52 protein-coding genes and 1 pseudogene (2 of these 53 only partly in view) are annotated in these 57,671 nt (G+C 44.8%); 49 read left to right on the forward strand and 4 right to left on the reverse strand.

Translation table 11 applies throughout. The annotated features are described in order from the left end of the window. The 25 genes from dcm to ACTQWB_RS07690 form a co-directional block, all read left to right on the forward strand. Positions 1 to 896, forward strand: the 3' portion of a protein-coding gene (dcm, locus tag ACTQWB_RS07570; protein ID WP_288788339.1) for a DNA (cytosine-5-)-methyltransferase. 406 nt of this gene lie to the left of the window's left edge; 896 of the gene's 1,302 nt are visible here — the last part of the coding sequence; its start codon lies beyond the left edge, outside the window; the stop codon is at positions 894 to 896. A gap of 5 nt (positions 897 to 901) precedes the next feature. After that, a complete protein-coding gene (locus tag ACTQWB_RS07575; protein WP_334304839.1) occupies positions 902 to 1,852 on the forward strand; it encodes an amidoligase family protein in 951 nt (316 codons plus the stop codon). Between the two features lie 85 nt (positions 1,853 to 1,937). Beyond that, on the forward strand, positions 1,938 to 8,285 hold the full coding sequence (locus ACTQWB_RS07580; protein WP_441038872.1) for a SpaA isopeptide-forming pilin-related protein: 6,348 nt from the start codon (positions 1,938 to 1,940) through the stop codon (positions 8,283 to 8,285). Between the two features lies 1 nt (position 8,286). Continuing rightward, positions 8,287 to 8,784 (forward strand): gamma-glutamylcyclotransferase family protein, encoded by a 498-nt coding sequence (locus tag ACTQWB_RS07585; RefSeq protein ID WP_441038871.1) that lies wholly within the window; start codon positions 8,287 to 8,289, stop codon positions 8,782 to 8,784. After that, complete coding sequence (locus ACTQWB_RS07590) at positions 8,781 to 9,578, forward strand: class B sortase (protein ID WP_441038840.1); 798 nt, start codon at positions 8,781 to 8,783, stop codon at positions 9,576 to 9,578. The genes ACTQWB_RS07585 and ACTQWB_RS07590 overlap by 4 nt, the downstream gene beginning before the upstream one ends. 258 nt (positions 9,579 to 9,836) lie before the next feature. Then, the gene (gene metK / locus ACTQWB_RS07595) at positions 9,837 to 10,997 is read left to right on the forward strand and encodes a methionine adenosyltransferase (RefSeq protein WP_441038838.1); all 1,161 of its coding nucleotides are present in this window, start codon (positions 9,837 to 9,839) and stop codon (positions 10,995 to 10,997) included. Next, complete coding sequence (locus tag ACTQWB_RS07600; RefSeq protein WP_441038836.1) at positions 10,997 to 11,962, forward strand: DUF3991 domain-containing protein; 966 nt, start codon at positions 10,997 to 10,999, stop codon at positions 11,960 to 11,962. Before metK ends, ACTQWB_RS07600 begins: the two co-directional genes overlap by 1 nt. A 5-nt stretch (positions 11,963 to 11,967) precedes the next feature. After that, positions 11,968 to 12,756, forward strand: coding sequence for a hypothetical protein (locus tag ACTQWB_RS07605; protein ID WP_441056025.1), 789 nt, complete (start codon positions 11,968 to 11,970; stop codon positions 12,754 to 12,756). 66 nt (positions 12,757 to 12,822) lie between these two features. Beyond that, positions 12,823 to 13,635 carry a DNA-methyltransferase gene (locus tag ACTQWB_RS07610; RefSeq protein ID WP_441056026.1) on the forward strand — a complete coding sequence of 271 codons (813 nt, stop codon included), beginning with the start codon at positions 12,823 to 12,825 and terminating at the stop codon, positions 13,633 to 13,635. Positions 13,636 to 13,784: 149 nt separating this feature from the next. Continuing rightward, entirely contained in the window at positions 13,785 to 14,108 is a 324-nt protein-coding gene (locus ACTQWB_RS07615) for a DUF7768 domain-containing protein (protein ID WP_441039831.1), read from the forward strand. Positions 14,109 to 14,250: 142 nt separating this feature from the next. Then, complete coding sequence (locus tag ACTQWB_RS07620; protein ID WP_441039822.1) at positions 14,251 to 14,628, forward strand: DUF3789 domain-containing protein; 378 nt, start codon at positions 14,251 to 14,253, stop codon at positions 14,626 to 14,628. Positions 14,629 to 14,754: 126 nt separating this feature from the next. Next, positions 14,755 to 15,063, forward strand: coding sequence for a plasmid mobilization protein (locus tag ACTQWB_RS07625; RefSeq protein WP_441039821.1), 309 nt, complete (start codon positions 14,755 to 14,757; stop codon positions 15,061 to 15,063). Positions 15,064 to 15,066: 3 nt separating this feature from the next. Beyond that, on the forward strand, positions 15,067 to 16,365 hold the full coding sequence (locus tag ACTQWB_RS07630; RefSeq protein WP_441039819.1) for a relaxase/mobilization nuclease domain-containing protein: 1,299 nt from the start codon (positions 15,067 to 15,069) through the stop codon (positions 16,363 to 16,365). 5 nt (positions 16,366 to 16,370) lie between these two features. Next, positions 16,371 to 17,228 (forward strand): PcfB family protein, encoded by an 858-nt coding sequence (locus ACTQWB_RS07635; protein ID WP_441039818.1) that lies wholly within the window; start codon positions 16,371 to 16,373, stop codon positions 17,226 to 17,228. Between the two features lie 3 nt (positions 17,229 to 17,231). Then, positions 17,232 to 18,170, forward strand: coding sequence for an ArdC-like ssDNA-binding domain-containing protein (locus ACTQWB_RS07640; RefSeq protein WP_441039817.1), 939 nt, complete (start codon positions 17,232 to 17,234; stop codon positions 18,168 to 18,170). 96 nt (positions 18,171 to 18,266) lie between these two features. Next, a complete protein-coding gene (locus ACTQWB_RS07645; RefSeq protein ID WP_390427580.1) occupies positions 18,267 to 19,739 on the forward strand; it encodes an IS1182 family transposase in 1,473 nt (490 codons plus the stop codon). Positions 19,740 to 19,932: 193 nt separating this feature from the next. Continuing rightward, complete coding sequence (locus ACTQWB_RS07650; RefSeq protein ID WP_441039813.1) at positions 19,933 to 20,250, forward strand: hypothetical protein; 318 nt, start codon at positions 19,933 to 19,935, stop codon at positions 20,248 to 20,250. Positions 20,251 to 20,280: 30 nt separating this feature from the next. Next, positions 20,281 to 20,532: a DUF4314 domain-containing protein gene (locus ACTQWB_RS07655; RefSeq protein WP_441055909.1), complete on the forward strand. Its 252-nt coding sequence runs from the start codon at positions 20,281 to 20,283 to the stop codon at positions 20,530 to 20,532. Between the two features lie 26 nt (positions 20,533 to 20,558). After that, positions 20,559 to 22,289, forward strand: a complete 1,731-nt coding sequence (locus tag ACTQWB_RS07660) for a VirD4-like conjugal transfer protein, CD1115 family (RefSeq protein WP_441039829.1) — start codon at positions 20,559 to 20,561, stop codon at positions 22,287 to 22,289. Between the two features lie 14 nt (positions 22,290 to 22,303). Beyond that, positions 22,304 to 22,663 (forward strand): glutamyl-tRNA amidotransferase, encoded by a 360-nt coding sequence (locus tag ACTQWB_RS07665; RefSeq protein WP_441039810.1) that lies wholly within the window; start codon positions 22,304 to 22,306, stop codon positions 22,661 to 22,663. 75 nt (positions 22,664 to 22,738) lie between these two features. After that, positions 22,739 to 23,578 (forward strand): hypothetical protein, encoded by an 840-nt coding sequence (locus ACTQWB_RS07670; RefSeq protein ID WP_441039808.1) that lies wholly within the window; start codon positions 22,739 to 22,741, stop codon positions 23,576 to 23,578. A gap of 11 nt (positions 23,579 to 23,589) precedes the next feature. After that, a complete protein-coding gene (locus tag ACTQWB_RS07675; protein WP_441039806.1) occupies positions 23,590 to 24,027 on the forward strand; it encodes a DUF4313 domain-containing protein in 438 nt (145 codons plus the stop codon). A gap of 8 nt (positions 24,028 to 24,035) precedes the next feature. After that, a complete protein-coding gene (locus tag ACTQWB_RS07680) occupies positions 24,036 to 24,470 on the forward strand; it encodes a PrgI family protein (RefSeq protein WP_441039804.1) in 435 nt (144 codons plus the stop codon). Continuing rightward, positions 24,463 to 26,793, forward strand: a complete 2,331-nt coding sequence (locus ACTQWB_RS07685) for a VirB4-like conjugal transfer ATPase, CD1110 family (RefSeq protein WP_441039827.1) — start codon at positions 24,463 to 24,465, stop codon at positions 26,791 to 26,793. The genes ACTQWB_RS07680 and ACTQWB_RS07685 overlap by 8 nt, the downstream gene beginning before the upstream one ends. 31 nt (positions 26,794 to 26,824) lie before the next feature. Continuing rightward, the gene (locus ACTQWB_RS07690; RefSeq protein ID WP_441055907.1) at positions 26,825 to 28,831 is read left to right on the forward strand and encodes a lysozyme family protein; all 2,007 of its coding nucleotides are present in this window, start codon (positions 26,825 to 26,827) and stop codon (positions 28,829 to 28,831) included. A 247-nt stretch (positions 28,832 to 29,078) separates the two neighbouring features. Here ACTQWB_RS07690 and ACTQWB_RS07695 read toward each other — a convergent pair whose 3' ends face one another. The 4 genes from ACTQWB_RS07695 to ACTQWB_RS07710 all read right to left on the reverse strand — a co-directional run bounded on the left by ACTQWB_RS07695 (position 29,079) and on the right by ACTQWB_RS07710 (position 31,601). Then, the gene (locus ACTQWB_RS07695; RefSeq protein WP_441038409.1) at positions 29,079 to 29,624 is read right to left on the reverse strand and encodes a DUF3877 family protein; all 546 of its coding nucleotides are present in this window, start codon (positions 29,622 to 29,624) and stop codon (positions 29,079 to 29,081) included. Positions 29,625 to 29,739: 115 nt separating this feature from the next. Beyond that, positions 29,740 to 30,114: an ArsR/SmtB family transcription factor gene (locus tag ACTQWB_RS07700; RefSeq protein WP_441038410.1), complete on the reverse strand. Its 375-nt coding sequence runs from the start codon at positions 30,112 to 30,114 to the stop codon at positions 29,740 to 29,742. A 103-nt stretch (positions 30,115 to 30,217) separates the two neighbouring features. Further along, positions 30,218 to 31,027: a helix-turn-helix transcriptional regulator gene (locus tag ACTQWB_RS07705; RefSeq protein ID WP_441134510.1), complete on the reverse strand. Its 810-nt coding sequence runs from the start codon at positions 31,025 to 31,027 to the stop codon at positions 30,218 to 30,220. 199 nt (positions 31,028 to 31,226) lie between these two features. Continuing rightward, positions 31,227 to 31,601: an ArsR/SmtB family transcription factor gene (locus tag ACTQWB_RS07710; protein WP_270339485.1), complete on the reverse strand. Its 375-nt coding sequence runs from the start codon at positions 31,599 to 31,601 to the stop codon at positions 31,227 to 31,229. Between the two features lie 167 nt (positions 31,602 to 31,768). On the opposite strand from ACTQWB_RS07710, the gene ACTQWB_RS07715 reads away from it, so the two are divergent. From ACTQWB_RS07715 to ACTQWB_RS07830, 24 genes and pseudogenes are all read left to right on the forward strand, one after another. Further along, positions 31,769 to 31,987: a cation transporter gene (locus ACTQWB_RS07715; RefSeq protein WP_270339486.1), complete on the forward strand. Its 219-nt coding sequence runs from the start codon at positions 31,769 to 31,771 to the stop codon at positions 31,985 to 31,987. Between the two features lie 143 nt (positions 31,988 to 32,130). Beyond that, positions 32,131 to 34,020 carry a heavy metal translocating P-type ATPase gene (locus ACTQWB_RS07720; RefSeq protein ID WP_270339487.1) on the forward strand — a complete coding sequence of 630 codons (1,890 nt, stop codon included), beginning with the start codon at positions 32,131 to 32,133 and terminating at the stop codon, positions 34,018 to 34,020. A 30-nt stretch (positions 34,021 to 34,050) separates the two neighbouring features. Next, on the forward strand, positions 34,051 to 34,335 hold the full coding sequence (locus tag ACTQWB_RS07725) for an ArsR/SmtB family transcription factor (protein ID WP_270339489.1): 285 nt from the start codon (positions 34,051 to 34,053) through the stop codon (positions 34,333 to 34,335). Between the two features lie 130 nt (positions 34,336 to 34,465). Further along, positions 34,466 to 36,616, forward strand: a complete 2,151-nt coding sequence (locus ACTQWB_RS07730) for a peptidylprolyl isomerase (protein ID WP_441038412.1) — start codon at positions 34,466 to 34,468, stop codon at positions 36,614 to 36,616. A gap of 9 nt (positions 36,617 to 36,625) precedes the next feature. After that, positions 36,626 to 38,164, forward strand: a complete 1,539-nt coding sequence (hflK, locus tag ACTQWB_RS07735; protein ID WP_441038413.1) for an FtsH protease activity modulator HflK — start codon at positions 36,626 to 36,628, stop codon at positions 38,162 to 38,164. Continuing rightward, positions 38,161 to 39,069: a protease modulator HflC gene (gene hflC / locus ACTQWB_RS07740; protein ID WP_441038414.1), complete on the forward strand. Its 909-nt coding sequence runs from the start codon at positions 38,161 to 38,163 to the stop codon at positions 39,067 to 39,069. The genes hflK (ACTQWB_RS07735) and hflC overlap by 4 nt, the downstream gene beginning before the upstream one ends. Then, a complete protein-coding gene (gene hflK, locus ACTQWB_RS07745; RefSeq protein ID WP_441038415.1) occupies positions 39,066 to 40,169 on the forward strand; it encodes an FtsH protease activity modulator HflK in 1,104 nt (367 codons plus the stop codon). Before hflC ends, hflK (ACTQWB_RS07745) begins: the two co-directional genes overlap by 4 nt. Before the next feature lie 130 nt (positions 40,170 to 40,299). Next, positions 40,300 to 40,482, forward strand: coding sequence for a hypothetical protein (locus ACTQWB_RS07750; RefSeq protein ID WP_441501321.1), 183 nt, complete (start codon positions 40,300 to 40,302; stop codon positions 40,480 to 40,482). A gap of 27 nt (positions 40,483 to 40,509) precedes the next feature. After that, positions 40,510 to 41,196, forward strand: a complete 687-nt coding sequence (locus tag ACTQWB_RS07755; protein ID WP_441038417.1) for a response regulator transcription factor — start codon at positions 40,510 to 40,512, stop codon at positions 41,194 to 41,196. Between the two features lie 9 nt (positions 41,197 to 41,205). Further along, positions 41,206 to 42,594 (forward strand): sensor histidine kinase, encoded by a 1,389-nt coding sequence (locus ACTQWB_RS07760; RefSeq protein WP_441038418.1) that lies wholly within the window; start codon positions 41,206 to 41,208, stop codon positions 42,592 to 42,594. A 43-nt stretch (positions 42,595 to 42,637) separates the two neighbouring features. Then, positions 42,638 to 44,119: a L,D-transpeptidase family protein gene (locus tag ACTQWB_RS07765; protein ID WP_441038419.1), complete on the forward strand. Its 1,482-nt coding sequence runs from the start codon at positions 42,638 to 42,640 to the stop codon at positions 44,117 to 44,119. 62 nt (positions 44,120 to 44,181) lie between these two features. Further along, a complete protein-coding gene (locus ACTQWB_RS07770) occupies positions 44,182 to 45,144 on the forward strand; it encodes an acyltransferase family protein (RefSeq protein ID WP_288788478.1) in 963 nt (320 codons plus the stop codon). Between the two features lie 34 nt (positions 45,145 to 45,178). Next, complete coding sequence (locus tag ACTQWB_RS07775; RefSeq protein ID WP_288823629.1) at positions 45,179 to 45,892, forward strand: winged helix-turn-helix transcriptional regulator; 714 nt, start codon at positions 45,179 to 45,181, stop codon at positions 45,890 to 45,892. 272 nt (positions 45,893 to 46,164) lie between these two features. Further along, positions 46,165 to 46,605: an ECF-type sigma factor gene (locus ACTQWB_RS07780; RefSeq protein WP_288788471.1), complete on the forward strand. Its 441-nt coding sequence runs from the start codon at positions 46,165 to 46,167 to the stop codon at positions 46,603 to 46,605. Positions 46,606 to 46,661: 56 nt separating this feature from the next. Continuing rightward, complete coding sequence (locus ACTQWB_RS07785; RefSeq protein ID WP_288788472.1) at positions 46,662 to 47,162, forward strand: DUF3846 domain-containing protein; 501 nt, start codon at positions 46,662 to 46,664, stop codon at positions 47,160 to 47,162. 520 nt (positions 47,163 to 47,682) lie between these two features. Continuing rightward, positions 47,683 to 48,408: a DUF4240 domain-containing protein gene (locus tag ACTQWB_RS07790; RefSeq protein ID WP_288788474.1), complete on the forward strand. Its 726-nt coding sequence runs from the start codon at positions 47,683 to 47,685 to the stop codon at positions 48,406 to 48,408. A gap of 21 nt (positions 48,409 to 48,429) precedes the next feature. Continuing rightward, positions 48,430 to 50,406 carry an ATP-dependent DNA helicase gene (locus tag ACTQWB_RS07795; RefSeq protein ID WP_441038420.1) on the forward strand — a complete coding sequence of 659 codons (1,977 nt, stop codon included), beginning with the start codon at positions 48,430 to 48,432 and terminating at the stop codon, positions 50,404 to 50,406. Between the two features lie 168 nt (positions 50,407 to 50,574). Further along, positions 50,575 to 51,702, forward strand: coding sequence for a tyrosine-type recombinase/integrase (locus tag ACTQWB_RS07800; RefSeq protein WP_441038421.1), 1,128 nt, complete (start codon positions 50,575 to 50,577; stop codon positions 51,700 to 51,702). A gap of 12 nt (positions 51,703 to 51,714) precedes the next feature. Then, positions 51,715 to 53,475, forward strand: a complete 1,761-nt coding sequence (locus ACTQWB_RS07805) for a tyrosine-type recombinase/integrase (RefSeq protein ID WP_441038422.1) — start codon at positions 51,715 to 51,717, stop codon at positions 53,473 to 53,475. A 1-nt stretch (position 53,476) separates the two neighbouring features. Continuing rightward, positions 53,477 to 54,976 carry a tyrosine-type recombinase/integrase gene (locus ACTQWB_RS07810; RefSeq protein ID WP_441038423.1) on the forward strand — a complete coding sequence of 500 codons (1,500 nt, stop codon included), beginning with the start codon at positions 53,477 to 53,479 and terminating at the stop codon, positions 54,974 to 54,976. Further along, a complete protein-coding gene (locus ACTQWB_RS07815) occupies positions 54,951 to 55,334 on the forward strand; it encodes a DUF6262 family protein (protein ID WP_441038424.1) in 384 nt (127 codons plus the stop codon). Before ACTQWB_RS07810 ends, ACTQWB_RS07815 begins: the two co-directional genes overlap by 26 nt. A gap of 224 nt (positions 55,335 to 55,558) precedes the next feature. After that, positions 55,559 to 56,017: pseudogene (locus ACTQWB_RS07820) on the forward strand (phage portal protein); the annotation flags it as partial. After that, positions 55,950 to 56,720 carry a head maturation protease, ClpP-related gene (locus ACTQWB_RS07825; RefSeq protein WP_441501322.1) on the forward strand — a complete coding sequence of 257 codons (771 nt, stop codon included), beginning with the start codon at positions 55,950 to 55,952 and terminating at the stop codon, positions 56,718 to 56,720. The pseudogene ACTQWB_RS07820 and the gene ACTQWB_RS07825, both read left to right, overlap by 68 nt. Positions 56,721 to 56,734: 14 nt before the next feature. Then, on the forward strand, positions 56,735 to 57,671 hold the 5' portion of the coding sequence (locus ACTQWB_RS07830) for a phage major capsid protein (protein ID WP_441501323.1). 287 nt of this gene lie beyond the right edge of the window; only the first 937 of its 1,224 coding nucleotides appear in the window; it begins with the start codon at positions 56,735 to 56,737; its stop codon lies beyond the right edge, outside the window.

The following is a 57,671-nucleotide window of genomic DNA, read 5'->3' on the forward strand; positions in this document are numbered from 1 at the left end:
GTACGCTATCTGAACTGGGGTATCATGTCGAATGGAAGGTGCTTAACAGCAAGGATTTCGGAGTCCCCCAGTCAAGGAAACGGGTGTATATTGTCGGATATCTTGATGGAAGATGTGCCGGAAAAATATTACCTTTCCCAAAAGCAAATGGAACAGCTCTTATACAAGTCCATGCTGGCAAACAGGGAGAAAGAGTCTACGCAGAAGAAGGACTGAGCTGCACGCTGACCAGCGGGGCTGGCGGTATGGGCGGCAAGACCGGATTATACGAAGTCGGTATCCCGATCAAGGAAAATACCCGAAAAGGGTACAAGATGGCTTATGAGGGTGACAGCATTGATCTAGGATATCCGGGCATCAACAGCCGCAGGGGAAGAGTTGGGCATGAGATTGCCCATACTCTGACGACCGGAAACCAGCAGGGGACACTGCATTTTGTAGATATCTCCCCTCCGCCGCTGGTGACAGAGGTTGCAAGATGTCTGAATACCAGACAGGATTCCAGCATCCATAACCACAGGGGTGAAAGCTCCGGGGTGCTGGTGGAAGAACCGCCAAGGGCAGTGCTGACACCAGCCAAGGAAAAAGTCCGCCAGAATGGAAGAAGGATGAAAGAACCGGACGAGCCAATGTTCACCATTACGGCAACCGACCGTCATGGCGTGATCTACCACGGCAGAATCCGCAGGCTGGCACCAAGGGAGTGTCTGCGACTGCAGGGATACCGGGACGACCAGATCTCCAAGATGGAAAAAGAGACATCCGACAACCAGCTTTATAAGCAGGCTGGGAACGGTGTCACCGTCAATGTTATTGAAGCAATAGGCAGAAACCTGAAAGCCGTGGATGAAGAGATTCGAAGCAGCTCACCTGTTCCAGAAGTGAAGGGTGGGTGACACAGATCGACTTAAAAGACCAGTATTTCGGTACAGAGATTGAGATGACAGGAATCAGCCGTTACAATGCGGCTGTCGCTGTTGGAAGAATGTTCGGAACAGAGCCATATTCCATCCATTCTTACAATTCATGGTGTGTGAAAGACCCGGATGGAAAGGTCTGGAAGTTTTCCTATGATTCCAGTATCTGTTGTCAGTACAAATCTCACGGGAGGTGTCTGAATGCTGACAGCGAATATGCCACGGAGATGGTGTCCCCAAAACTGGAATATTCGGAAATGGGAAAACTCCAGGAAGTGGTGCGGTGTGTCAAAAACGCAGGCGCTTTTGTAAATTCATCCTGTGGCATGCATGTCCATGTGGACGCAGCCAACCATACACCAAGGAGTCTGAAGAATGCACTGACAATTATGTACTGCAAAGAGGATATCTTATTCAAAGCCTTGAAAGTGCAGACCAGAAGAGAAGATGAGTATTGCCAGAAAGTCCGTCCTATGGTACTGGAGAAAATCCGCCGGATGCCGAACAGCACCATCACCATGGAAAAATTCAAAAGGGCATGGTATGAAGGAAATGACGGAAGCTCCGAGCATTATAACTGGACAAGGTATTATGCATTAAACCTGCACGCCGTTTTTTCTAAGGGAACACTGGAATGGCGTTGTTTTGAAAGCACGCTCCATGCAGGGAAAGTCCGGTCAAACATTACACTGGCACTTGCCATATCCGCACAGGCAATCAACCAGTCCTGTACCCATGCCAAAAAGACAGAGATCGGGGATAACCCTGCATTTACCTTCCGCACCTTTTTGCTCCGCCTCGGACTAATCGGGGACGAATACAAAAATGTGCGGAAGCATCTGCTTGCCAATCTGGACGGAGATAAGGCATGGCGGTATGACAAAAGTACCTATGCCTGTCAGCAGAATCCAAGACGGACAGACGATGCGAGATAACAGAATAATAGGAACAGACAGGCCGGGTGGAAACATCCGGCTGTTCTTATGCAAAATAAAGAAAAAGAAGAAAGAGGTAGAAAACATGAAGAGTAAATATCGATTCAGGCGAATCCTTTCCGGGGTGATGGCGGCAGTAACCATCTTATCCACGGTCATTTCACCGCTGACCGTTTATGCTTCGGAAGAGCCAAAAGCGGCAGAACCGCCAGCGTATGAATCTGTAAAGAATCTGCTGGATGAAAATGAAGTGGTAAAAGCCACCGATTTGGAGCTGGAAGTCGGACAGGCATTTGATGTTTCCAGTGACCGCACGAAGCTGGAAATCAAGGATGAAAGCAAAGTCAAGGTAACATTCCAGAAAGCAGAGAATGACGCCGGGGAGAGCTTCAGCACCGGCCATGCGGACACTTACCATGCCGTTTATTATGTGGAGCCAGTTAACCAGAACCATCCGGTTTATCAGATCGGAAGAAACCTGATCGTAAAAGAGCCTGTGACAGCGTCTTCTCAGAGTGAACCGCAGATAGAACAGGCAGTCACCGAAGAGGATACCAGTTCTGATGATGAGGAAGCTGCCTCGCAGGAAGAAACTGAGACAGAGCCTGTAGAGACAGAAATTGTTGAACCGGAGACAGCTGAATCTGAAACAGAGGAAGTGGAGACAAAAGAACCGGAAGAAACAGAATCCGAATTTCAGGATGGACTTTCCGAATCTGAGTTTGATGCCGCATTAGAGGAATCCGAAACGGAAAATACAACCGATGAAGAATCCGGGCTGACACTCGGCGATGTTCTGGAGCAGGCAGGGGAACAGAATATTGACCTGATGGCAATGGAAGATGGGGAAACCGTTTCATTCACCGCAGTCAATACCAGTACAAGAGCAACCCAGGACGTAGATGTGACAAGAGGAACTGCTTATTATTATGCAGACTACGGTCTTGGTTCCTATGTAACCTATAAATATACCGTTAAATTTGGAAATGTGTCTGCAACGGCCTACTGTGTGCAGCCATCCAAAGCAGGGCCAGGAGATGGTGTCTATAAGATTACAAAACTGTCTGACAGTAAAGCACTGGCCAAGGTTTGCTATTATGGAACCAAAGCATCTGGTGAAAATGGATTCTTTTCTGAGAAACATCCTGACTTTTCGGCAGGAAAACAGTTTATTATTACCCATCTGGCTGCGTCCTATGCCAATAACAGCGGTGACGCTTTTTCTGGTACAAATGCTACCGGGCAGGCCCTTGCAAAAGAACTCTATGATTACTGTATGAGCCAGCCGGAGATCCCGGAAGTGGACATGAGCTTTTCCAATGCAGATGTGACCGCCTATATCAGCGGTAACAGCCAGAGAACAGAAGAGATCACTTTCAAGGCATCCGAACTGCAGACCATCACCATGAAGCTGCCGTCCGGTGTCAGACTGCATAACGTGACAACCGGAAAAACCAGCAGTGCAGGTGCATCTGTAGAAATCTGCGGCGGTACCAAATTTTATTTATCCGCACCGCTGACACAGGCGGTGGATGTCAAAGGGGAATGGTCTTCCACTATGAAAGGAAGCATCATCAAAGACTACTCCGCTTATAAGATCACCACTGGAAGCGAGACACAGGACCTTGCCCTGGTATTTGGTGAGGGCGTGACCGATGAGAAATATGTAGATTTTAAAGTATCATGGGTAAAACAGGCAACACTGGAGATCGTAAAGAAAGACCGCAAGAGCAACAAAGCCATCGCAGGTGCAGTCTATGGCGTTTACAGTGACAAGGACGGAAAGAACCTGATCACAAAGATGCCGGCCACAGATGCCAACGGAGCTTCCAGCGTTACGATCACCAAAACACAGGATACCGTATACCTGAAAGAGATCTCTGTACCAAACGGATACCTGCTGGACACCAAAGCCTACGACATAAAACTGGTGATCGGGGATACCGTAAAACAGACCGTTACCGATGCAGAGCAGATGGCAAGTCTGACTGTTTACAAGTTAGGAGAAGTGCTGACTGGGGCAAACGTAACAGACAATGGCGTTTCCTTTGTTTATACCGAGCAGAAGCAGAAGGGTGCTGTTTATAACGTTTATGCTGCGGCTGACATTGTATCCGCAGACGGAACGGTAATCTATAAAAAAGATGCACTGGTCAAAGCCGGACTTACCACCGGGGACGATGGAAGTGCCACACTGGATAATCTATATCTGGGAAAATATGTAGTAAAAGAAATGAAAGCACCACAAAATCTGGTATGCACAGGCGAAAGCCAGGAGATCACACTTTCCTATGCCGGAAGCAATGTAGAGAAGGTAATGGGAAGCGTAACATTCAAAAATGCCCGCCAGAAAGCAAGCGTGAGTATATATAAACAGGATAAAGAAACTAAGAAATATCTTCCGGGAGGTACCTATGGTCTGTATGCCGGAAATGACATCAAAGCAGCGGACGGAAGCGTTGTGGTTAAGAAAGATACCCTCATTGAAAAGGCAGTGACCGGAACAGACGGAAAAGCTATGTACCAGGCAGACCTGCCAATCGCCAATAGCTACTACATGAAAGAGGTAGCTGCACCAGCTGGATATGTAAGAAACAGCGAAGATATTTATTCCTTTACGTTCCAATATACCACAGACAAAGAAGCAACCGTTTCCTTCAGCCATACATTCCAGAATGAACGTGTCAATGCGAAGATCAAACTAGTAAAAGAGGATTCTGAAACCGGAAAGACTGCACAGGGAGATGCAACCTTTGAGGGTGCCGTTTATGGCCTGTATGCCCGTGAGGATATCGTCCATCCGGATGGACAGACGGGTGTCCTTTATCCGGCAGGAACCCAGGTGGCAGCCCTGACTACGGATGCAGATGGAAATGCAGAAGTCGCAGACCTCTATCTCGGAAAGTATTATGTTAAAGAATTGACGCCGCCTGTCGGATATCTGGCAGACCCGGACGAACATGATCTGGAGTGCAATGACGAGGGAGATCTGGTTCAGACGGTAGAACGTACCGTAACTTCTCTGGAAGATGTGATCAAACAGCCGTTCCAGGTCATCAAAGCAGCCAACAACGGAAAGACAGATGCCTATCTGTTAAAAGGCGTGGGATTTAGTGCTTATCTGGAGAGCAGTCTGAAGAACAACAAGGACGGCTCCTATGATTTTGCCTCTGCATCTCCAGTCGTGCTGACCGCAGACGGACAGACCGAAATGTTCACAGATGAGCGTGGATATGCATGCTCCATTCCGCTCCCATACGGTACCTACATTGTAAGAGAGACCACCACACCGCACAACTTCACGCCAGTTGATGATTTTAAAGTTGTAATCTCAGAGAACCATCCGGATCAGCCGCAGGTATGGCGTGTGCTTCTGGATAAAGAGTTTGAAGCAAAATTAAAGATCATCAAAAAAGACGATGAGACAAAGAAATCTGTCCTGGTTCCGAATACCGAGTTCAAGGTATACGATTTGGACAATAAAAAGTATGTGGAACAGGTAACCACTTACCCATCCACTACGGTACATAAATCTTATTTTACCGATGAAAATGGATACCTGATCCTGCCGCAGAATCTTGCTTGTGGAAATTACCGCATCGAAGAGGTGACTGCACCGGATGGATACACTCACAGCACAAAAACGGTAGAAATCAAGGTAGACAGCGATACCGCATACCAGGAAGATCCGGTCAGCGGTGACCTGATCATCGAGGTAGATTTCGAAAACCACCCGGCAAAAGGCAGACTGACCATCCGCAAGGAAGGTGAAGTAGTCAAAGGTTTTGACAAGGATTTCACCTACGAGGAAGCCAGCCTTGCAGGAGCCGTATTTGAGGTTTACGCCGCAGAAGATATCTATACCGCAGACCATCAGAAAGATGAGAATGGAAACCGTTATCTGGAATATGCCAAAGACACACTGGTGGCAACAGTGACAACCGATGAAACCGGAAGTGCCGTAATCGAGAATCTTCCGTTCGGAACATACCGTGTAGAAGAGAAAAAAGCACCGGAAGGGTACACTTGGAATGCAAAAGGGGAAGAGGTAACCTTTACTTATGCCGGACAGGATACCCCGATTGTGGACGAAGAAGTGACATTTACTAATGAACGCCAGAAAGTAAGTATCACGGTAGAAAAGCAGGATGCAGAAACCGGAAGCGTGGTAAAAGGAGCCGTATTTGGACTTTACAATAAGAAGGAAATCAAATCAGGCAACAAAGTCGTTGTGAAAGCAGATACCTTATTACAGGAGATCACAAGTGATGAAAAAGGGCAGGCACACTTTACCCTGGACCTGCCGCTTGGAACTTATTATGTAAAAGAGATTTCTGCACCGGACGGTTTTGTATCCTCTGACGGGGTACTGGAATTCGATGCCACCTATCAGGGACAGGACATTCCGACCATCAAGCTGAAATCTGTAAAGAAGAACCAGCCTACTACGATTGAGGTAACCAAATCCGATCTGACTACAGGTGTGGAGCTGAACGGGGCATCCCTTTCTGTTTTGGATAAAGATGGAAATGTGATCGACAGCTGGACTTCCGTAAAGGATGAGCCGCATGTGATCAAATACCTGACTGTTGGAAAAACCTATATCCTCCGTGAATCCCTTGCACCGCTTGGCTATTTAAAGACCACGGATGTGGAATTCACCGTTCAGGATACCGCAGAAGTACAGAAAGTGGAAATGAAGGACGATGTGCCGAAAGCACTGCTGATCGTAAACAAGAAAGGTGAATTTCTTGACAAGATCACTCTGTTGGACAACGTCAAAGGTGTTGTGGAACATTTCTTTGAGTACATCACCGGAAGCCTGACAGACGTTACCTTTGAAATCCGTGCTGCCGAGGATATCAAAGCAGCCGATGGCGTAAGCCCGGATTACTATTCCAAGGACGAGCTGGTAGCAACCGTGACAACGGATGCAGACGGCATTGCAAAAGTATCTGACCTTCCGGTTGGAAAATACTATGTCAAAGAGGTGGGTACAGCATATGGTTATGTGCTGGATGAAGAACCACGATATGTAGATCTTTCCTACCGTGACCAGGATACCCCAGTTGTTGTATACGATGAGGACTGGCAGAACAACCGCCAGAAAGTGAAAGTGAACGTCCTGAAGAAAGAAAAGAATACCGACCGTGTATTAAAAGGCGGCATCTTTGGACTTTATACCAGAAACGACATCCTGTCCGCATCTGGAAATGTGCTGATGGAAGCTGACACCCTGATCGGGTTAAAAACAACAGATGCAGATGGAAAGATTTCCTTTATTGCGGACCTGCCGATCGACGGAACCTATTATGTGAAGGAGCTGTATGCACCGGATGGATTTGTCACCACCGGAGAAGAGCAGGAATTTGTTTTTGAGTACCAGGGGGATAAAGAAGCAGAAGCATCCTATGAGTTTGTATTTGAAGATGAGCCGACCACCGTGGAGCTTTCCAAAACTGATCTGACTACAGGAGAGGAACTGCCGGGAGCCAGATTACAGCTGACGGATGAAACCGGAGCTGTGGTTGAGGAATGGACTTCCACCGAGGAGCCGCACATCATCAAGGAACTGGTTGTAGGAAAATCTTATACCCTGACAGAGACTAAGCCGGCCGATGGATATGTTACTGCGGAAAGCATCACATTCACCGTGGAAAATACCGCAGAGATCCAGAAACAGGCGATGGAAGATGACGTGACCAAAGTGGAAATCAGCAAAACGGATATTACCGGAGATCAGGAGATTGAAGGAGCCAAACTGACTATCACGGATGAGAATGGAAAGGTTGTAGAGAGCTGGACTTCCGGAAAAGAGCCGCACTATATCGAAAAACTTCCGATTGGTAAATACACCCTGAAAGAAGAGCAGGCTCCAAACGGTTATATTGCAGCGGAAGAGATCACCTTCGAGGTGTCAGACACCGCAGAGATCCAGAAGGTGGCCATGAAAGACGATACCGCAAAGGGACGTCTGATTGTTGAGAAAACGGACAAGGATACTGGAGCCGCACTGAAAGGAGCGGAATTTGAACTGAGGGATGCTGATGGCAAAGTGGTAGAAACACTGACCACCGATGAAAACGGCCATGCAGCCAGCGGACTGCTTGCAATCGGAACTTATAAGGACGGCAAATTTGACAAGGCAGCCACTTATTATCTGGTTGAAACCAAAGCACCGGAAGGATACCAGCTGGACGAAACAAAGCATGAAGTGACATTTACCTATGTAGATGACAAAACGCCAGTGATCGAAGTCATCCAGAAAGTGACCAATGAGAAGCTGCCGGAGGATACCCCGTCTGTAAGCAACCCGAAAACAGGCGATGATACCAACCTTTGGATTCCGGCCTTGTGCCTGATTCTTTCCGCAGGCGGTCTGATCGGCATGAGCCTGGCATCCAAGAGAAAGAAGAAAAAAGGGGGCAGATAAGCTGGAACAATTATATTTTGCCTATGGAAGCAACATGGATCTGGACCAGATGGCATATCGGTGCCCAAAGGCGGAGGTGGTAGAAACCGTCCGCCTGGAGGGGTATCGGCTGACCTTTGCAGCCGCAGGGAGCGGACTTGCCACCATCTTCCCGGAAGAGGGAAGCCATGTGGACGGCGTCCTCTGGTCACTGACCGGGGACTGCGAAAAGAGTCTGGATCTTTATGAGGGCTACCCAGATTTTTACGACAAGCAGGAGATCACCGTCAAGGATAAAGCTGGGAAAGAGATCAAAGCGATTGTCTATATCATGACGAAAGACTATATGCAGAACTTTAATCCGCCAGGACGGTCTTATCTGACTGGGATCTTAAAGGGATGCAGGCAGAACCACATCCCAACGGGACCGATCCTGAAAGCAGCCAGGAAACCGCCTGTGCCGGGACAGACGCAGAAAAGCCAGCCAAAGCAACAGAGGAAAACCGGACAGGAACGATGAAAATCGTGAAAAAATTTTTTCAAACGGTATGCTTTGTAGCACTTTTCTTAAGTGCCGGGTTCCTGATTTACCACATGGTATATCTCCCAATGGAGAATAAAAAGCTGGTGGCAGAGCTGAAAGGGAATTTCCCGGAGCCGGAAGCTCCGGGAGCCTCAGGCTCTGAAAAGAAAGACCACCCGGCTGGAAGAAAATGCCCGGTGGCTGCGGTAGAACTTGTTTCTCTCCGAAAACAGTACCCGGATGTACAGGGATGGCTGACTATACCGGACACCGGGATTGACTATCCGGTGCTTCAGTCCGAACAGGAGAATGGCGAATTTTATCTGAAGCGGAATTACAAAAAAGAATATGACATCAACGGAAGTCTGTTTTTACAGGCAGACTGCAAAGTGTCTGAAAGCAGGAATCTCATCATTTATGGCCACAACATGAACAGCGGGGCGATGTTCGGAAACCTGGACTTATATGCAGGGGAAGATTATTATAACGCTCATCGTTTTGCTTATCTTCAGACAGAGGACGGCATTCAGGAATACAGGATCGTCACGGTTCTGAAAGCAGACCGGGATCTGTTCCCATTCCAGCAGAAACTTCTGGATGCGGCGGCAGTGCAGGAGTACTTAAAAGCAGCCAAGCAGAGAGAAGTGTTCGAAACCGGGGATGATTACCTGAAGTGTATATACGATAAGGTTTTGACGCTCGTCACGTGTTCGTATGAATGGAACGGTGCCAGGAACATCGTCCTGGCGGTGCCGGTTTCCGGGGCAGTGTGGAGCCAAAAGTGTTCGTAAGTACCCCAAAAGTGCAGAAAATGAGACAAATCATGACCGCACGGGCTTGGAAATGTTCAAAACAGGGGGAGTATGTAAGGGAGTGTATTGGTAGTATTCAGGTAGAAAAAAGTGTCTGAAAGTACCAGAAAAGTGCAGAATGTGAGACAGCTCATAACCCAGATCCGGCAGGAAGTGTTCCAAAAGGAGTGCTTTCTGCTGGATCTATTTACTTATGTGATAACGAGCTTTGACTCGTTGGAAAGGATGGTAACAATTATGAAACGTTTTTATACAGCAGAATCCGTAACGGAAGGACATCCGGATAAGCTCTGCGACCTGATTGCAGACAGCATTCTGGATGCGTGTCTGAAAGAGGACGAAAATTCCAGGGTGGCCTGCGAGGTGCTGGCGACCCAAGGGAACATCATCGTGGCAGGAGAGATTACCAGCCGATATGAGCCACAGGTGTTTGAAATCGTCAGAAAGGTGCTGGAGAGTGCAGGCTATGACGCAAGCGGAATCCATATGGATGCCCTCATCCACAAACAGAGTCCGGATATCGCCGGGGCAGTGGAACGCTCCAAAGAACGCAGGACAGGGACTGTTTCTGTTCAGAGCGGACTTGCTAATGGTGCCGGGGATCAGGGAATCATGGTGGGATACGCCTGCGATGAGACGCCGCAGCTTATGCCGATGCCAGTGGTTCTGGCGAACCGCATCGTAAGGGAACTGTCTGCAAGCCGCAGAAGCGGATATATCACGGGAATCCTGCCGGACGGAAAGGCACAGGTGACCGTGGAATATGAGGATGACAGACCTGTCCGTCTGGATACGGTCGTTGTGTCCTGCCAGCATGAAAAGGAAAAATCCCTTCGGAAGCTGGAGCATGAGATCCGGGAGAAAGTGTTACGCCCGGCACTCCGTATGCTGCCGCCGGATGAGGATACCAAGATCTTGATTAACCCATCGGGCAGATTTGTGTGTGGAGGTCTGGATGCAGACACCGGCCTGACCGGAAGGAAGCTGATGGTGGATACCTACGGCGGCCTGGTACCGCATGGCGGCGGTGCATTTTCCGGGAAGGACTGTTCCAAAGTTGACCGATCCGGGGCATACATGGCTCGTTACATTGCCAAAAACATGGTGGCTGCCGGACTTGCCAGCCGATGCCAGGTGTCCCTTGCCTATGCCATCGGGGTTGCCCAGCCAGTCATGGTGCAGGTGGATACCTTTGGAACGGGAAAAATCTGTGCGGATGACTGCCTCGCCGCCGCGATCCCTCTGGTGTTCGGACTTACCCCAAGCCAGATTAGTGACACTCTGCACCTGAAGCGGCCGATCTACCGACAGAGTGCGGTGTTCGGGCATTTTGGAAGAAAGGAATTCCCGTGGGAGAAAACGGATAAGGCAGAGCAGCTCCGGGATACCGTGATGTAATGCCGTGGATTCCGGAAGAAGAAATTAAACGTGCAAGGGAGATCACCGCCATTGAATACCTGAAGAAATACCAGCCAAACCGTCTGAAAAAATCTTCAGCCAGAAATGAATGGGAGCTGACAGACCACGACAGCTTTAAGATCAACGAGCAGACCAGCCAGTGGCACTGGAAATCCAGAGATATCGGGGGCACCAGTGCCTTAAATTTCCTGATTCATGTAGACGGGTGTTCTTTTCTGGAGGCAGTGCAAATGCTGAAAGATGAGTATCCCACCTATATCCCTCCTCCCGTGGAAGCAAAGCCCAAGAAGCCATTTGTCCTGCCTCCGGCCAGCCCGGACTGCCGCAGGGTGTTCCGCTATCTGAAAGAGCGGGGCATCAGCGGCGAGGTCTTACAGCGGTGTGTTCATTTGGGAATCTTATATGAGAGCCTGCCGTACCACAATGCCGTGTTCGTAGGCCGGGATGAAAACCAGGTGGCAAGATATGCTTTCCTGCGTGGGATTTACGATGCCAGCGGAAAGTCCTTTAAGATGGAACAGGCCGGAAGCGAAAAGGCATACGCTTTTTGTGTTCCGGCGAAGCACGGATGCAGACGGGTTGCCGTTTATGAAGCCTGTGTGGATGTGCTGGCCCACATGACACTGGAACAGGGAAGAATGGATAAGTACCGTTTGGAGCTTGGCGGGATCAGCGCACCAAAAGAAGGAAAGAGCCAGCGGAGCATAAAAAAGCCGCAGGCACTGGAACATTTCCTTACCCAGCACCCGGAGATCACCGAGATCGAAGTGTGTACCGACAATGACTTTGCCGGACGGTGGGCGTGTGAACATATCCGAAAAGCCTATGAGGGAAGCTATCAGATCATCAAGAATCTGCCGGAGATTGAAGGGGCAGACTGGGCAGACATGGCAAAGATGGCTGCCAGGACACCGGAGAAACGGCAGAACAGGGAAGTGAGGTGATGCCTGTGAAAGACAAAATAGAAGTGGAAATGCTGTCCCCTGTCATGGCAAGTTTTATCCCGGATCATTCGGACATTGTGGACTGGGAAGATGCAGATCCATTGGAAGGAAACGAGCTGGTGCCATATCAGGAAGCCATCGCAGAAAAGATTGCGGAGGTCAACCGGCTCAGTACACCCGGCCATGAGCCAGGAAACCTGATGGTGCATTTTCACGGAAGCGACAGTGTCCGGGAAAAAGTAGAATGTATCACGATGGGGGTAAAAGAGCAGGATGGCGTTTTATATGGCTGTGCCAGCCTGACGCTCCGCAAACCTCTGACACCAGGGGAATATGTCGAGCTGGAAGGGTACCTGCGGGGCCAGTACAGCGATGGCTGGGGAGAAAGTCTGGAACAGAGGGAAATCAAAGTAGACGGCGGTGAGTTATACCTGCATTTTTATGTTGGTGCAGGCTCGGAATTTTTGATACAGGTGAAAGCATCGGAAAATGGCGTACAGGAAAAACAACCGGAACAGAAGCAGCTCCGTCCAAAACTCAAACTTTTAGGGCATGACGGAAATATTTTCTCCATCCTTGGGGATGCTGCAAGACTCCTTCGACGTGCCGGAATGTCTGGGCAGGCCAACGAGATGGCAGACCGTGTCTATAAGAGCGGCAATTACTATGAAGCACTGGGGATCATCAGTGAATATGTGGAAACTGAACTGTCGAACCACCGGGAACAGACTGGAACGCCAAGAAAAGAAACCGTGAAAAAAGAAGCACCGAAAAGAGAGGATACCTGCCGATGAGCAGTTCCATAAAGAAAAGCACTTCCAGAGAAATCTGGAAAATAAGCGACCGAAAGGATGATGCCTATGGGAAATACCCTGAAACTTGAAGATCTTTTAAAACCGGACTGTGTGCCGGATGAGTCTGCCGGAGGGGAGAACTGGTGTATCCTGCATGGGGATACCTTAAAACTGGTTAAAGGATTCCAGCCGGGGATCTTTGATGCAGTTGTAACCGATCCGCCCTATGCGTCCGGGGGAACCAAGCAGAACGAACGCAACCGTACCACCAACCAGAAGTACAGCAGCATGAAAGCAGAGAATGCCCTGCCGGACTTTGATGGGGATAATAAAGATCAGCGTTCCTGGACCCATTGGATGGCAGAATGGCTGTACGATGTGCGGAAAGCCTGCAAGAGAGGGGCTCCGATCTGCCTCTTTATTGACTGGAGACAGTATCCGTCCATCACCGATGCCCTCCAGTGGGCAGGGTGGATCTGGAGAGGAACTGCCGTCTGGGACAAGGGGAACTCCCGTCCACAGAAAGGCAGATTCCGCCAGCAGGCAGAATATATCGTGTGGGGAAGCAACGGCCCGATGCCGATCAACCGCCCGGTGTCCTGCCTTCCGGGGGTGTTCCGCTATGGAAATCCCCAGAATCGCATCCATGTGACCGAAAAGCCGCTCCAGCTGATGAAGGATGTCATCCAGATCTGCGAGCCGGGCGGCCTGATCTTAGACCCGTTTGCCGGAGCTGGTACTACCATCCTTGCGGCGGCAGAGTCGGGCTATCAGGCAGTCGGCATTGAAGTGACCGATGCGTATTATAAGCTCGGAAGCGACCGTGTCCGCATTGCACTGGAAGCCGGGGAAGAAGCGGAAAACAAAGAACCACAGTAGCCGGATGTCTGGCAGACATCTGAAAAAGAGAAGAAAAAAATCCAGATGTCCACAAGACATCCACAGAGCCGGAATGCTTTGTGGGTGTTTCTTTTTAGAAAAACGCCGGGCAGAGGAAAGCTGTCCGGTCAGGAAAGGAGATGGTCGTATTGGAACAGGCACTTGCTTATGTCTGCTGTTCTGCAGAAGAGGGAAAGACCAAAGTACAGCGGTACTGCCGGAAGATCTACGAACTGGGATATGTGCCGATCTGCCCGCAGTACAGTTTTTCCCCATTCCTTGATGACGAGGATGCAGAGGATATGCAGGCCATGCGGAGAATGTCCCACCAGATCTTAAGGCGGTGCAGGATGGTGGTCGTCTGCGGAAAAGAGACCACCGGGACGATGAACACGGAGATCAGCATGGCTGACAGACTCCATATCATCTGCACCACACTGGATGGGTTAAGCAAAATCAAGGAAAACGAGTAATTCAGAGAAAGAGCAGGTTCAGAGGGGACGAAGCAAAATGCGACTGGTTTTGCAAGCATAGCGTTTGGATATCCAAACGCACTTTGGGGAGAACCCCAATCCCCCATATTGAACCGTAAACAGACGAAAGGAGAACAAAATAATGTTAGGATTTATACTTGGCACAATGACTGGAGGAGTAATGGGCGTTTTTGCAATGTGTCTTTTCATAGCTGGAAAGCGGGAGGATGAGGCACTGGAGCGGTGCCGGATGAAACCAAAGGAGATCATCGACCACGGTGCATGCATCTGTTTTGTAGACGGCAAAGGACAGGAACTGTTCCGGCTCTCAGACGGGGAGAGCCTTGTGCAGAATGCCCCAAATGGAGAACGGAACGTATCCACCTGCCACTATCTGGATGCCGATTCTGCCATGATCGATGGAAAGAAATGGAACCTCCTGGAATTCGCAAAAGAGATGGAAAAAAGAGGGATCATGATCGCCCCGATGGAACTGTGCCAGGTACCGGAAAGGGGGTGAGGCCTATATGAAGAAAAAGATCATTGCTGCAGCGGTAGCCATTGGCGTGCTGACAGGCTTCCTGATCTGGAAAAACCGTGAAATGTAAGGAAATAATCAATACCCCGTTGGAAAGCAGGTGAAGAGATGAGAAAAAGAAACCATGTGATACCAGTCCGCCTCAATGCAAAGGAGCTGCGTTTTCTGGAAGAACAGGTAGAAAAAAGCGGCCTGTCCCGCGAGGAATATATCCGTTCCATTGTCATGGGCGGTGAAGTCCGGGCAAGACCCTGTGAGCATCATACGGAGCTTTTACGGAAAGTATCCGGTCTGTGCAACAATGCCAACCAGCTTGCCCATGTAGCCAATGGCTGTGGGATGGCCGGGGAAGAGAGTATCCGGGAAATGCTCCGCATGACGAAAGAGACATGGAGGCTGGTCAAAGAGGAATGGTAGTCAATGGCATACACCAGTATCATCCCGGTCAGCCGTCTGGACAATTCCATCACTTACATCCGAAACAAGGATAAGACCACCAAGAAAGGGCAGAGTGCCGGCTCTCTGGAAGAAGCCATTGATTATGCCATGAACCGGGACAAGACGGAGCGTTCCGTTTTTGAGGATGCTATCGGCTGTGTCTGCGAAACTGCTTATCAAGATATGGTAGCTACAAAGAAACGATACCACAAGATGGACGGAGTACAGGGATACCATCTGGTGCAGAGCTTCGCCAAAGGGGAAGTTACCCCGGAACTGGCCCACCAGATCGGAATGGAGCTGGCAGAAAGACTCCTTCAGGGAAAATACGAAGCAGTCATCACCACCCATCTGAACACGGAGCATTACCACAACCACATCGTGTTTAATTCGGTGGGCATGGAAGATGGAAAAAAGTACCACAGCAACAGCTGGAGTTACTATGAGGATGTGCGGAAAGCTTCGGATGCCTTATGCCTGAAATACGGCTTATCTGTCATCGAGCCGAAAAACGGCAAAGGGAAATCCTACGCCCAGTGGATGGCAGAACAGGACGGAAAGCCGACCTGGAGAACCTCGATCCGTCTGGATATCCGGGATGCGGTGGCAGAGAGCTTCACCTGGAAACAATTTCTGGAACAGATGAAACAGAGGGGATACCAGTGGAAGCTGAACCGGAAATACATTGCATTAAAAGCACCGGGGATGGAACGGTATATCCGCTTGCGGAGCCTTGGGAAGCATTACTCGGAAGAGAGCATCCGGCAGTGGATCTTACAGCCAAAGAGCAGGACACCTGCTGGAAAAGAAAGAACTTCCCAAACCCCGAAAAAGAAGTTAAAAGGGATACAGGCCCTGTACTATTCCTATCTGTACCAGATGGGTGTCCTAAAGCAGAAGCCGAAAAGGATCTCCCCGGTGCTCCGGGCAGATATCCGAAAACTGGATGCCAGGATCGAGCAGATGGAATTCCTCCAGAAGCATCAGATCACCACCCGTGAAGAGCTGGTGGCATACCGAACCCCGTTGGAAGAACGGGTACAGGCACTTGCGAAAGAGCGGAAGCGGCTGTACCGGAGCGAGCCGGACAGTGCCAGAATCAGTCAGATCACCGAAGAACTGAAGCCACTTCGGAAGGATATCCGCATTTGTATCCGGATTGAACAGCAGTCCAAGGAGATGGAAGAGCGGATGCGTCTGGCAGAGCAGATCCAGAGACAGGCAGAACAGGAAGAAGAACAGACGGAGAAAAACAGACAACCGAGAACAGAAAGCAGGTGAATGATATGAATTATGGAGGCGATGCGGCGGACCAGATCGTCCGGTATTCCCTGGACGGCGTGGACCACGGGCTCAGGCTTTCGGGTACGCTGGCAAAGCATCTGGCGGTATTTGTTGCCGCCGTATTAAAAGACCAGAAGAAAACAAGGGGCAGAACCCGGATGGTACGGATGCTAAAGGAGAACAAGCCATTGAAGTTCTTTACTGTGCCATCCGACCGCCTGAGAGAATTCTGCAGTGAGGGCAGGAAACGGGGACTGCTCTATGTGATCATTCGGGATAAAAAGAACCCGGAGATGAGCGAGGTCATGGTCTTTGCGGATGACGCAGCCAAGGTCAACCGTGTCATGGATAAGATGAACCTGGATTTCGTAAGAAGCGAAGTCGGGGAAGCTGTCCATGAGGTAACCGAAGGAATGGAAGCACCGGAAACCGGAGCGGTACAGGAAACCGGAGCGGTACAGGAAACCGTACAGATGCCGGAGGGTGAAGTGCAGTTCGAGATCAGTGATCTGGATGAAGCATTCCAGGTCGGTGACATGGATTTTTCCGAAGGGGAAAAGAAACAGAACCATGATGGAAAGGAGTTTTCCGAACCGGAAAATTTTATCCCGGTGCAGGAAGAGGGGGAAGAGAATCTGTCCGGATCTTCCTTGCACAGCAGAAATATTTCTACCGGGCAGGAAAACGGGACTGATGGAGCAAGACAGAAGGAACAGGAACGTCCCAGTGTCCGCCGGGAGCTGGAGGACATCAAACGGGAGAAAGCAGAGGAATCCCAGAAGCGGAGCCGGGAAAAGAACCGTGGACCAAAGAAAACGCAGAAGAAAGCGAGAAATAAACGAAAGACGAAAGCGAGGTAGAAGATGGACCTGACAAAATTTTTAGGGCAGGACACCCAGGAAGTGTCCGCCCAGCGGTTATCCAAAGAAGAATATGCCGCACAGAAAAAGCAGGAGAGGGAAGAACTCTGGGGCATGATCGATGGAAAGGCACAGGAGGTCTTCCAGAATGGGGACTCCTTAAAAGGCTTCCTTGATTTTATGGGACAGTGCAAGCCGCAGAGGACAGACAACCTGTTCCTGCTCTACGCACAGAACCCGGAGATCCGGCAGGTCAAGACCTTCGAAAAATGGAAGGAAGAAGGCAAGGTCGTCAAGACCGGAAGTAAAGGATACAACTTTATTGTCGGTCAGGAATACGAAAAGGACGGCGTCATCCAGCAGGGATATTCCATCCAGAAAGCCTATGACATCAGCCAGATCCGCACCAAACAGCCGGAAGAGCCGGAGCCAAAACCGATGGACCAGCTGATGGAAGCTCTGCTGACCGACAGCGAGGTCAGAATCCAGATCGCAGACAACCTGCCGGATAAGGTGCAGGCACAGTACATTCCAAACAAGCGGACGATTTATGTCCGAAACGGCATGAGCGAAAATGCAACGTTCCATTCCATCAGCCGGGAACTGGCGTATGCATCCCTGGACCACCACGATGGAAGCTACAGCCGGGCAGGGGTATCAGCACAGGCTTATTGTGCGGCGTATGTGACAGCACAGAAATACGGTGTGGATGTCTCCGGCTTCTCCTTTGATAAGGTTTGCGAGATGCAGGCATTCGGACAGAAAGACCCTAAAGACTTACGTTCCTTTATCCAGGACGTAAAGAGTGCAGCATATTCTATTGGCAAACAGGTAGACCGTAACCTTGGCAAAAGCGAACAGGAATTTATGCCCGATGAATTTGCCGTCCCGGAGGAAAAAACAGAGAAACCAGCCAAGAACAAAAAGTCCCCGGAACGCTGATAAAAAAAGGGCACTGAAAAAGTCTGATTCCAAAAAAGAATTGGGCTTTTTTTAGTGGCCCTGTTATAATAGAATCATGAGGAAGGAGGTTCTGTCATGTTGAAAGATCATTCACAGTTACAACTATCATTATCACCCTATCAGGGAATTTACGATGCAGTCATTCCAGCGAATCATCTTTTGCGTAGAATTAAAGAAAACATAGATTTTAGCTTTGTAAATCCAATGCTTCGTAAACAGTATTGTGAAAATTTGGGGCGCCCGGCGAAGGAACCAGAGATGATGTTTAAACTACTTTTCCTGAAAAAACTGTACGATCTGTCCGATGAAGCACTGATTAGTAGTGCCCAAACAGATATGGCATATAAATTTTTCCTTGATCTGGATCCAGAAGCAAAAATGATAGATCCCAGTCTTCTGACAAAATTCAGAAAAACCCGCATTACGGAAGATATCCTAGAGGAAATGCTGAAAGAAACAATCCAGCAGGCTCTTGACAAAGGGCTGATCAAATCGGGTACTATTATTGTGGATTCCACCCACACAACGGCATCTGTCCGTGCGAAATCCCCCACACAAATCCTACGGGATATGAGTAAACAACTTCGGAAAGAGATTTATAAAAATGCTTTTGACTTATCAGAAAAATTTCCGGAGAAACCATCTTTGGAAGCAGGGTTGGACGAAGAGATCGCCTATACAAAGGAACTGCTTCAGGTTCTGGATGAAGGGATAGAATCTTGTGGAAACCAAAAGATACAGAAAATTTCTAAAAAGATGAAAGAGTTACTTGAAAACGAACAGATTAGAGAGATTCGCTCCAAAGATGATAAAGATGCACGGTTTGGTCACAAAACAGCGTCCAGTACGTTTTATGGGTATAAGAATCATCTTGCAATGACAGAAGAACGTCTGATTGCCGGGATAAGTGTAACAAATGGAGGAGCACCAGACGGACAGGAATTACCGCAATTGATAGAAGAAGCACAAAAAAATGGGATAAAAGTAACAGAAGTTATAGGGGATATGGCATATGTCAGCGATGATAATCTGGAAGCCTGTGGAAAAGAGATTGCACTGATTGCCCGAACGAATACAGCGGTAGCGGCCGCTGCAAATGGGAAACTTGAAGAAGGTTTCTGTTTCAATAAAGATGCAGGGATGTTGCAATGTCCTGCCGGAGAACTTTCTACACGTGTAGAAAAAAGGGCAGCCAAAAACGGAAACACCTATTTAAGATATATATTTAGCAAAGTTAAGTGCCGGAAATGTCCGCAAAGAGAAAATTGCCATGTAGGGAAATCAAATGCAAAAACACGAAGTTATAGCATCACGCAAGTAAGCGAGAAGAACTTGGAAAGGCTTAAATTTGAAGAAAGTGAATATTTCCAAGAGAGAATAAAGATCCGGCACAGGATAGAAGAAAAGAATGGAGAATTAAAAGAAGCCCACGGTTTGCGCAGAGCAGATTCAAGAGGGCTATTTGCTATGCATCTTCAAATGTATTTTACGGCATTTGCAGCAAATGTAAAACGAATTGTAAGATTAGAGGAATTGGCTATGGGGTAAACCATAGCGTTTTTTTGTAATATAATTAGAAATTACAAGAAAAATTATAAAAGAAGAACTCCCACCTTAAAAAAATGGGAGTTTTTCAGTGCCCTTATAAAAATGGGCTTTTCCGGCTCTTTTGCAGTAGCTTTCCGGGAGAAAGTGTGGTATGTTGTGGTTGAGAAAAAAGAGGAAAAAAGGAGGCTCGCCTATGACAAGAATGCGATATGTAAAGATGGACCGGATCATGAACCACATGCTGATCCATGCACTCCGGGAAGTGTTCCGGCAGGAAAAAGAACAGGGGCTTCCGGTGGATACCACACGGGATCTGGTTCTGAAACTGGCAGAGCAGGAAGAGGGAAAGCTCTACCTGACAGAAGCCGAACACAGCAAATCCGTGGAAGCCTTAAACCAGCTCCGGGACACATACCTGAAAAACGGACGCTATTCCGATGGGATCGACAGCGTCCTCTTAAAGATCATGAAATCCAGATACCGCCGCCCATGCCGTGGACGGGGAAGGTGAAGAAAGGATGTGGTACGAATATATAGAAATATGACACCAGAAAGAATAGAATCCATGCGGAGAAGATATCCATCGGGAACGGAAGTCACCCTGAACAGCATGGAGGGGGAAAGCCACATGCCACCCGGTTTAAAAGGTAAGGTGGATATGGTAGACGATGCAGGGCAGATCCACGTAAACTGGGAGAATGGAAGCAGCCTTGCCCTCGTTCCGGGAGTGGACAGCTTCCACATCACGGATCTGCCAAGAGCAGAGAGGCCAAAACAGCAGCGGTCCCGGTAACAGGAAGCCGGAAGTCAGACTGGGTGATCTGGCTTGCCGGACTGCCCGTCATCTGGTGGGCAGCGATTCTGATTGCGGATGCCATCCAGCCGGGAAGGAACCTTTTCGAGCTGATGGAGGTTCTCACCGAAAAGCTGAACCATCCGTTCCAGCTTCATTATACGGAATATACCATCAAGTCGGTGCTGGTCTGCACGTTACTTTACGCAGCCGGGATCGGCATTTTTTATTCCAGCCAGAAGAACTACCGCAGAGGGGAAGAGCATGGTTCCGCCAGATGGGGCGATGCACGGCAGATCTGTAAGAAATACAGCCAGAAGCCGTACTCCCAGAATATCCTGTTAACCCAGAACTTCCGCATCAGCCTGGACACCCACAAGCACCGAAGATGTTTGAACATCCTTGTGGTGGGTGGTTCCGGTGCAGGAAAATCCAGAGGCTTTGCCCTGCCGAACATCATGCAGTGCTGCTGTTCGATGGTCATCACCGACCCAAAAGCAGAACTGCTCCGAAAGACAGGCGGCCTGCTGGAAAAGAAGGGATATGAGGTGCGTGTCTTTGACCTCATCAATCCCGACACATCTTTTTGTTACAATCCATTCGAGTACGTCCACGATGACAAAGACGTGCTCCGTCTCATTTCCAATCTGATACAAAACACCACACCCAAAGGTTCCCAGTCTTCCGATCCTTTCTGGGAGAAGAGCGAGACCGCACTGCTTCAGGCACTGATGCTGTATCTGCTTCACGAAGCTCCGCCGGAAGAACAGAACTTCGCCATGATTATGGAGATGTTAGGTTCTGCCCAGGTAAAAGAAGAGGACGAGGACTACGAGTCCCCTCTGGATATTTTGTTTGACCGCCTAGAGATGCGGGACCCGGACAGCATTGCCGTGAAACAGTACCACATTTACAAGCAGGCGGCAGGAAAGACCGCCAAGTCCATCCTGATCAGTGTCGGTGTCCGTCTGGCAGCCTTCAACCTGCCGCAGATTGCCAAGCTGACCAATACCGATGAACTGGATCTTTCCAGCATGGGCGAAAAGAAAGTAGCCCTTTTCTGCTGTATCCCGGATGCAGATACGTCTTTGAACTATCTGGTAGGCATGATCTACAGCCAGCTTTTCCAGACGCTTTATTACATGGCAGACCGTGTGCATGGCGGTGCCCTTCCGGTTCCGGTCAACTGCATCATGGATGAGTTTCCAAACGTATCCCTGCCAAACGAGTTTGAGAAGATCCTGGCAACCTGCCGATCCCGTTCCATTTACTGCAGCATCATCATCCAGAACATGAGCCAGCTAAAAGCTCTGTTCAAGGACTCGTGGGAGAGTCTGGTAGGCAACTGCGATGAGTTTTTATACCTGGGCGGCAACGAAAAAGAGACACACAAATATGTATCAGAATTACTGGGAAAAGAGACCATTGACACAAACACCTACGGGCAGACCAAGGGAAAATCCGGCAGCTACTCCACCAACTTCCAGCAGAGCGGAAGGGAGCTGCTGCAGCCGGATGAAGTCCGCATGCTGGACAACCAGAATGCCCTTTTGTTTATCCGTGGGGAGCGTCCCATACTGGATGCCAAGTATGACCTGATGAAGCATCCAAACATCCGGTATACCGAGGACGGCGGTGCCGGCCCGTTCAATTATGCGAAAGCACCGCTGGCACATGACGATTTTACTTTTGACGAAACAAGATATAACGACTACGAACTGCTTCTGGATGAGGACATCATCGGGGAGCTTTTTTGATTGGAGGAATGCCGATGAATTTACTGAAAAATAAGAAACACACAGAAACCCAAAAAGAGACCACACCGCTGAAGATGAAGAGAGGGCAGAAGAAAATGTTTGCCCTGTATGCAGTCATGGTGCTGACTTTCTGCATCGGGGCGACCTGCGTTTACGCCGCAGGCGATCCGCTGGCGGTAGTCAATAACCTGTCCACGTTTATCTTTTCCCTGATCCGAGCCATTGGCCTGATCCTGCTGGGATTTGGTATTGTGCAGGTCGGCCTGTCCTTAAAGAGCCACGATCCAAGCCAGAGGGCAAATGGATTCCTGACACTGGCAGGCGGTATCATCATTACCTTTGCAAAAGAGATCCTGGACCTCATTATGGGTTAGGATCAGAGACCAGAAGGGGAGCCATGCGAAATGCTGGCTTCCCGCTCACTTTTGCAGGATGGGAGGTGAAAATGTTTGAGTGATAACTGGATCGTACAGAATCTAAATTCTGCCTTGCAGACCTGGAGCGATAAGCTGTCTGAGATCTGGACACTGCTGACGCAAAGCCCGGAGAATTTCAAGGGCGGTGCGATCTGGAGCGTGATGACGAACATTAACGGAGGGCTCCGAGCCATCGGGTACGGCCTGCTGGTGTTATTTTTTGCGGCAGGACTTGTGAAAACCTGTGGGAGCTTCACGGATATGAAAAAGCCGGAACACGTAGTGAAAGCCTTTATCCGTTTTGCACTGGCACAGGGAGCCGTCATGTCCGGCATGGAGCTTCTGACTGCGATCTTTTCCATTGTGCAGGGCATCGTGACAAACATCATGTCCCATTCCGGGATGGCAGGTGGAACCGTAACGGAACTGCCCTCGGAGATCGTGGACAAGATCGAAGCGGTGGGGATGTTGGAATCTATCCCTTTATGGATCGTAACCCTGTTGGGCAGCCTGCTGATTACGGTATTGTCATTTGTCATGATTCTGACTGTATACGGGAGAATGTTCAAGCTGTACATGTACACAGCCATCGCACCGATCCCACTGGCAACCTTTGCCGGGGAGCCGACCCAGTCCGTAGGAAAGAACTTTATCCGTTCCTACGCCGGGGTATGTCTGGAAGGAGCCATCATCGCACTGGCCTGCATCATCTTTTCGGTGTTTGCGGCAAGCCCGCCGGCCGTCGGAGATACCAGCCTGTCCGCTGTGACGATTGTCTGGAACTACATCGGGGAGCTGGTCTTTAACTTACTGGTACTGGTCGGGGCAGTGAAGGCATCTGACCGGATCGTAAAAGAAATTATGGGATTATAGGAGGCGAAAAAATGGAAGAACCAAAGACACTGAGCTACGACTGGCAGTATGGCCGGGAGGAATTATTTCTCCGGGTAGACAGTTACATGAACGATGACAATCTCTATATCGGGCTTTACCACATGGAAGATAGATGCCCGGAAAGCTTTGCAGACCTTACGGTAAACCTGCCCTTTGCTCCGCTGGGAGGTATCAATGAAGCCTATATCGACCACAATTTCAGCAAAGAAAAGCTTCGTTTTATAAAGCAGCATAAGCTGGGAACGATACAGTCGGATACCGCATCATCCGGTTACTGCATTTTCCAGAGGGTTGCATTCGACCTGAAAAAACTGGCAGAGCTTGATCCGGAAGGAACAAAAAGATTTATGGAAAGAAATGGCATCCAGCAAGGGGATGCACCAAAACAGAAAACAAAGAAAAAACAGAGATCACAAAGAGAAAGGTAGAAAATGACATGGAAGTGAAAATGAATAAAGAAATCCGAGACTATCAGGAGTCAATGTTCTGGGGCTTAAGTTTCCGGCAGTGCCTTTTTTCGGTACTGGCGATCCTGGCAGCCCTTGGGATTTATTTTCTCACCAGAAAGTATGCCGGGGAACAGGTAACCGGATGGCTGTGTGTGCTTGGGGCGGCTCCCTTTGCAGCCTGCGGCTTTTTTCGTTACCACGGCATGACGGCAGAACAGTTTGCATGGGCAGTCATCAAATCCGAACTGCTGTATCCGAAACGGCTGGTATTCAAATCAGAGAACCTGTACTTTTCCTGCATGGAAGAGAGCCTGCGGCTGGGGGAAAAAATGATGGGAAACGGAATGGAGCTTCTGGAGAAGAAGCGGACGAAACAGAAGAAACCAAAGAAGCGAAAAGGAAGGGGTGATGCCTTTGATTAAAACCCTGAGTCAGACACTGAAACAGGACAAAGAAAAATTTAAAGTACCGAGGTCTGTCCAGCAGGCGATCCCCATCCGTAAGATCTGGCCGGATGGGATTTTTCAGGTAGAGAATAAATTTTCCCGGACATTCCGGTTTACGGATATCAACTATTCCATTGCCAGCAAAGCGGACAAAACGGAAATGTTTCTGGATTATTCCGAGCTTTTAAATGCACTGGATTCCGGCTGTACGGCGAAGATCACCCTGAACAACCGCAAGATCAATAAGGAAGAGTTTGAGCAGTCCCTGCTGATTCCGATGAAAGGGGACGGGCTGGATGAATACCGGAAGGAGTACAACGACATGCTCCTGTCCAAGATCTCCGGTACCAACAACAGCATCTATCAGGAACGCTATCTGACCGTCAGCGTCCACAAGAAAAATATCGATGAAGCCAGAACCTATTTTGCCCGTGTGGGAACGGATATCATCACCCATTTGGCCAAGCTGTCCTCCATCGGGGAAGAACTGGATGCAGAGCAGAGGCTCCAGATCTTCCGGGACTTTTTCAAGGCAGATGTTCCGCAGAGCTTTCCATTTGACATGAAAGCCTTTGCAAAAAAGGGACACAGCTTCAAAGACTGGATCTGCCCGGACACGATGGAATTCCACAATGACCATTTCAAACTGGGTGAGCAGTACGGCAGAGTCCTTTTCATGGAAGATTATGCCAGCTATGTAAAGGATGAGATGATCTCCGAACTGTGCAGCCTTGGAAGAAACCTGATGCTGTCCATTGATATCATCCCCGTACCGACCGATGAAGCGGTGCGTGAGATCCAGAACCGACTGCTGGGCGTAGAGACCAACGTTACCAACTGGCAGAGACGCCAGAATGCAAACAATAACTTTTCTGCCGTGGTTCCCTATGATATGGAGCTGCAGAGAAAAGAGACCAAGGAGATGCTGGACGACCTGACCACCAGGGACCAGCGGATGATGTTCGGCATCCTGACAATGGTACATATGGCAGACAGCAAGAAACAACTGGACTCCGACACGGAAACCCTGTATTCCATTGCAAGAAAGCACCTCTGCCAGATGGCAACCCTGAAATGGCAACAGGTCGATGGACTGAATACCGTCCTGCCGTATGGCCTGCGGAAAATCGATGCCGTGCGAACCCTTACCACAGAGTCCACTGCCGTCCTCATTCCGTTCCATACCCAGGAGATCATGCAGCCGGGCGGCATCTATTATGGGCAGAATGCAGTCAGCAAAAATATGCTGGTGGCAGACCGAAGGAAGTTGTTAAACGGCAACTCGTTCCGACTGGGTGTCAGCGGCTCTGGCAAGAGCTTCTCGGCAAAAGAGGAAATCGTAGACCTTGCCCTTTCCACAGAAGATGACATCCTCATCCTCGATCCGGAGTCAGAGTTTGCTTCTCTTGTGGAAGCCTTAAACGGAGAGGTTATCCGGATCTCGGCAACCTCGGATACCCATCTGAATGCACTGGACATGGACTCTGCCTATGGCAATGACCGAAACCCTCTGATTGAGAAGTCGGAATTTATCCTGTCCCTGTTTGAGCAGCTTGTCGGAGCCGGAAACCTTTCGGCAAAGGAGAAATCCATCCTCGACCGCTGCACTGCCGATGTGTACCGGGATTATATGAGGGGCGGTTACAAAGGGCAGGTGCCGACCTTGAAGGATTTATACCGACAGCTCATGCTTCAGCCGGAGGAAGAAGCCAGAGGGCTGGCCCTGTCTTCGGAACTGTTTATCAATGGCAGTCTGAACACCTTTGCCCAGGAAACCAATGTCAACACGAAGAGCCGTATCATCGACTATGACATCCGGGAGCTGGGCGAACAGCTGATGCCCCTTGGCATGCTGGTCACGCTGGATTCGATTTTCAACCGTGTGATCCAGAACTGGAAGAAGGAAAAAACGACATGGATCTTTGCAGATGAGTTTTATCTGCTGTTCCGTTACGAATACAGTGCGGACTTTTTCTACCGTCTGTACAAGCGTATCCGTAAGTATTCCGGATTTGTAACCGGGCTTACCCAGAACGTAGAGGAACTTCTGAAATCTGATACGGCCCGTCTGATGCTGGCAAACAGTGAATTCCTGATTCTTTTGAATCAGGCCACCACCGACCGGGACGAGCTGGCGGCACTTCTGAATATTTCAGACAACCAGTTATCCTACATCACCAATGTGGGTGCCGGACATGGACTGATCCGCTGTTCCGGGAATCTGGTGCCGTTTGAAAATTCGTTTCCAAGAAATACAAAACTGTACCGCCTGATGACGACCAAGCCGGGCGAAGCGTAAGAGCGGTACAAGCCGGGACTGGAGGTGAGAGATGAAGGATATCAAAACCAAAGAAGTCACAACAAAACCAAAGACCAAAAATCCTGCCTCCAGAATCCCCAAGGAGCTGATGCGGACGGCAATACTGGAGAGCAAGGAAAAATCCCAGACCATCGCAAATGCCAGGGACAATGATATGGGAGAACAATCCCCATCCGAATATGCCAGTGGGAAAGTCACATCCGCAGAGGAATGGGCTGCAAGAAAGACAGGCAGAACCGTAACCGGAGCCGGAAAGACAGCAGCACAGACTTCCTACGAGAAGATCAAACAGAGAGCCGCTGGCAAAAAAGAAGCAGAAAAAGAAGCGGAGAAAGAAGCCGCCAGAGGAACAGGGGACACGCAGGCTGCCGATTCTGCCAGCAGAGACACACCCAGGCAGAAGAGCCGGGAACAGGCGGCTGCAAACGGGAAAATCAAAAGTCGGGAAGCTCAGGAAGCACAGATCCGGGAAGTACAGATCCAGAAAGCCCAGCGGCAAAAGGCGGTTTCAGATGCCGTCAAAACAAAAGAACAGAAGATCCGTGCAGCCAGGGAGACACCGAGAATCCAGAACGGGCAGGAGATAGCAGAAATGAAGCAGTTCTCCATCCGAGAACAGAGCCGGAAGAAGGACGCAAAAGATACAGTAAGGCAGACCGCCATCCGACAGAAACAGCCGGAAACCATTCGGATCAAGGAAAAACCAAGGAAACAGCCGGAGCCAAAAACCATGCAGAAGCGTACCATTAAGACAGCTCCCCAGTCTGCGAAGATCAGCGTCCAGCCAGAGCAGAAAATCCGGGCAGCCAGTTCCAATGCCCTGACCGTCCGGATGCAGAAGCAGATGGAACGAAGGGCAGCGAAACAGGCAGCCAAGAAAGCAGCCATGCAGACTTCCGAGGGAGTCCGCCGGATACAGAAAACGGCAAGGGCAGGGGAGAATACCTTCAAGGCAGCCAGGGCCGCCGTGGAAGCGGCAGCGAAAACCGTACAGTCCATGGTGGCTGCACTGGGAGCCGCCGGAGCAGTGATCGTTCTTTTATTGGTCATCATAGTCGGAATCATAGGCGGTGCGGCGTTCTCTGGAAGCTCAGAGAGCAACGAAGCACTCAGCCAGGAAGTCCTTTCCTACACTGCAACCATCCAGAAATATGCCAACCAATATGGAATCCCCGAATACGTTTCCGTGATACAGGCGATCATGATGCAGGAATCCGGCGGCCGGGGAACCGATCCCATGCAGAGCAGTGAGTGCCCATACAACACCCGGTACTCTAACAGCCCCAATGCCATCCAGGATGCAGATTATTCCATACAGGTAGGAATCCAGTATTATGCGGACTGCCTGAAGGAAGCCGGATGCACCAGTCCACAGGATATGGATAAGCTGAAACTGTCCCTGCAAGGATATAACTACGGCAACGGATACATAACGTGGGCAATACGGAAGTATGGCGGCTACAGTGCAGAAAATGCCCTGCAGTTTTCTAATGAGCAGGCAGCTTCGCATGGGTGGAGTGCTTATGGAGATCCAGAGTACGTTCCACATGTCCTGCGGTATTATTCCAGTGGTGGCTTGTTTGCCGGCCTGTTTGGAGGTAACGGCCAGATCGTATCCGTGGCACTTACCCAGCTTGGAAACGAAGGAGGCCAGAAGTTCTGGTCGTGGTATGGATTTGACAGTCATGTGGCATGGTGCGCCTGCTTTGCCAGCTGGTGTGGAGATCAGACCGGACTGATCGAGAGCGGCAAGATGCCGAAGTTTTCCCTGTGCGATGATGGAATTGCTTGGTTCCAGAGTAAGGGAAAATGGAAGAGCCGGGGATACTCGCCAGCACCTGGAACCCTGATCTTTTTTGACTGGAATGGGGACGGAACCTCAGACCATGTGGGAATCGTGGAGAAAACAGAGGAAAATGTCATTTATACAGTAGAAGGAAACACCAGCAATATGGTTGCCCAGAGAAATTATAATATAAATGACAATACAATTATGGGTTATGGGCTGATTAATTGATAGCCATATTATAAGATTTCTTTGCTTAAAACCAAATTTCCAGACAAAGCATTATTATATGCCTGTCTGGAAAAGGGGAGATATCTATATAAATCTGCTATAACAGAATTGTTGTTAGACGATGCCGTTTAAAAAATTGGGTACCCGGAGGTTTAAACGGCATCTTTTGAACTTGCAGGGATAAGAATAAAATAATAATGTGGTAAAAATATGGGAAATCAGAAAATAGATAGATATTTCATAAATTTCAAAATCCAAAATCCGCATAATCTGCCGGAAGAAATCTGTGATATATGACATGGCATCCTTCGTCTTTAAAGCAGTAATAATAAGGATCATCTCTGTCAATAAACATAATAAGGACATCAAATTCGCCATTATCCATTTCTTTTACAATGCAGTTGCTGTCCCATTTTCTAAAAAAAGTAATAACACTGTTGAGCGTTGTAGTTTCTTCTTGCAACAGCCCTACAAGTTCAAATATAAATACATTTTCTCCCTTGTTCTGATGGACGTATTCCGATGCCTCCGGTGCAAGATAAAAACAGAAGCGGTCACCTTCGTGAGAGAATCTGATAATTCCGAACCTGTTGGCTACAAAAGCAGGAAAATTATTAAGCCTCTTTTCCATGTTATCTGCAGAATCACTGCTGTTGAAAAAATGATTTAATGAGCCAAGCGGATAATATAACTGGATTGCCTCTTTTCTGTATCCAAGTTTGGCCTGTTCTTCTAAAATGACATCAATTAAATTTTGTTCTAATTTTTGATATGACTGATTTTGATTATACATCTTTTTCCTCCCAATTATGTGATTACTATTTTGACTATAGTTGTTCAATTATTCAACTATTAAGCGGTAAAGTAAGGGATATGCTGCATATAAAATATATACAACATAATCCCTGTCATCGGGGTTGTTCACATACATGAATCATGCCTTCGTTAAAAATTGATTTTACATGTTCATCAGCCAGAGAATAGTAAACAACTCTTCCTGCCTTTCGATATTTAACCAAATTTGATTGTTTTAAGATACGCAATTGATGAGAGACTGAGGATTTAGACATTCCAAGTAATACGGAAATATCGCATACGCACATTTCTGCCTGCATTAATGCATATAATATTTTTACTCTTGTAGAGTCGCTGAAAATTTTAAAAGTATCTGCTAAATCTAAAAACTTATCTTCGTCCCCCATATTTTGACGGACTGCTGAAACAACATTTTCGTGAATGCTGGAACAATCACACCTGTCGATATCTGGATAATATTTATTCATGATAAAACCTCTTTGTATTAAGTTGAATAGTTGTTCAACTATTAGCGATAATACCATCTGAAGTAGAAGATGTCAATGACTGTTTAAAGAGTCTGAATGATATTTACCTTTTCCGATATTCAGATGGCGATACATGAAATATTTCTTTAAAAGCAATAGAAAATTTACTTTGGCTTTCGTATCCAACACATTTGGCAATCTGGGAGACACTGTCATTTGTTTCTTTAAGCAATCTGGCAGCTTCTTTAAATCTATGTTCTTTCATATGTGCGGCAATGGAACCACCATATACTGCCTTGAATACCTCTTTTAATGTTGAGGTATTGACAAGAAACTGTTTGGATAATTGGTCGATTGTGATTCGTTCTCCAAGGTTCTGCATCATATATTCATGTATTTTTTTGATCAGTTCCGTTTGCTCGGACGGATAGGAGGAAGGTGTTTTTGCATGGGAATCAGGGAGTGTGCTTAGGTATAAAAAAAGTTCCAGAACTTTTAACTTGCATATATCGTTCTGGATTTTAGAAGATATTTTATCAATACCGAAAAAAAGATGTCCGATCTGCTCATTTCCTGAAAAGACAGAGAAATTTTTATCATAGCAAAGATCAGTAATCCAGGACAGATCAGAAATACCTTTTTTTAATGAATATTCAGAAAGTGTATGTTCCAGATATTCTGGAGCTATGAACAGGGAGATACCTTTGTAGTAACCTAAAGGAAAACAAAGAGTAGAGTGTACACAGTTATCCATACGATGAACAGACAGATCCCCGCTGCCAAGATAAATATGGCTGGAATGCTCCAGTTCCCATTCTAAACGTCCATATTGACAAAAATCAATCTGGATCAGAGCTTCATATGCCGGATGATATCCGGAAAGACTGGTTGCCCGGAAAGTAAAAAAAGTCATAAAACATCCGGGGAAGAGTGGAAGAATGGTTGCTTTTCCTGTGCCATTTATTTTGGATTGAAAATTTATTTTTTGTGGAAAGATATCTGTATTTAAAGATGATTTTCCTACAATCCTTATATTTCCATATGGAATATCCTGTAATTCCTGTGAAATTAAATTCTGATCATATACAGCCATAAATTGAAACCTCTTTTCTTTAGCGTGTATTGGATGGACAGGTTATTTCAAGTGTTTTTTCAATACTCAGATGCAGCAGGCGGCTCTGTTCTGTATCGGATGCTTTATAGCAGACTTCCTTTCCATTTCGCCGGCTGGTTACAAGACCGTTTGATTTTAAAAGACGCAGATGATGAGATACCGCCGGGCTTGTCATACCCATCAATGTAGAAATATTGAGGACACATTCTTCACAGTGACATAGCAGCCAGAAGATACGTAAACGGCTGGTGTCTCCGAGAAGTTTAAAGATATCGGCAGCAGCTCCAAAGTTTTCTGCATTAGAAAGCTGAGGAAGAAGTTCTTCCACATTTTTTTCCTCATGGTTATGGGGTAAATGAAATTCAGATGTCATAATCAGGCTCCTTTTCTTTTGAGATTGTTCCATTTGGAAGATGTTTGGTTCTGTTTGGAAGAAGAAAACCAAAGTGTGTTGACACTCCTTTATGATGCGATTATACTACAATCATAACAAATAAACAAGTGCTTAATACTTGAATAAAAGAAAGGAGTTTTCTATTTATGAAGAAAACATATAAGATTGAAGTAGACTGTGCAAACTGTGCAAACCTGATGGAAGATGCAGCAAAGAAAACTGCCGGAGTTGCAAATGCAACGGTTAATTTTATGACACAGAAAATGATCGTAGAATTTGAAGAAGGGCAGGAACCGAAAACAGTTATGGCAAGTGTTGTGAAAGCCTGCAAAAAAGTAGAACCTGACTGTGAAGTGTTTATCTGATAGATAAAAGTTTCCCTTGTTCCTGAAAGTTAATAAAGACTATAAAACCAAATCGCCCCGGAATAGGATATATTTTGGGGCGTATATTTCAAATAATATATGAAAAAATAATCATATGTTCAATAAAAAGGTGGGACAACATTATGACAAAAAAACAGAAAACTATGCTGATCAGAATTTTAATAGCCACAGCAATGTTAATCGGACTTTCATTGGCTCCGATTAGTGGCTTGCCGAGGATGGCACTTTATATGGCCACATATCTGATCATTGGATATGACATTTTAAGAAAAGCGATAAAAGGAATCATTAATGGACAGATCTTTGATGAAAACTTTCTGATGGCAGTGGCAACGGTAGGTGCGATCGCACTGGCTATTTATGAAAAAAGCGGTGATTATAATGAAGCGATTGCTGTTATGTTATTTTATCAGATCGGTGAATTGTTTCAGAGCTATGCCGTTGGAAAAAGCCGTCGCAACATCAGTGCGCTGATGGATATCCGTCCGGATTATGCGAATATTGAAAAAGACGGAAAACTGGAAAAAGTAGATCCGGATGAAGTGGAAATTGGCAGTATTATTGTTGTCCAGCCGGGCGAAAAAGTTCCGCTGGATGGAATCATAACAGAGGGAAATTCTTCACTGAATACCAGCGCTCTGACGGGTGAAAGCCTCCCAAGAGAAGCAAATATCGGAGATGAAGTGATCAGTGGATGTATCAATATGACGGGTGTCCTTAAGATTCGAACAACAAAAGAGTTTGGAGAATCTACCGTATCAAAGATTCTGGAGCTTGTAGAAAATTCCAGTTCCAGAAAATCAAAATCAGAAGATTTTATTTCAAAATTTGCAAAGGTATATACCCCTGCAGTTTGTATCGCAGCACTGGCACTGGCAATTTTACCGCCGGTTGTTCGAAGTCTGTTCATGGGACTTCCGGCACAATGGGGTTCCTGGATTTACAGAGCATTAACCTTCCTTGTAATTAGCTGTCCATGTGCGCTTGTAATCAGCATTCCGTTAAGTTTCTTTGCCGGAATTGGTGGTGCAAGCCATGAAGGAATCCTGGTAAAAGGTTCTAATTATCTGGAAACTCTGTCAAAAACAAAGGTTGTAGTATTTGATAAGACAGGTACTTTGACACAGGGTGTATTTGAAGTAAACGGCGTTCATCATAACACAATGGAAGAAGCAAAGCTTCTGGAGTATGCAGCACTGGCAGAAAGCTCTTCTTCCCATCCGATCAGCAAGAGTCTGCAGCGCGCATATGGAAAAGAAATTGACAGGAACCGTGTCAGTGATATACAGGAAATCAGCGGTCATGGTATTCTGGCAAAGGTAGATGGAACATCTGTTGCAGCCGGAAACAGCAAATTGATGAAAAAACTGGGTATTTCTTATTCAGACTGCCATAGTGTAGGTACCATAATCCACATTGCAGTAAATGGAAGTTATGCTGGTCACATTGTAATTTCGGATGTGGAAAAACCACATGCAAAAGATGCGATTAAGGCTCTGAAAAAAGCAGGTGTTGAAAAGACAATCATGCTTACCGGAGATGCAAAACGAGTGGCAGATCAGGTGGCTGCAAATCTTGGGGTTGATGAAGTACACAGTGAACTTCTGCCAGGAGACAAAGTTGACGAAGTTGAGAAAATTCTGGAATCCAGAAAAGGAACAAAGGGAAAGGTTGCATTTGTTGGTGATGGCATCAACGATGCTCCGGTACTTTCCAGAGCCGACATAGGAGTTGCAATGGGAGCAATGGGAAGTGATGCTGCCATTGAGGCTGCAGATGTTGTTTTAATGGATGATGATCCGATCAAGATCGCAAAAGCAATCAGAATTTCAAGAAAATGTCTTGGAATCGTATATCAGAACATTGTTTTTGCTTTAGTAGTAAAATTTGCCTGCCTGATTCTTGGCGCATTAGGTATTGCGAATATGTGGTTTGCGATTTTTGCAGATGTGGGAGTAATGGTTCTTGCAATTTTAAATGCAATCAGAACCTTACATGTTAAGAATTTGTAGAATATATTGGATAACTGGGGGATTTCATATTTGAATGAAAATGAACTGTATTCTGTAGCAGAACTGTTTAAAATTTTTGGAAATACTTCACGAATCAGGATTTTACTTGCCCTCCACGAAAAAGAAACATGTGTAAATTGTCTTGCCAAAGAACTAGATATGTCAGAATCATCCGTATCGCATCAGTTAAATATTCTAAAAGCACACCGCTTAATAAAGAGGAGACGGGAAGGAAAACTGATATTTTACAGTCTTGCAGATAAACATGTTCGCCTGATTATTGATACAGGTCTGGAACATATATGTGAATTATAGAATATATGGTGATCCGACAAAGGGAGTGGCAGCGCAGGCTGCCACTTTTTCTGTAAATCCCCATAATTTTCCCATAACTTTTCTTTATACTGTGCCTGCAAAATATTTAGGCATTTCAGGAGAATGTAAAATGGCAGAAAATGACAAAATACCGCGGGTACAGGATGATGAAAATGAACTGGAACAAAAGGGAAAGGATGGTGATCTGAATAACGAGATAGAATCAGAAACAGTGCTGTCGGACTTTTTACATGCTATGGGATTTAAAAATACGAAAAAGGAGAAAAAAACTAAAGATAAGCAGGAAGAAGTGCCGGGGCATGGTGAAATGATGGAATCCGTCGAGGAGGAAGAGTCAGAACCAGAACATGAGGTAATGGTTGTACCAGAACGACGTACCAGAAGGAGATGGCCACTGGGGGTATTTGGAGCAATGGCTCTGGGCGGGGCGGCACTGGGCATATATCACAGCCTGCCAGTGTTACAGGAGCCAAAGCCACCGGCTCCGGATGTTGTCGCAACTTATAATGAGCAGAAAATAACAATAGAAGAACTAAAAAATTTTATTGCCGTAGAAGGTGCAAAAGAAAGAGAGCATATGCTATGCCCAACACATGGTTATGACCATTCAAAGTGTGATGCAACGGAAGAGTGCGAAGTACATCCTGTAGATTCATTAGAAGGATATCAGGAAATGGTATCTAAAATGGCTTCTGAACAAATGATTTTAAACTGGGCCAAAGAAAAGGGAATCACTGGCAGGGAAGAAGTTCAGCATAATATGGAAGATCTGTTGAACGATGCAACAGTTGAACAGTATATGTCGCAGCTTCATGAAGAAAATGTATCTCCTGAGTCAATTTCCAAGACAGAAGTTCAGCAGTACTATTCAGAAAATCAGGATAAATTCAAAGGAAAAAGCCTGGATGAGTCAGAAGAAGAAATCAGAAAGACACTTGCCTCTGAAAAAGATGGAAGTTTTTTTGAAACATACTTTGAGGAGTTGAAAAAAACATCAGGATTACAGGTGAATTATGACGTATTGGAAGTTAATACACCAACAAAAGAAGAAATCTCTGATTACTATGAACAGAATAAAGAAAAATATCAAACGTCTGCTTCTGCGGATTACAGCGAAATAAAAATTGCGGACGGAAAGATGGATACTGCTACAGAAGCAGTAAGAAAAATACGTTCCGGAGAAAGTCTCGAAAATATAGCAGGTTCTTTTGGCAAAGATAAGAAGGTATTCAAAAATTCGATAGACCTGTCTTCGGATACAGAACTGGGAAAAACAATTGCCACTATGAAAGAAGGTGAAATCAGCGAACCGATAGAAAATGAAGATGGAAGTATTAGTATCATAAAAGTAAATCAGAAAAAAGAAGGAGGGGTAAAAAAATTATCCGAGGTAACAAAAGAAATTGAGAACATTTTGTTACAGGAAAATATAGATAAAGAATATACAACAAGAAAAAATGACACTTTATTTGTGGTTCACAGCAGACGTTATACACTGGGTGACTTTTATAAAGAATTTCAGGAATTATCAGAAGAATATCGTTCCAAATTTTCTACTTTTGAGGAAAAAAAGAAACTGGTAGAACAGATGATTGCCAAAGAATTGTTATTGGAAAAAAGTACTGATGGTGCGGATGATGGAGAAAACAGCCACAGTTTTGAAGAACTTCAGGTTCAGTATCTTTATCAGGTGATGCACCAGGAAACAGTAGATACAAATCTGGATGAACCTACAGAGGAAGAGATCAAACAGTATTACGAAGAGAATAAAGAATCTCTGGTGACACCGGCCTCTGTAGAGCTGAGTCTGATCTGGATCAGTCAGGGAGAAAATGGCGAAAAGAAAGGGCAGGCAAAGACTTCTGCCGAAGAAGCATATGGGTTATTAAAAGAAGGTAAAGATTTTGCTGAAGTGGCAAAACAATATTCTGAAGATACTTCAGCTGAGAATGGTGGACAGATAACGGGCCAAATCTACAAAAATCATTTGGCTGAACCACTTGCTGAAGCAGCGTTTTCTTTAAATGAAAATGAATTCAGTAATGTGATCGAATACCAGAATGCTTTTTATATTTTGCTGGTAAGAAGCAAATCTGCAGAAGAGTTAAAACCATTAGAGGAACTGTCAGATGCAATAAAAAGTCATTTAAATGAACAGGCACATGATAAACTCTCAGAAGAGTTATCACAACAGATCCTAAATGATGCGGATCTAAAGATTTATGACAGAACCCTGAAAAAGATGCTAACAGAGACATAGGAGTAATTAATGATGGGAAGAAAAGAAAAAACAATTTTAGTGACAATCATTGCAAATATCATTTTGATTATCCTGAGATTCTTTCTCGCAGATATTTCGGGGAGTATTGGTCTTGCGGCAAATGCATACCATTCTTTCACCGATTTATTTGTAACAAGTGTTGTATTTGCAGGACTTATGATTGCAAGATTCTGTGGAGAAAAAGCAAGAAATATATCAAGAAAAATGGAACATATCCTGGCAATTTTTGTATCAATATTCATTTTTTATATGGGAATTGAGATTTTATCTGATGCACTCAGTGGAGAACAGACAGAATTAAAATATGTTCCGTTTGTTGCAGCCGGAGCTTTTGTCGGTGTTGTGATTAATTATTTTATGGCACGGTACAAGATTTATGTTGGCGAGCAGACCGGATCGGAAAGTCTTAAAGCAGATGGATACCATTCCAAAATGGATATGTATTGTGGGATTGCCGTGTTAGTGGGCGTAGTTGGTTCTTTGTTTGGAATGCCGGATCTGGATAAACTGGCAGCTATTGTAGCAATGGTTCTTCTGATGATTTCCGGATATGAAATTTTAACCGAAAATATTCGGGCATTGATGCACCCGGATGCGGTGGAAGAACATGGACATCATAATCATGGATTTCATGAAAATAAAAAGATGGCAGCAGGTATGTGTGCTGTAATGCTCATTTCATATTTGTTATCTGGAATCTATACCATAAAACTGGATGAGGAAGGTGTAGTCAGAAGATTTGGAAGAATTACCAGGGATGTTTCACCTGGCATTCATTACAGACTACCCAGTCCAATTGAAGAAGTTTCAATCGTAAATACAGGTGAAGTTCAGAGAGTTGAAACAGGCGTTCAGGAACTGCTTACAGGAGATACCAATCTGGTAAATATAAATTTATCAGTGCATTATCGAATTAATGATGCAACGGCATATTTACTAAATGTGAATAATATAGATACCCTGATACAGTCAGCTGCGTCAACAAGTATTCGCCAGATTGTCGGAACCAGTAAAATAGATGATATTTTAACAGATGGTAAAGAACAGATGGAAACTGCTGCCAGGAATTCACTCAGTCAGACATTAAACAAGAGTGACTCAGGAATCGAGATTGTGAATGTTCAGCTTATCCAGGCTGATCCACCTGAAAGTGTATTATCCAGTTTTCAGGATCTTGCGACTGCAAGGCAGGATAAGAGCATTTACATAAATGAAGCACTGTCTTATAAAAATACGATAGTACCACAGGCAAATGCTGATGCATATAAGATTGTGTCAGAGGCTGAAAGTTATAAAGAAGATAAAATTCAGACAGCCAAAGGAGATGCTGCTTTATTTGCCCAAAAAGAAAATGCGTACTCTAAATCGAAAAAAGTAACAAAGTTCCGTTTATATCTGGAAGCGATGGAAAAAGTACTTCCGGATGCACAGAAACTTCTGCTTGGTGCGGATGTAAATGTGAATAATGCAGAACTTTGGATTGGAAATAATACAAATTCAGGAAACCAGGAGGATAATGCAAATTGAGAAAAATACCTAAACAAGTAGTAATCGGAACGGGGCTTATAGCAATTCTTTTTGTGGCAACTTTAATGGTATATAAAGTGGATGTAACTGAATATGCAGTTGTAACGCAATTCGGAAATCCTGTAAATGTAAGTGAAAATCCTGGACTGAAAGTAAAACTTCCAGATCCGGTTCAGTCTGTGCAGAAGCTGGATAAGAGAGTTCAGGTATATCAGACTAATTCCATAGAACTTCTGACATTAGATAAGAAAAGCGTGTCATTAGATTATTATGGAGCATGGAAAATAACAGATCCTGTTTTGTATCTGAAAACGGTGAAAGATCAGATCGGAGCAGAAGCCAGACTTACAGATGTTTTCTCTTCCAGTCTGGGTGTCCAGCTTGGCAAGTACAATCTGGACCAGCTGGTAAATACCAATGCAGAAGAACTGCAGCTTGATACGGTGATAACAGATGCTGTTACCTATGCCAAAGAAAAAGCAGCAGAATATGGCATTGAAGTTGTGGATGCACAGATTCGTGTATTAAATTTTCCAGAAGCCAACAAGCAGAGTGTTTATGACAGAATGAGTGCTGAACGTGAGCAGATGGCGCAGAAATACAGAGCAGAAGGAAGTGAAGAGGCAGCTAAAATACGTGCTGATGCAGAAAAAGAACAAAAGCTGATTCTTGCGGAGGCATATCAGCAGGAACAGCAGATTAAAGGTGAAGGTGATGCGGAGGCCATTCGGATTTATGGAGAAGCATACCAAAAAGATCCTGAGTTTTATGAATTTATCCGTACACTGGAAACTTATGAGAAAACAATAGATGGTAACACAACACTGATTTTGCCGTCAACAGCAGAGATACTAAAATATTTAAGTGGAAGCACAGATGGGGCGGAAGGAGAGAATGCTGAATGAAAATACCATTAAAAAGAATAAAATCCACCTCAAAAAGTGATGAAACACAAAAACCTGAGAAAAAGAGATTCTGCTCCAGATTAAAGAAAATTAAAATGCCGCATGAAAATGAAGTGGTAAAAGATCTTAAGGGTGCATTCGGACATATTAATCCTAAAAAGATAATTGGTATTATGGGGATTTCTATTGTCGCAATCTATTTTCTGACAGGAATTTATATAGTAAATCCAGGTGAACAGGCTGTTGTAAGAAGATTTGGCAGTATCAGCAGCCAGTCTGTAGGAGAAGGTCTGCATTACAGGCTTCCATGGCCAATAGATGAAGTACAGAAGGTTAATGTCTCAGAAGTTCGAAGAGCAGATGTTGGAATGTCACTGCCGGAACATATTCACCAGCCAGATGAAGAACCACAGGCGATTCAGCTTTTAACAGGAGATGAAAATATTATAACGACACAGGCAATTGTTCATTATAAAGTCAGTGATGCAGCAAAATTTCTTTATAATGTAAATGGAAATAATGAACAGCTGGTAAGATACAGTGTCGAGGCAGCACTTGTCAGGCTGATGGCAAATACAGCGGTTGATGATATTTTAAGTACAGAAAAGACTGCTGCACAGAATGAGATACTGAAATTTGCACAGGAAGAACTGAACAGGTATGATACGGGAATTCAGATCACAGCATTTAATATTCAGGAAATTGTACCGCCGGATACAGTATCAGCAGCATTTCTGGATGTAACAACTGCAAAAGAAGAAAAAGAAACAGCTATCAATGAAGCAAATGGATATTATAACAGTCTGATTCCTCAGGCCAGAGCGGACGCAAGTGCATTGATATCTAATGCGGAAGCATATAAAGAAGAACAGATTGCAAAAGCAACTGGTGATACTGAGAAGTTTTTAAGTATGCTGACAGAATATAAAAATAATTCAAAAATATATTCGGAAGATACAACGAAATACAGACTTTTACTGGAAACAATGGATAAAATACTTCCACTTGTGAAAATGTATATTGTCGATTCAGCGGATGGAAATGTAGATCTGAAATTATATGATTCTGCATTATCCGGGAATATTTCTGTGACAGAATAAAATAGAGAAACAGTGCATTTGGCAAAAAAACGAATTATAAATGCACTGTTTTTCGAGTGTTAATGAATGGGTGTGAAAAATGGAAAAAAGGTTTTTCTTGTTATATTTACCAGTCGGAACATCTGCACAAATGATCTGTGTGGAAATCCGAAAAATATATGGTGTAGAATTTGTGGATTTTGAAAAAGAAACGAATATCCTTACGATAGGAGCATTAAAGAAAAATATGGAAAGAATCATATATGCTTCCGGTATCATTCTTAAAATTCTGGATGACAGGATTACCATGCAAGAATACAGAACGTTAAAGTGAAATAAAAAATATACGGAAGGTGAACTTATGAAACAATCAAAAAAAATATTAATTGTAGATGACGAGAAAAAAATCACAGAGGTACTTCAGGCTTATCTGGAAAAAGCCGGATATCTGACCGTTGTCGCCTATGATGGAAGAAATGCCATAAAGCTGGCAGAAACAGAGACACCAGATCTGATTCTGCTTGATTTAATGCTGCCAGATATTATGGGAGAAGAAGTGTGCCAGGTTATCCATCAGAAAAAAGATATTCCGATTATTATGCTTACTGCAAGAGTGGATGAAAGTGACATGATCGCAGGACTGCAATGCGGTGCAGATGACTATATTGTAAAGCCATTCAGTCCCAGAAATGTTATTGCAAGGGTGGAGGCAGTATTAAGACGGGTGGAAAGAAGCCAGCCGGAAATATTGAAAATTGGAACTGATTATTTAGATGTTAATTTTCAGGCACACAGTATAAAAAAGAATAATGAAGAACTTCATCTTACACCTACGGAATACAATATTTTTGAATTGCTGGTAAAATCACCGGGACGTGCATTCACGAGAGAGCAAATTATTGATTTTGCTTTGAAAGATGAATTTGATGGATATGACAGAAGTGTTGATACTTATATAAAATATCTCAGACAGAAAATTGAACCAGATCCAAAATCACCACAATATATTGTTACGATATATGGTGTTGGATATAAATTTGTACCATAAGGAGCAAAGATGAAAACAATAAAAGGCAGGCTTATATTTTCGTATTCTTTTATTTCCATTGTTATTATTTTATCTCTGGCGCTATTTTATACAGTTTCCATGGAAAATGTGTTCAGCGGATATGCAAAAGAACAGCTTGATGAAAAAATGCGTACTGTCGTTGAACAAATGAAAGAAGTTTATCAGAAAGACAAACAAAAATATGAAACGACAGGGGTTGAAATTATTGGAAATGCAGCTTTACAAAATGGCCTTTTGGTACGGCTTCAGACGCTGGATGGTGAATTAGACTGGGATATCCGGACACATAAGGAAGAGGAATGTCAGCTTACACTTCAACATGCAGAAAGTAATATGCACAGTCGTTATATTAAATTTGAAGGTTCCTATCAGGAAAAAGAATATTTGCTTGAATTAGATGGAGTTCAGACCGGAAAACTGACAATCGGATATTATGGACCGTATTCTTATACAGATGGAGAAATCCGACTTTTGGGAACATTGAATCGATTTCTGATTTTACTGTCCGGTATATTTATTTTTGTAGCAGTTATACTTGGTGTTATTATGTCAAAAAAACTGACAAAACCAATCTCTGATGTTACCAGATCTGCGGCTGAGATTTCAAAAGGAAAATTCGGGGTACAGATTCAGGAAAAGAGCTCCATAGAAGAAACGCAGAGTTTAATAACTGCAATTAACGAAATGTCTGCCGCTTTGGAAAAAGAAGAAATACAAAAACGTCAGATTTCATCAGATGTGGCTCATGAGCTTCGGACACCGTTAACCAACCTGCAGCTGCATCTGGAAGCGATGCTGGATGGAATATGGGAACCGACAACTGAACGATTGGAGAGCTGTTATGAGGAAATTCTGCGACTGATCCATATTGTCCGTCAGCTGCAGGAATTATATGTACTGGAAAATCAAAGAGAACCGCTGCGTTTGGAATCATTTGATTTTAGCAACTTGTGTGAAAAATTATGCTGGAACTTTGAACCGAAACTACAGGAAAAAAATCTGAAACTGACACTATGTACCAGGTCGGGAGATATGTTGTGTGGAGACCGTCAGAGAATTCAGCAGTGTATGACAAACCTGGTAGCAAATGCAATCAAATATGCAGAAACCGGAAGCAGTATACGCATTATTTATAAACAGATGACGGATTCAGTCCTGATTCAGGTTCAGAATAAAGGAAATATCATACCGGAAGATGCTTTAGAACATCTGTTTGAACGGTTTTACAGAGTTGATAAATCCAGAAACACAAAGACTGGAGGAATGGGCATTGGTCTTTCTATTACAAAAGCTATTGTGGAAAGGCATAATGGACGAATATGGGCATCCAGTGATGAAACAAACGGGACTGTTTTTTCTATAGAATTACCGAAATAGCAGTATGAAATTAAAATATGGGGAGATAAAAGGAGCATTGAAAATGAGTGAACGAAAGAAGAGAGGAGAACAAAGACAACTAACAAACAGAAAAGGGAAGCGGAAGCAGAAGTTAAAATTCATTTTATCTATAAGCATCCTGCTGATGATCGTTTTGACCGTGGGATTTGTCGCATACGAGATCGTAACAGATACACAGACAATGGGCTGTAAAACATTTGTCTATGGACAGAATGTATCCCGTCTCACACCGGATCAGGCAACAGAAAAAATAAATACGGCTTTTGAAGATAAAACGGTTTCTTTTTATGAGAATGGAAAGAGTGTTTATACGGTTTCATTAAGAGAATTGGGATATTCGCTTAATACACAGACATTAGAAACAGAACTGTTTAAACTGAAGAAAGAAATATGGAAGAAAAGAACAATATTTGAGCCCAGAGAAGATTGGAAAATTCCATATGAAGTTGTCAGGGATGATAACCGATTATCTGAGACACTCTCAGCGGAGCATTTTACAGCAGATACAGAGCGAATCAATTCTGAAGATGCCTATATAAAATATGACGATACAAGCAAAAAATTTATTATTGTTGATGCAGTGCAGGGCAATCAGATTGATCCAAACCGATTATTGCAGTACACATCCGATTGTATCCAAAGAAATCTGGAAGAGGATTTTTTCAGAAAGGCGATTTCTGTAGATATAAATGAAAATACATACAGTCAGGCTGCTGTTACGGCATCATCTGAAGAACTGCTCAGTCGTTTATCAGAACTAAACACGAATATAGAAAAATATAATAATACTTCAATTACGTATCTGTTTGGTGATGTAACAGAAACAATTGATTCTGCAACGATCAATTCCTGGATGGTCATTTCAGGGGATAAAGTTGAAATTGACTCTGATAAAGTCAGAGCGTATATAGAAAGTCTGGCAAGTAAATACAACACAATATATGTGCCAAGATCTTTCTATACATCCAATGGTCAGACTGTAACAATAAGTAATAATGAGTATGGCTTCCGCATTGACCAGGATGCTGAATTCGAACAGCTTTGCGCAGATCTGCAAAGCGGAACAACCATTCAGCGTTCACCAATTTATGAAAAAGAAGGTCTGTCACGAAATGGAACAGATGATCTGAATGGAAGCTATATAGAAGTCAGTCTGGAACAGCAGCATCTCTGGCTGTATAAAAACGGAGTACTTGTGACAGACACAGACATAATCAGCGGACTTCCAACAGAAGACCGTGCAACTTATACAGGTGCTTATGCGATTGCTTACAAAGCAAGTCCATTCACACTGTCCAGTGATATTTATGGATATGAAGTTCCGGTTACATACTGGATGCCGTTTGTATATGGACAGGGACTGCATGATGCGGACTGGCAGCCTGAATTTGGAGGAGACGTATATAAAACAAACGGAAGTCATGGATGTATAAATCTGCCGCCCGATCAGGCAGAAGTGATATACAATGCGATTGATGGTGGATATCCGATCATTCTATATTAGGGGGTGAATAAAATATAAAATCAAAGGAACATGGAGTACCATATTTTTTTCTGATCAATAATATAAAAGTTATCTTGATCTTTCTGGTAGTCTTTAATCATATTATTGCATTTCAGCTTGTAAAAGTGAATCCGGCAGTGCGTCAGTTGTGGTATGCTATCACGATTTTTCATATGCCAGCTTTCATTTTTGTTTCAGGATTTTTGTCAAAAAGCAAACAAAATGTACTGAAAAATATTCAGAACCTGTTGGTTCCATATATTCTGGGATATAGTTTTACATGGGCAGTCAAGGTATGGCTTGGTTATAACATGGATTATGATATCTTGCGCCCTTCCGGAACCGTTATGTGGTATGTATTGGCACTATTTGTTTACAGACTTACCATAGAGGCTTTTGGAAGAATAAGATTTATTGTTCCACTAAGTATTATATTTTCATTGTGGGCCGGAACAAGAAATGAATTTTCCACATACCTGTCAGCTTCCAGAATAGTTGTGTTTTTTCCGTTTTTTGTAGCTGGATATTTATGGAAAAACCAATATATCACAGTATTAAGAAACTTCAGGAGAAAATGGATTTTAATGAGTCTGACTCTGATTTTGCTGTATCTGATGACAGCATATATGCTGGGAAATAATCTTCCGGTAGATATATTCAGGGGAAATCATTCCTACAGGGCAAGTAATATCAGTGAGATGGAAGGAATGCTTATTCGGTTATTTACATATTTAGCCTCGTTTTTAATGATATTTTCGTTACTTGCAATTATTCCTGACAGAAATTTGTTTCTTACTTTTATTGGAAGCGGGCGAAGAACAATGGGAATATATTTCTTCCACTATCCGATGCAGATTGCAATGAACAGTTTCCAGATCTTAAAAATACCGCTGTTATTGAATGTGGGAAGTTTATTTCTGATTTCTTTACTGATGGTTTTGATTCTAGGAAGTGTTCCTGTAAATTGGGCATATAATCATGTGCTGAGATTGATCAACATTATGTTTTTTAAAGAAAAGGCATAGTGTACTGACGAATAACTTCTGAAAGAAAATATATATGCGTGATAACGACCATAGTATCCTGTTCTATACGGAAAAGGATATGCACATTGAAATCAAAAAACAAATAAAATCATGCTATGTATCCACTGTTTATGAGTGCCTGAAGAAATTGAGTTTATTTCATTTCGATATTATAGTAATTGGCAGTACTGATTCTCTGGATCTTACCGCAGAAATAATTTCAACAATAAGAATAATCACATATACGCCGGTTATTGCTTTAACAGAAAATCCGTTGCTGCATAAAAAGACTCTTATACATGCAGGTGCAGATTCTGTATTTGATATTAACATTGGAAAAGAAGAATTAGAACTGCATATTTTTTCGTTAACTCGAAGATATTTAGAATGGGCAAGAAAAGCAGAAGATAAGAAAAAAGAATTAAACATCAGAGAAGGAAAATTGCTTATATTCAGAGAATTGTATAAAGCATATTGGAGTCAAACCGAATTGAATCTCAATAAAAGAGAATATGATTTTCTGTACTTATTGGCTTCGGCTCCTATGAGAATCTATACATATGAACAAATTTATCAGATTATATGGAAAGATTATCCTATTGGTGATATTAAAAATATCATCTGGTGTCTGGTAAAGCGATTGAGAAAAAAGCTGAATATCGTTGAAGATGGTGCCGGAAATTGCATCGTTAGTGTCAGGGATATAGGTTACAAATTTGAATTGAATAAAGAAAACGAACAGCAGTAAGGCGAATGATCCGTAAAAAGATTATTCGTTTTATTTTATTTATTCTGGAAAGAAGGTGATAAAAACTGACCGTCAATTGACAGTTTTCTGACCGTTAGCTGACAGGTGCGTCCGATACACTGTGCCTTTGTAAAGATATGATTACAAAGGAGATCCGTGTTTGCAGGGAGACAGCAGAGATGCCGGGCATTCCTGTAGACAGGAAGAACGAGCTAGGTCACCGCCACACTCCGATTTGATTTCGCAAAAATTCAGATCGGAGGAAAATAAAAGTGGCTTACAATAAAGCAAGAGAAGAATATAGATGGAACCAGTGGAAATCAGAGGAAGAGAAGCTCCTGCGAGAGCAGGGTGTGGATGAAGAGACGATCCGAAAGCTCCGGGAGTATGACTGGAACGATTTTAACGCAGAGCGGAGATTCCGGGAACATCAGACTGCGCTTCTGGACTGTATGGAATTGCTTCTGGAAGAAAAAGAATCAGGAGAGTCTCAGCCAGAGAGTGTGGAAGCCCTGCTCGATACCGTGGAAAATGAGGAACTGCTCCAGATCCTGTTATCGACTGACAAGAAAACTCTTCAGATGATTGTCCTGAAGATGATGGGATATGCACCAAAAGAGATCAGCCATCACATGGAACTGCCGGAGCAGACGGTTTATACAAGACTGCGGAGGTTACGGGAGAAGATTAAAAAGTCCATGAAATTTGAATAAAACAAAAGGGGGTCATCGGCTGATTATCAGAACGAACAGACAGGAGGATTGATACGATGGATGAGAAAGAAGTGTCTGAAATGCAGGAAGATATGATGACAGTGCTGGTAGTCGAGCCGATGAAAGCACCCTATGTTAAGAATATCCCGAATGAGCTGGAGAATCTGCAGCAGGCGGTAGGTGGTGACATTGAAATGACCTATCCGTTTGAAGATGAGGTTGGAATCCTTTTAAACGGCAATGGAAAGTTTGAAGGATTACCGTTAAATCGTGCATTGTACGATGACCGTGGACAGGTCTATGATGCCATTGCCGGAACATTCCTTGTGGTAGGACTGACAGAAGATGATTTTACTTCGCTGACACCGGAGCAGATTGAAAAGTTTAAAGAAAAATATCAGTCACCGGAAGTTTTTACCCTGTTTAACGGGGAACTTCATGTGATGAAAATGCCGCCGGAAGAAGCCAAAGAACAGAAGGAAAGCCAGAAGAACGATACACAGCAGAAGAATACGGCAAAGGGAAAAAAGAAAAACAGATCCGGGGAAGCACGATAAAAAATTTTTTTGTGAAGTGAATAAAAAAATACACTGCCATCGGCTAGTAAGCAGAGGGACATCCTTCTGCTGTTCTTTGGCAAGTGAATATCGGCACTACAGGTACGTTCCCAACCGTGGAAGCGTGACAGCATGAGCGCCATGATTAAGTATAGGGTAAAGATTCTTAGACTTGGAGCGAGGAAGCATAGCTGTGAATAAGGCGGTGGCAGCCTTTCGCCAGGATCACGGACGGGGGATAATGATACACGTTACCAGCCAAAGAGCGGAAGATGGACTCCGGGTTGTAATCAGAAAGACCCCCAGGACATCTGTGAGAGGCGGCAGGCCAGCCGCCCGCCTGTAGTGTCCCCTTTCCTAAATGCAGGATAGTTCCGGGGGTGCGAGGTCAAATGCGGAACAGCAAGATAAAATAACAGAAATCAATGAAGAAGTGTGTCGTTGATATCAGATACCATGCGGCTGTGGGAAACTACAGCCGTATTCTTGTGGTATTAACGTCACATTAAGGGGAGAAAAGATGGAAGAAACAAAAAGAAGTGGAATGAGCAAGGATCAGTTCTGGAGTCTGATTGAAAAAGCAAAGGAAGTGTGCGGCACCGATCTGGATGCTTCGGCAGTGTGGATCAAGCAGCAGCTTTTCTATATGACACCTGAGGATATTCTGCAATTCCACAATCTTGTTTACAGTTACCGGGATGCGGCTTATAAGTACGGCTTATGGACAGCGGCAGGTATTATGATGGAAACCGGGTGCAGTGATGACGGATTTTCCGATTTTCAGATGTGGCTGATCGCCCAGGGAAAAGAAGTATATCTGAATGCCTTAAAAGATCCGGATTCCCTTTCTGGTGTAACTCCTTATGGATACTGTAGTTTTGAAACGCTGGGATATGTTTCATCACAGGTCTACAGTGCCATGAAAGGGAAAAATATCTACCAGGACAGTACGGCGAGAATGCAGATGAAATGCTATGAGCAGGTGGTAAGGGATATTGTGTACCATCCCATGATCGAGTATCCGTTGGAATTACCGGAAGCAATGGTGGTTTATCCGAAACTCTGTGAAAGACATTTGTCCGAGCAGGTGAGGAAAGCTCCTCAGAAAGTAAAGACATGGAATGTTTCCCGGACAGATATCCGAAGGATGATGGCAAGAGGGAATGCTGCCATAAAGAAAATGCAAGAACAGGGACAGAATGTACCGGGAGCAGTCAGATCCGTCCGTAAGGATACGGTAAGATAAGCTTCCCGGCAAGGAGAAGTAATGTGTTATAAAAATGAATATCAGAAAAGGGCGCATGGCGAGGTGGAAAGGATCTTCCGAGAACTTCTTCCGGAAGCCGGGCTTCACGTAAGAGAAGAACAGATCCGTCTCTGCCATGAAATGCTGGATGCCCTTATGAAAAATGAGATCACGCTCTGTGATGCAGGAGTCGGCATCGGAAAGACCTATGCCTATCTGACAGCCTGCATCCTGATGCGGAAATATAGTGTACTGCATTCCGGTTATTCGGGATGTGACAGGCGGCCTGTAGTGGTATCCACTTCCAGTATCGCCTTACAGAAAGCCATCATAGAGGAATATGTTCCTTTCTTATCGGACGTACTGTTAAAAGCAGGTCTGCTTCAGGAAGAATTAAAAGCGGTTGTCCGCAAGGGAAAAGAACATTTTGTATGTGATTACAGGCTGGCCCAGAGATTAGAGGCAGTCCGGGACAAGAATAAAAATCAGGCACAGATGGAGGCATTGAAGTCCCTCCGGCATAGTTTTGATTTAGATTCCGTACATAACCTGAGCGGTTTTGACCGCAGGCTGGTGTGCGTACCGAAATTCTGCCCCAGAGAGTGTCCGGGGAAAGCAGGATGCCGTTATCAGAAGCATCTGGATATTTCCAGGAAAGAGGACATTTTTTTACAGATCTGCAATCACAATTATCTTCTGGCAGATGCCATGCACCGGGCAAATGGGTACCGGCCGCTTCTGGCAGATTACAGGGCTCTGGTTGTGGATGAGGCCCACAAGCTCCCGGAAGCTGCCAGCCAGATGTATGGAAGAAGCATTGGAAAAGAAGATGTGCAGGAGATCCGTTATTTCTTAGCCAGGGAGCATAAAGGTACAGAAGGGAAACGGCTGCAGGAATGGTTTGCTGCTCTTCAGATGGAGATTCGAAAGCACCGGAAAGATGGCACAGAGGACATGGCTGGAAAAGAAAGTTTTTATTTTCCACCGGGGGCTGGCCCCCTTCTGGCTCAGACGAAGGAAAGGCTTCAGCTTATGATCAAAAGGCTTGCCGGGAACATTCCTTACTGGATCTTCCGGCGACTGGAAGAGATGGATGAGCTGTTTGGCTGGTTCTTAAAGAACGACAAGCGGTATATTTTATTTTTACAGCAGGACAGCCGGGAACATTTAACCTTTATGGCGGTCAACAGGGAGATCCCGAAGTATCTGGATTCGACTTTATGGAGCCGGGGATTCCCGGCGATCTTAACCAGCGGGACCTTAAAAGCCGGGAACGGTTTTGCAAGGACCAGACAGATGACCGGGCTGGAAAAAGAAACAGGTATCCGGGAGTGCGTGGCAGAATCCCCATTCTGTTACAGGGAGAACTGCCTGCTTTACATTCCGGAGCATTTAAGACCTATGAAAAAGGGAAGCAGGGAAGAAGCCGAGCAGCTTGCCGGACAGATCCGCGATCTGGTGTGTTCCACTTACGGGCATACGCTGGTACTGTTCACATCTTACACCCTGATGGGAAACGTGCAGAAGCTCCTGCAGGATCAGATCCCGTTCCCGATGGTGCAGGTATGGAGAAATTCCCAGGAAGAAATCGCAAGATTTAAAAAGATGGAAAATGCAGTGCTGTTCGCAGCCGGCTCCTGCTGGGAAGGTGTGGACTTTCCGGGGGACATGGTATCCTCCCTGATCATCGTAAAACTGCCGTTTTCTGTTCCGGACCCTATCCATGAAGCACAGAGAGAGCAGTACCGATCCTTGGAATCCTACATCCAGACCATCGTAGTCCCGGATATGCAGAAGAAGCTGCGGCAGGGATTTGGACGGGCAATCCGAACGGAGCAGGACACCTGCGTTGTGTCTATTTTAGACTACCGGGCAGCGAAAAAAGGCAGGTACCGGAGCGATGTTCTGGAAGCCCTGCCAAAGTGCCAGATGGCAGAGCGGATCGAAGAAGTAGAAGATTTTATCCGAAGCCGGAAAGTGGAGCGTTACTACAGTTGAGAGCAATCGCAGTGTTGTTGGTTCTGCCCAGATCCGGACGGCAGATAGGACAAAAAGTTTAGTGGTATTTCAGGGGCGTTTTGGAGCGAATTGGTGGTATTTGTGATAGCTTTATCGGCATGAGTTGGGTATACTGTGTATAGCGTTAGAGGAAAGGAGGCAGTTCACATGAGCTACAAAGTAGAAACGATAAAAGATGGGACAGAACGATATTTTTACATCCGGGATCTGGATACGATGGCAATCGTAGAACTGCCGAGCAAATATCTGATGCACAAGATCAAATGCAGACGATCACCAAATACCGTAAAGCGATCCGCCTTTGCCATCTGCTATTATATGGGCTACATGGAAGAAAAGGAAATGGAACTTACCGAAGTCTATCAGTTAGGATACGAGAAACAGACAGAGCATTTTGTGGATTTCTTATACTGGCTCAGAGCCGGGAACCACACAGAACAAGCCAATGGAAAACCGAAGAAATGTCCAAATCAGGGAACCTGCAACGCATATTTAAAAGATGTGTTCAGGTTCTATTTATTTATAGAGGCAGAATACGAACAGTATGGCAGCCTCAAGACATTATCTTATAACCAGATCATAGCAGTCAATCAGGTCGGTGTTAAAAAGGTACTCCGAAATCATTCTTTTAAAGGTTACCTGAAAGAGGAAGAACACCGTGGCAGGACAGCAAAGGAAAATCAGATTGTGACGATCCTACAGGCGTGTACCAATCGCAGGGATCAGCTTCTGCTGCTTTTATTAGCAGAAACCGGATACCGCATCGGAGAACTTCTGGGCGTAAAATATGTCAAAGATATTGATTATAAGAACCACATGATCCGGGTGTGCTTTCGGGAAGATAATGAGAACGAAGCAAGAGCCAAGAATGCAGAATACCGGAGTGCCAAGATAAGCAAGGACACATTTGAATTCCTGATGGACTATCTGGCAAGATACCGGAAAATCCTGCAGCATCAGGATTACCTGTTTGTAAACATTATGGGCGATGGCATTGGAAAACCCTTAAAGGTAGACAGTGTATACGATATGTTAGACCGGATGGAAAAGAAAACCGGAATCAAAATCACCCCCCACATGCTTCGCCACTATTTTGCAAATATGCGAAAGAGTGCCGGATGGCAACTGGAGATGATCAGTCAGGCACTGGGACACAAGCATCTGGACACTACGATAAAGTATCTGGACTGGTTGGATGACGAGCTGGTAGAGGCAAGCAACGAGTTTTACGAACAGCATGCTGCTATTTACGGAGCAGACCGTCTGCTGGAATAGGAGGTGTGAAAAATGCCTGTATATTTACTACAGCAGGCAGAACGCAGGACTGAATATCAAGAGGACATTGAAAAGAAGAAGCAGGAATTATATGCAGAGATTGACTCACTTCCGATACAGATAAAAGTAAAAACACCAGTTAATCATGTGAAAAAATTTCTGACAGACAGAGAAGTCTGGAGTTTAACAGAAATGGATTATGAACTGCAGATTTCCTACGAGCAATATTTAAGAAAAAAATTGAAGCCTGATAAAATCATGTGGTATCTGGGTATATATGATGTTATAAAACAACAGCACATATACCAGCAGATGCAGACACTGACTGGAAAAAGATTTTATGAATGGCGATACCAGAATAAAGTTTTTTACCTGAAATATTATCCGGATCAACAGATTGCCTGTGATTTTAAATATATTAAGGATCTTAGAGTTCTGGTATGGGATTTCAAGAAGAATTGTTCTGAAATACTAAAACGGCAGATTTTTTCTACATTGAGTCGCATTGTTGCAAAGACTTCGGAAAGTATAGCATATAGAAATAACAGGCTGAAGGCTTTAAAGATATTATATGATTCCTGTGTTCAGCAGAATATTCGGGACATTGGATTGCTGGAAATAAGGCAGATTCAAACAATTTCCAAAGATTTTGCAGATACAAAAAATAAAACGCTAATGAGGCATTTAGGCATTATAGATGAATGCAGAAAAGATGCTTTTATACAGCAGGAACGGATTCAATGGGATGCAACGGTCTGGTACATAGAAAAATTTCATTTAGATAAGAGTCGCATTAACGAAAGTAGCTCGTTAAAAAGTATTTCTTTTATGGAGATAAGAGAATGGCAGAACCGTAAAATCCTGCAGGAATACATGAAATATGAGCTTGGTGTGACTGGACAGGCAGTAAGTACAATTCGTAACAGATTTATATTTATAAGGAATTTTCTGGAAATGCTTGAGCAGGAAAATATCCTTGCTGTAGATGCAAAGGCAGAACATCTGGAACAATATGCAAAGAGCCTTCGGGAGCGGAAAATACAAGCGAAAAGTTTTAATGAGCGGATATTCGGTATAGGACATTTCTTTAAGTTTATGGAAGTCCGGAAGTATATTCCCCAAATGCCATTTCGTATAGAGTATTTCCAGCAAAAGGTAATAACAGTACATCATGACCGAAGTGTAGAAGAAACCGTATATATGGAGATTTTAAAAAAATTATATCTTTTTCCAGAACGACTTCGGTGTATGTTCCTGCATCTATGGTGCTTGGGACTTCGGGCAAGTGAGGTGTGTACTTTAAAAGGAAATGCTTACTGCCAGCAGGGAAAAGATTACTGGATTCAGGTATACCAGGTCAAAATGAAAAATTATAAGAAAATACCAATACCCAAAGCATTATATCAGCTTATGAAAGTATATCTTAAAAAATATGATATTCAATCAGACGAATATATTTTTAAGAATGCAAAAGGTGATGGAGCTTGTCTGTATCAGACATTCCGCGACCAAATGCTAAAGGCATGCAGAGAAAATAAAATTGCAAATGGAGAATATATTTTCAAATCTCATGACTATCGGCATACAGTGGCTACCATGTTTTATGACAATGATGTATCACTCCAGAGTATTCGTGACTATCTCGGACACACCTATGAAGAAATGACAAGGCAATACATTGATTATATGCCAAAGAAAATAGCACAGGCAAATGAAGAATTTTTCAGTATGCAGGAGAGCAGCCTGGCTTCGTGGCTGAAGAAAGGGGAATGAAATGGAAAGTGATGTCATTTACTTTAGTGAATTTCCAAATTGTATAAAAGAGGGAAAAAATAAAGATAATGGAAAGTTTGATTTGTCACTGCTTCCAACACAGAAACTAAAAGAAGAATTCCGAAGTTATATTATGTATCGTGGTCAAATTGGAAACTATTCAAAATTGCGTTTTGACAGACTCAATTATAACTGTATTGTAAAGTTTTTAAACAGTAAAATAAATCGAAATATCAATAGCCTCGATGATCGCACAGAAGAAAAATGGATAACACTGCTAAAAGGCTGGATGATGGAACAGGGAATTTCGACTACTAAGAAGAAAAAAAGTGTTTATGGAACTGTTACTTATGGAGAAGCAGAAAAAATATTGTATTTTAGAAGAATCCTGAGGTATTTGGAACCAGAGGACTTAAGGGATGAGATAGAAAAGGATGTCTGGAGACTAAAAAATCTGAAGATAGAAATTAGATATAATCCTATTTATAACATAGAGACCCTGGACTTCAGAAAAATATACCAGCCAGATATCCGGGAAGAATGCAAAAAAGCTGTTTACATGAATCTGAAATATGAAGCGATAGGGACAATAGCTGGAGAATTGACAATAATGAGAAAATTCTCGGCATATTTAAAAAGAGAGTATCCTGAAATTAAAAGCTGTAGTGAAATAGATCGGGATATACTGGAAGGATTCTTGATTAGTCTGACAACATCAAAAACATCAGGAGCCGGGAATAGTTCTTATGTACTTTCATTAAGGCGGCAGTTAGAAACAATTGGGAAGATTTACGGTTACGAAAGGTTAGAGCATTTATTTATCAATACCGATATTCCACCGGAAGTAAATGCAGAATTTAAGGTGTATTCTGATGCAGAGATGAAAAGGCTGAATGCAGAAATTACGAAGCTTGATGTACAGATTGCAAGATGCCTTCTGATACACCAGATGCTGGGAACCAGAATATCCGATACGCTTACATTAAAAATAAACTGCCTAATAAAAGAAAATGGAAAGTATCTGATTGAAATATACCAGGTTAAAACCCAAAGGTATAAAAAACCAATCAGTAATGAACTGGCAAAACTGATACAGCGATCCATTGAATACACACAGGAAAAATTCAAAGATACAAAATACATATTTGTAGACGAGAATGCTCCTGATCGACCGATGCAGTACATGGCAATGAAATCCAAGGTTATGTCTATGATACAGAAAAAAGAACTGAGGGATGACAACGGAATGCTATTCGGATTTGGAACACATATGTTCCGGCATTATTATGGAGTTAAACTGACAGAAATGCATCTGGATGATTGGACAATAGCAAGGCTGCTGGGACATAAGAGACTGGGGAATGTACAGCATTACCGAAAGATGAGCAATCAGAGAATGGCAGACGAGACCAGAGAAATCCGGCAGATGATGAGTGACATCATTTATACAATTTTGGACGGATGGGGAGAAGAATATGAACAAATACGACAAGATGATTGAAGAAAACCAGAGAAAGAGCAAAGAAAAAATTGGTCTTGCCCAGCATGCAATCCAGGATATGCTGGCAAATAAAGAACGTATCACAGTTCCAAAACTGATGAAGAAAACCGGATTATCCAGAGGGTTCTTTTATAAAAATCCAACCGTCCGGGATCTTATGAACCAGGCAGTAGAAGAACAGGTCGGAATGATAGATCCAAGAAGAGAAATCCTGAATATGGCAATGGAAAAGCAGATTGACCTGTTGAATCAGAAAGTGGCAGCCCTGACTAGGGAGAACAGTGAACTGAAGAAAAAGAACGAAAAGTTGCAAAAGGCATTGAAGAAACAGGATTTGAGTTTTATCAAAAACTTATAACATTGAAATTAACCAGATGTAAGAGATGTGTGCAGACACATCTTTTCATCGTTGAGAATAAAAGATTATACGTAAAATGCATAACTGAACATTCAGGCAAAGCATTTGACGGATAAGGCAAAGACAGATATGATAAAGGAAAGTGCAACACAAAACACAGTTTTGTATGCCGTTAAGCCCAGTAAAATCAAGGCATGAGGGGAACTGGCTACATTTTAACTGGGCATATGGTGGGGGACCTTGAAAAGTCGAGCTTTTCTAATATTGAGCAGCAGTCCCTTGAGTTTGTGAAATACACGCTTGACCCCTGGGTCATCCGGTGGGAGCAGGCACTGCAGAGGACGCTTCTCACCGAAGAGGAGAAGAAGACGCTGTTCTTCAAATTCAATGTGGAAGGTCTGCTCCGTGGTGACTACGCAAGCCGCATGAACGGCTATGCCACCGCAAGGCAGAACGGCTGGATGTCCGCAAATGACATCCGTGAGTTGGAGGATCTTGACCGAATCCCTGCGGAACTGGGCGGTGACCTCTATCTTGTCAATGGCAATATGCTTCCCCTGGTTTCTGCCGGGGCGGCTTATGCAAATAACAATCTCAAAGAAATGGAGGGTTCCGATGAAGACAAAGAAAAGGTTCTGGGAATGGAAGAACCAGGCAGACGAAGGGTCGGAGAGAGTTCTTGAACTCTACGGCACCATCGCAGAAACTTCGTGGTTTGACGATGATGTCACGCCTCAGATGTTTCACGATGAGTTGTTTGCAGGCAAAGGCCCCGTGACTGTGTGGCTCAATTCCCCTGGCGGTGACTGCATTGCGGCAAGCCAGATTTACACCATGCTGATGGATTACAAAGACGATGTGACCATCAAGATTGATGGCATTGCGGCATCCGCTGCATCTGTCATTGCGATGGCCGGTACCAGGGTGCTGATGGCACCCACTGCTCTGATGATGATCCACAATCCCATGACGATGGCCTATGGGAATCAGGCAGACATGGAAAAAGCCATCGAAATGCTGGACGAGGTCAAAGAAAGCATTATGAATGCTTACGAGATCAAGACCAGTCTTTCCCGTGCAAAGCTGTCCCACCTTATGGATTCCGAAACATGGATGAACGCAAACAAGGCAATCGAACTTGGCTTTGCGGATGACATTCTGAAAGATTCCAAGAAGGATGCGGCAGACATTCCGGCATATGCCTTCTCCGGCAAAGAGACTGAAACCAGGCTTATGAACAAGCTGACGGCTCACTACAAGCCGAAGGACAAAGGAATGACCCCGGCACAGGCGGCAGCGATTCCTGCCGTCAAAGATGAAACGCCTGCACAGGCAGGAAAAACCTATGACGAGTTGATGACCCGTCTCAATCTTATCAAACCTTAAGGAGGATTTTTACTATGAGCAAGATTAATGAACTGCGTACCCAGCGCGCCAAGGCTTGGGATAAGGCACAGGCTTTCCTGACTGCCAACCGTGACGATAAGGGCATCCTCTCCGAAGAGAATGTCAAGATTTACGAGGGTCTGGAGCAGGACATTGTGAATCTGGGCAAGGAGATCGAGCGCCAGGAGCGTTTGGATGCTATGGAGCGTGAGATGGCTGCTCCCGTTTCCACGCCTATTACCGAAAAGCCTGAGAACACCAAGAAGCCGGACACCAAGGTCGGCCGCGCATCTGATGCCTACACCAAGGCATTCTGGACTCAGGTCCGTGCCAAGGACGGTGTTTCCTACGAAGTGAGAAATGCCCTGTCCGAGGGTGTTGACTCCGAGGGCGGCTATCTGGTTCCCGATGAGTTTGAGAACACGCTGGTTTCCGGCATGGAAGAGGAAGGCTCTATCCGTTCTCTCGCCCATGTGTTCACTACTTCCAACGGTGTCCACAAGATTCCGGTGGTCCGTACCAAGGGTTCTGCCAACTGGATCGATGAGGGCGGTTCCTACGGTGACAGCGATGATGTATTTGGCCAGGAGCAGATCGATGCCCACAAGGTCGGTACCGTCATCAAGGTTTCCGAGGAGCTTCTGAATGACTCCGCTTTCGATCTGGAGAAGTATTTCCAGGAAGAGTTTGCCCGCCGCATCGGTGCCAAGGAAGAGGAAGCCTTCATTAATGGTGACGGCAATAAGAAGCCTACTGGTATTCTGAATGCCACTGGTGGTGCGGAAATCGGTGTGACTGCTGCCAGCGAGAAGGCAATCACCGCCGATGAGATCATCGACCTCTATTACAGCGTTAAGGCTCCTTACAGAAAGAACGCTGTGTGGATTCTCAATGACTCCACCGTCCGTGCGGTTCGTAAGCTGAAGGATTCCAACGGTCAGTATCTGTGGC

Source organism: Blautia sp. HCP3S3_H10_2, assembly GCF_052122375.1.
Classification (GTDB): domain Bacteria; phylum Bacillota; class Clostridia; order Lachnospirales; family Lachnospiraceae; genus Blautia_A.

Bases quoted from the DNA above. Each gene is read 5' to 3' on its own strand.
- metK (WP_441038838.1), top strand. From the start codon at position 9,837: ATGAAACGTTTTTATACAGCAGAATCCGTAACGGAAGGACATCCGGAT.
- ACTQWB_RS07600 (WP_441038836.1), top strand. From the start codon at position 10,997: ATGCCGTGGATTCCGGAAGAAGAAATTAAACGTGCAAGGGAGATCACC.
- ACTQWB_RS07635 (WP_441039818.1), top strand. From the start codon at position 16,371: ATGAATTATGGAGGCGATGCGGCGGACCAGATCGTCCGGTATTCCCTG.
- ACTQWB_RS07610 (WP_441056026.1), top strand. From the start codon at position 12,823: ATGGGAAATACCCTGAAACTTGAAGATCTTTTAAAACCGGACTGTGTG.
- ACTQWB_RS07715 (WP_270339486.1), top strand. From the start codon at position 31,769: ATGAAGAAAACATATAAGATTGAAGTAGACTGTGCAAACTGTGCAAAC.
- ACTQWB_RS07760 (WP_441038418.1), top strand. From the start codon at position 41,206: ATGAAAACAATAAAAGGCAGGCTTATATTTTCGTATTCTTTTATTTCC.
- ACTQWB_RS07775 (WP_288823629.1), top strand. From the start codon at position 45,179: ATGCGTGATAACGACCATAGTATCCTGTTCTATACGGAAAAGGATATG.
- hflK (WP_441038415.1), top strand. From the start codon at position 39,066: ATGAAAATACCATTAAAAAGAATAAAATCCACCTCAAAAAGTGATGAA.
- ACTQWB_RS07700 (WP_441038410.1), bottom strand. From the start codon at position 30,114: ATGAATAAATATTATCCAGATATCGACAGGTGTGATTGTTCCAGCATT.
- ACTQWB_RS07645 (WP_390427580.1), top strand. From the start codon at position 18,267: ATGTTGAAAGATCATTCACAGTTACAACTATCATTATCACCCTATCAG.
- ACTQWB_RS07665 (WP_441039810.1), top strand. From the start codon at position 22,304: ATGAATTTACTGAAAAATAAGAAACACACAGAAACCCAAAAAGAGACC.
- ACTQWB_RS07815 (WP_441038424.1), top strand. From the start codon at position 54,951: ATGAACAAATACGACAAGATGATTGAAGAAAACCAGAGAAAGAGCAAA.
- ACTQWB_RS07655 (WP_441055909.1), top strand. From the start codon at position 20,281: ATGACACCAGAAAGAATAGAATCCATGCGGAGAAGATATCCATCGGGA.
- ACTQWB_RS07785 (WP_288788472.1), top strand. From the start codon at position 46,662: ATGGATGAGAAAGAAGTGTCTGAAATGCAGGAAGATATGATGACAGTG.
- ACTQWB_RS07675 (WP_441039806.1), top strand. From the start codon at position 23,590: ATGGAAGAACCAAAGACACTGAGCTACGACTGGCAGTATGGCCGGGAG.
- ACTQWB_RS07680 (WP_441039804.1), top strand. From the start codon at position 24,036: ATGGAAGTGAAAATGAATAAAGAAATCCGAGACTATCAGGAGTCAATG.
- ACTQWB_RS07710 (WP_270339485.1), bottom strand. From the start codon at position 31,601: ATGACATCTGAATTTCATTTACCCCATAACCATGAGGAAAAAAATGTG.
- ACTQWB_RS07620 (WP_441039822.1), top strand. From the start codon at position 14,251: ATGTTAGGATTTATACTTGGCACAATGACTGGAGGAGTAATGGGCGTT.
- ACTQWB_RS07650 (WP_441039813.1), top strand. From the start codon at position 19,933: ATGACAAGAATGCGATATGTAAAGATGGACCGGATCATGAACCACATG.
- ACTQWB_RS07640 (WP_441039817.1), top strand. From the start codon at position 17,232: ATGGACCTGACAAAATTTTTAGGGCAGGACACCCAGGAAGTGTCCGCC.
- ACTQWB_RS07730 (WP_441038412.1), top strand. From the start codon at position 34,466: ATGGCAGAAAATGACAAAATACCGCGGGTACAGGATGATGAAAATGAA.
- ACTQWB_RS07695 (WP_441038409.1), bottom strand. From the start codon at position 29,624: ATGTATAATCAAAATCAGTCATATCAAAAATTAGAACAAAATTTAATT.
- ACTQWB_RS07705 (WP_441134510.1), bottom strand. From the start codon at position 31,027: ATGACTTTTTTTACTTTCCGGGCAACCAGTCTTTCCGGATATCATCCG.
- ACTQWB_RS07795 (WP_441038420.1), top strand. From the start codon at position 48,430: ATGTGTTATAAAAATGAATATCAGAAAAGGGCGCATGGCGAGGTGGAA.
- ACTQWB_RS07625 (WP_441039821.1), top strand. From the start codon at position 14,755: ATGAGAAAAAGAAACCATGTGATACCAGTCCGCCTCAATGCAAAGGAG.
- ACTQWB_RS07590 (WP_441038840.1), top strand. From the start codon at position 8,781: ATGAAAATCGTGAAAAAATTTTTTCAAACGGTATGCTTTGTAGCACTT.
- ACTQWB_RS07765 (WP_441038419.1), top strand. From the start codon at position 42,638: ATGAGTGAACGAAAGAAGAGAGGAGAACAAAGACAACTAACAAACAGA.
- ACTQWB_RS07810 (WP_441038423.1), top strand. From the start codon at position 53,477: ATGGAAAGTGATGTCATTTACTTTAGTGAATTTCCAAATTGTATAAAA.
- ACTQWB_RS07750 (WP_441501321.1), top strand. From the start codon at position 40,300: ATGATCTGTGTGGAAATCCGAAAAATATATGGTGTAGAATTTGTGGAT.
- ACTQWB_RS07825 (WP_441501322.1), top strand. From the start codon at position 55,950: ATGAAGACAAAGAAAAGGTTCTGGGAATGGAAGAACCAGGCAGACGAA.
- ACTQWB_RS07690 (WP_441055907.1), top strand. From the start codon at position 26,825: ATGAAGGATATCAAAACCAAAGAAGTCACAACAAAACCAAAGACCAAA.
- ACTQWB_RS07805 (WP_441038422.1), top strand. From the start codon at position 51,715: ATGCCTGTATATTTACTACAGCAGGCAGAACGCAGGACTGAATATCAA.
- ACTQWB_RS07800 (WP_441038421.1), top strand. From the start codon at position 50,575: ATGAGCTACAAAGTAGAAACGATAAAAGATGGGACAGAACGATATTTT.
- ACTQWB_RS07630 (WP_441039819.1), top strand. From the start codon at position 15,067: ATGGCATACACCAGTATCATCCCGGTCAGCCGTCTGGACAATTCCATC.
- ACTQWB_RS07720 (WP_270339487.1), top strand. From the start codon at position 32,131: ATGACAAAAAAACAGAAAACTATGCTGATCAGAATTTTAATAGCCACA.
- ACTQWB_RS07580 (WP_441038872.1), top strand. From the start codon at position 1,938: ATGAAGAGTAAATATCGATTCAGGCGAATCCTTTCCGGGGTGATGGCG.
- ACTQWB_RS07790 (WP_288788474.1), top strand. From the start codon at position 47,683: ATGGAAGAAACAAAAAGAAGTGGAATGAGCAAGGATCAGTTCTGGAGT.
- hflK (WP_441038413.1), top strand. From the start codon at position 36,626: ATGATGGGAAGAAAAGAAAAAACAATTTTAGTGACAATCATTGCAAAT.
- ACTQWB_RS07755 (WP_441038417.1), top strand. From the start codon at position 40,510: ATGAAACAATCAAAAAAAATATTAATTGTAGATGACGAGAAAAAAATC.